A 51,931-nucleotide genomic window follows, 5' to 3' on the forward strand; every position below is an offset into this window, starting at 1 on the left:
GGCATCGACGAGCCTCCCGCCCGACAGTGACAGCACCCAGGTGCTGCCCTTGCGATTGCGGGCCGCGGGCAGGGTGACGCCGTCTCGATCGGCCCACCACTGCAACAGGTCGGGAATCACCCGGCCCTGACTGCAGATCACCTGGACGCCGCCGAGTGCGGCGATCTTGCGGACCAGTGCCTGTGCCGCCGAGGGATCCTCGAGGTATGCCTCTTCGGTCAGCGCCGGTTCGAGGGTGATGCCGGTGCCGAGGTGGCGGGCGAGCGGTTCGACGGTCTGCACGCAGCGGGTCCGGTCCGCCGAGTGGATCTCCGTCGCCCCGAAGGCCTGCAGCAGTACCGACAGCGCCTCGGCCTGTGTGCGTCCGACCTTGTCCAGCGGCCGCAACGTGTCGTCCCCCTTGTATCGGCCGCGCCGGCCGGCCTTGGCGTGCCGCACCATCAGAACCGTTGTGGTATCGGCCGGAACCTTCAGGAAGCGGCGTGTCACCTTGAGGTCGACGGGGTACGACAGCGCGGCGGGCAGGTCTTCGGGCGGTAGCCACCGCAACTCGTCGACCTCGTCGTTGGGTACGAACTCGCCGCCGCGTGCCTCCGCCGCCCAGTAGTCGACGCGCTTGCGCTTGCGGTGCCCGGGCACCTCGTAGGCGACCCGGGTGACGTGCCGGCCCAACTGGACCCGCATGCCCGTCTCCTCCTCGACCTCCCGCACCGCGGCCACCACCGGGATCTCACCGGGATCGAGCTTGCCCTTGGGGAACGACCAGTCGTCGTACTTGGGGCGGTGGATCAGCGCGACCTCGATCTCGTACGGGTTGGTGGGGGACTTGCGCCACAGCACTGCCCCCGCGGCAAAGATGTTGGCCTTGATGGCGGTCGACTTGGGGCGATCCGACTTCGAGCTCACCTTCTACCTCCTGTCGCAGTCGGCGGCTACGCCGAGCTGCCCCGCCGACTGCGCATCAGTTCCTCTTGGTGCTCGCGGACGCGTTCGCCCCGTTCCGGGGACGCGGCCCAGTGTCCGTCCGACTGCAGCACCCAGCAGCGGGTCGTGGGATCGAGTGCGGAGTCGAAGATGTCGCCGAGCTGGCGGGTGAGGCGGGGATCCTTCACCTGTGCCATCACCTCGACGCGGCGATCGAGATTGCGGTGCATCATGTCCGCGCTGCCGATCCAGAACTCGTCCGCCCCCTCGAAGTGCATGATCCGAGAGTGCTCGAGGAAGCGGCCGAGAATCGAACGGACCTCGATGTTCTCGCTCAGTCCCGGAACGCCGGGACGCAGTGCGCAGATGCCTCGGACGACGACCTGGACGGGAACACCGGCCTGTGACGCCCGGTAGAGCGCGTCGATGACCTGTTCGTCGACGAGGGCGTTGGCCTTGAGTCGGATGCCCGCCGGCCTCCCGGCCAACTGGTGGTCGATCTCTCCGTGGATCCGCGCCACGATGCCGGCCCGTACGCCGTGGGGGGCGACGAGGAGATTGCGGTAGTTGGCTTTTCGGGAGTAGCCGGTCAGCGTGTTGAACAGGTCGGTCAGGTCCGCGCCGATCTCCGGGGCCGCGGTGAGCAGGCCCACGTCCTCGTACAGGCGGGCCGTCTTCGGGTTGTAGTTGCCGGTGCCGATGTGGCAGTACCGACGGATAGTCGAACCCTCGCGGCGAACGACGAGGCATGTCTTGCAATGCGTCTTGAGACCGACCAGTCCGTAGACTACGTGGACGCCGGCCTGTTCCAGCTTTCGCGCCCACTTGATGTTCGCCTGCTCGTCGAAGCGCGCCTTGATCTCCACCAGCGCCACCACCTGCTTGCCTGCCTCGGCGGCGTCGATGAGTGCGTTGACGATCGGGGAGTCGCCGGAGGTCCGATACAGGGTTTGCTTGATTGCCAGCACCTGCGGGTCCGCGGCCGCCTGCTCGATGAACCGTTGCACACTGGTGGAGAACGAGTCGTACGGGTGGTGCACCAGGACATCGCCGTCGCGCAGGGTGGAAAAGACGCTCTTGGGCGTTTCGCGCTCACCGAAGGCCGGATGGGTGGCGGGCACGAACGGGGCGTCCTTGAGCCCGGGGCGGTCGACACCGTACACCTGCCACAGGCACGACAGGTCGAGCAGGCCGGGCACCTGGATCACGTCACCGGGATCGACGTCGAGTTCACGCAGCAGCAGATCGAGCATGTGCTCGGTCATGTCGTCGGCCACCTCGAGACGGACCGGCGATCCGAAACGGCGGCGGGCCAGTTCGCGTTCGAGGGCCTGCAGCAGATCCTCGTCGCGATCCTCCTCCACCTCGAAATCCGCGTTGCGGGTTATCCGGAAGGCGTGGTGCTCGACGATCTCCATCCCGGGGAACAGCACGTGCAGGTGGGCGGCGATCAACGCCTCCATCGGCAGGAACGCCGGGATGGCCGTCGGTGCGTCGCTGCGGGTGACCCGCACGAACCGGTCCACGTTGTCGGGCACCTTCACGCGCGCGAAGTGCTCGCCGCCGGTCGACGAATCCTTCACCGTCACCGCGAGGTTCAGACTCAGTCCACTGATGTAGGGGAACGGGTGCGCCGGGTCGACGGCGAGCGGGGTCAGCACCGGGAAGACCTGGTCCTGGAAGTACTGCGACAGCCGGGCGGCCTCCTCTTCGTCGAGGTCGGACCACCGGATGATCGAGATTCCCTCGTGCGCGAGCTGCGGGAGAACGTGGTCGAGGAATGTGCGCGCGTGCAGTTCCGCGATCTCCTGGGTGCGTTCGCCTATCAGCGCCAACTGCTCTCGTGGCGTGAGCCCGTCGGCGGACCGCACCGACAGTCCGGTCTCGTCCCGGCGCTTGAGCCCGGCGACCCGCACCATGTAGAACTCGTCGAGGTTCGAGGCGAAGATGGCGAGGAACTTGGCCCGTTCGAGCAGGGGGAGTGACGGGTCCTCGGCGAGGGCGAGAACCCGGGAGTTGAAGTCGAGCCAACTCAGTTCGCGATTGAGGTAGCGGTCTGCGGGGAGCGGGACCCCCGAGCCGTCCACCGTCAGGGGAGTCGCCGCGGGCGGTACGGTCGGGATCACCGGGAGGTGTCCGCTGACCGGCGACGGCCCGCCTGCCTCGCCGTCAACCGTTGTCGTCTGTACCGTCTCGTGTCCCGCGCCCTCGCCGTTGCTCACCGGTCGATCATCCCTCAGATCGTGAGCACGCGACAATCAGACGAGCCTGGATTCGGGTGAATTCTCAACGACAGCGGGACGAATCCCACCATCCGATCGACCGTAGCGCTCGCGTCGTCTCCGGACCGGGGCCGACCGCTGCGGCCGCATCGAGGTCGGCCGGGGTGTCGACGTCGAGTCGCAGGCCCGGCCAATCGCCGCTCAAAGCCGTTGCCCCGGAGTCGATGTGCTTGCGCGCGGAATCGGAGCCGAAGCGCGGTGCCAGGTCGGCGGCCACCGCGGCGATCAGTGCGGAGGTCCCGGTGCCGTGGTGGTCGACGACGACCGCGCGCCGGTGCGTTCGTGCGGCGACGACCGCCTCCGACAGTTCGGCGGCGGACAGGCACGGCAGGTCGCCCTGCAGCGCGACGACAGGTCCCCGGTCGTGTCCGCGGGCGCGTGCGGCCGAATCGAGGATGCGGTTCAGTCGATCGGGGTCGTGGTCGCCGTCGTCCGGGAACCACGCGGCGCCGGCGGCTTCGGCCGCGGCCGCGACCACCGGGTCGGGGGTGATCACGGTGACCTCGGCGACGGCATCCGATGCCCGCGCGGCGGCGAGGGTGTCGCGCAGCATTGCCAGCACGAGCGTGGCCCGCTGGCCGCCGTCCAGTCGCGGCGCCAGCCGACTCTTCGCTCTGTCGAGGTGCTTGACCGCGATCAACACGTGGGCGCGCACCGCCGTCGGGGGTGCGGGTGCGGCGCTCATGTGACCAATCCTGCCAGTCCTGCCCGGTGTGGACTCGAGTGCTCCGTGCGCAGGACCGATTCGCCGGGCCGGTACTACTGTCGTCACTGCCAAACAGTTGGGGCGCGAACGGTCGGAGGGCAGATGGTCAGGGCGGCAGTACTGGGTGCGGGATCGTGGGGGACGGCGTTCGCGAAGGTGCTGGCCGATGCCGGAACCGACGTGACGATGTGGGCGCGCCGGCCCGAGGTGGCCGCGACGATCACGAACGACCATGCCAACCCCTACTACCTGGACGGCATCGAGCTGCCCCCGACGCTGACCGCGACCAGCGACCACGAGACGGCGCTCGCCGGGGCGGACCTCGTCGTGCTCGCCGTCCCGTCCCAGTCGTTGCGCGAGAACCTCGCGGGATGGGCGCCGTCGATCGGGACGGACGCGACGCTGCTGTCGTTGGCGAAGGGCATCGAGTCCGGCACCCTCATGCGGATGAGCGAGGTGATCGTCGAGGTCGCCGCGGTCGCACCGGAGCGGGTCGCGGTGCTGTCCGGACCGAACCTCGCGCGCGAGATCGCGATCGGGCAGCCGTCCGCGACGGTCGTCGCCTGTGTGGATCACGAGCGTGCAGTCGCCGTTCAGAAGGCTTGCGCCACAGGCTATTTCCGTCCGTACACGAACGTCGACGTGGTCGGCTGCGAGATCGGCGGGGCCTGCAAGAACGTCATCGCGCTGGCCTGCGGCATGGCATCAGGACTCGGATTCGGCGAGAACACCAATGCCTCGATCATCACCCGCGGACTCGCCGAGATGATCAGACTCGGCGTCGCACTCGGGGCCAATCCCGCCACGCTCGCCGGCCTGGCCGGGATCGGCGACCTGGTTGCCACCTGCTCGTCGCCACTGTCGCGGAACCGGACCTTCGGTGCACATCTCGGGCACGGGGGAACCCTCGCCAGCGCCCAGGCCGCGACCAAGGGGCAGGTGGCCGAGGGCGTCAAGTCGTGCACCTCCGTGCGGGCGCTGGCCGCACAGCACGGTGTCGAGATGCCGCTGACCGACGCCGTCCACAAGGTCTGTCACGAGGGCCTGTCCGTGCCGGAGGCGGTCGGGATGCTGCTCGGGCGGCGCATCAAACCCGAGTGAGTCCGCGGTGCCCGTACAACGGTAGGGTTTCCGGGTGAACAATCCTCGTACCAGGGTCGCTGTCGTTTTCGGTGGCCGGAGCAGTGAGCACTCGGTTTCGTGCGTTTCCGCCGGTAGCGTGCTGCGCAATCTCGACCCGGAGGTCTACGAGGTGGTGCCGATCGGCATCACCCCGGACGGTGCGTGGGTGCTCGCGTCCACCGACGCCGACGCGCTCACCATCGACGGCCGCGCGCTTCCGACCGTCGACGCGTCCGGAGCCGCACTGACCCTGACCGCCGACCCCACCCGCTCCGGTGCGGTGGTCGCGCTCGCCGCGGACCAGGCCGGTCAGGTCCTCGCGTCCGTCGACGTGGTGTTCCCCGTCCTGCACGGCGCGTACGGCGAGGACGGCACCATCCAGGGACTGCTCGAACTTGCCGGCCTGCCCTACGTCGGTCCCGGCGTGCTGGCCAGCGCCGCGGGCATGGACAAGGAATTCACGAAGAAGCTCCTCGCCGCGGAGGGTCTGCCGATCGGGCACCAGGTCGTGCTGCGGCCGGGGGTCGACACCGTGTCCGCCGAGGACCGTGAGGCGCTGGGCCTGCCGGTGTTCGTCAAGCCCGCCCGCGGCGGATCCTCGATCGGCATCACCCGGGTGACGAGTTGGGACGGCCTCGACGCGGCCATCGCCCACGCCCGCACCCACGACCCGAAGGTCATCGTCGAGGCCGCGATCGTTGGGCGCGAGGTGGAGTGCGGCGTCCTCGAGTTCCCGGACGGCACCGTCCGCGCGAGCGTTGTCGCGGAGATCCGGATGCCGGAGATCACCGAGGACGAGGGCGCCTTCTACGACTTCGACACCAAGTACCTCGACGACATCTGCGAGTTCGACGTGCCGGCCAAACTGGACGACGACGTCAGCGACGAGATCCGGGCGATCGCGGTCCGCGCGTTCGAGGCGCTCGACTGCCAGGGCCTCGCCCGGGTGGACTTCTTCGTCACCGAGAACGGCCCGGTCATCAACGAGATCAACACCATGCCGGGCTTCACCTCGATCTCGATGTTCCCGCGCATGTGGGACGCCGCCGGGATCGACTACCGGACGCTCGTGTCCACCCTGGTGGACACCGCTCTCGCGCGCGGCACCGGCCTGCGCTGACCGCCGGTCACCGGTAGGCCGGTCGCCGGGAAGCCTGCCGTCACGATGCGAAAAGGGCGCCGCCGTCGAACTGTCGACGGCGGCGCCCTTTCCGGTGCGACGAAGGGGTCAGGATCCCGGGGCAGGGGCCGGTTCCGGTGCAGGGGCTGCAACCGGCGCCGGGTCGATCGGCTTGGCCTCAAGTGCGCCGGACACTGCGGCGGACGCGTCCTGCAGCGGTGTCGGGCCCAGGCCGTGCGGGACGGTCAACGCCACGTAGACGCCGCGATCGACCGCGAACCAGGTGCTCGCATCGACGCCCTCGCCGCCGGGGATCTCCAGCCACTGCACGTCGTCGACGACCTGCAGCGCGCTGGCGGCATCGAATTCCGCCGGACGGTCCAGGCCGCAGCGCAGCACGATCTCCTGCGCGTCAGCCGACTGCCACGCGGCGGCGCCCTCGGGTGCGGGATCGACGAGCTCGGCGCGACCGAAGTCGCCCACCTGGTCCGGCAGGTTCTCGAGCAGTGCGGTGCATTCGGCGGACCCGGCGGCAGGCGCGGGGACCGGACCGAGCGCGACCGGATCGAGCGCGGGGTTGCGGTTCGCCACGATCGCGGCGGCGACGATGCCGGCGACCAGCGCGACGGGGAGTGCGACCGCCGCGGCGATCAGGGCGGGGCTGCGGCGGGCGTCGGGAGCGTCCGTGTCGGTGCCGGTCGTGCTGTTGGGGGATTCTTCGCTGTTCTGGGCTTCTTCGTTCACGAGGTCGGTGCTGTCGTTTCGGTAGTCGGGTGCGGCCGTGTCTGAGTCCGGGTTCGGGGTCGGCGATCTCACGCGCTCGCGGCCACCTCACAGGTGAGGGTCCGGGTGATCCCGGCGACCTGCTGGATGCCCTTCACGACCGGCGCGAACCCGGAGCCGTCCTGTCCCTCGATCCGCACGACCACGTCGTACGGGCCGATGACGTCCTCGGCGGTCAGCACCCCCGGCAACTGCCGGATCTGATCGGCGATCACTGTGGCCTTGCCCACCTCGGTCTGGATCAGTATGTATGCCTGCGCCACCGGTGGGCCCCTTCCCGGCACAGCGCCGCCGCGGTCTCGGTAGAGTCGCGGTGGCTCTGGCTCTGTCATGCGCGGCCGGGTCGTTTCCCGGCCGCCTTCCCAGGGTACCGCGACCGATTTCGACGAAAGGCCCTGTCATCGACACACCGGATCCGGCCCGGGACCCGGACATCGGACCCACCGTGGCCGACATCGGGGAGTTCGCCGTCATCGACCGCGCGGTGGCCGGTCGCGCCCAGCCCCGCACCACGCTGCTCGGCCCCGGTGACGACGCCGCGGTGGTGCGCGCCGCCGACGGCCGTGTCGTGGTGTCCTCGGACATGTTGGTGCAGGGCAGGCATTTTCGGCTGGACTGGTCGACACCTGCGGAGGTCGGCCGCAAGGCGGTGGCGCAGAACGGCGCGGACATCGTGTCGATGGGTGCGTGGCCGACCGCGTTCCTCGTCTCGCTCGGATGTCCGCCCGACACCCCGGTCGCGGTGGTCGACGCGCTGACCGAGGGAATCTGGGCGGAGGCGTCCGCGCTCGGTGCGGGTGTCGTCGGAGGCGACACCGTGCAGTCCGATCAGGTGGTGCTCTCGATCACGGTGCTCGGCGACCTTCAGGGCCGTGCCGCGGTGCTGAGGTCAGGGGCGCGGCCCGGGGACCAGGTCGCGGTGGCGGGTCGGCTGGGGTGGTCGGCGGCGGGTCTGGCGCTGCTGTCGTCGGGCGACGAGAGTTTTCCGGAAATCGTTGCAGCGCATCGTGTTCCGACTCCTCCGTACGGGAGTGGGCTGGATGCGGCACGGGCGGGAGCGACCGCGATGACGGACAACTCCGATGGTCTGATCGCCGATCTCGGTCACCTCGGCGTCGCCTCGGGCGTCCAGATCGACCTCGAACCGGTCGCGTTGGACCCGGATGCACCACTGCACGCCGCTGCCGAGGTGCTCGGCGCGGATGCACTGCACTGGGTGCTGACCGGGGGAGAGGACCACTCCCTTCTCGCCGCCTTCCCGAGCCGCGCCGCACTGCCCGACGGCTGGCGCCGGGTCGGAGTCGTCCGCGAGGGTTCGGGGGTCCTCGTCGGCGGCCGTGAGTGGACCGGGCCCGGCGGCTGGCAGAGCTTCGATTGACGGGTGGGCGGTACGCACCGATCCGACACCGTCATCCGGCGTGAACCCCGCATGGTTAGGTGGCACCCATGGCCATTTACGCACTCGGCGATCGCGAGCCCGACATCCATCCCGACGCCTACGTCCATCCTGATGCCGTGGTGATCGGCGCCGTGACCCTCGGGGCGGGGGCGTCGGTGTGGCCACAGGCCGTGCTGCGCGCCGACTACGGGACGATCACGATCGGTGAGCGGACCAACATCCAGGACGGCACGGTCATCCACTGCACCGCACTGGAACCGACCGTTCTCGGGGCCGGGTGTGTGGTCGGTCACAGCGCCCACATCGAGGGTGCGACCATCGGAGACGAGTGCCTGATCGCGTCCGGATCCGTGGTCCTGAACGGGTCGACGATCGGCGCCGGTTCGATCGTCGGGGCGGGGGCGGTGATCCCGTTCAAGTTCGAGGTGCCGCCGCGCCGAATGGCGCTGGGCGTGCCCGCGAAGATCCGGGAGGGCTACGAGGTGCCTGCCGGTCACCTGGAGCTGAACGTGAAGATGTACGCCGCGAACGCGGCGTACTACCGCGACGCACTGCGCAGGCTCGACTGATGGCCGCCCGCCCGCTCACCGAGCTGGTCGACCCCGGTTGGGCCCAGGCGCTGGCGCCGGTCGCCGACCGGATCGCCGCGATGGGGGAATTCCTGCGCACGGAGAACGACGCCGGTCGCGGCTATCTGCCCGCCGGAGAGAACGTGCTGCGCGCGTTCAGCCAGCCGTTCGACGACGTCCGGGTCCTGGTGGTCGGCCAGGACCCGTACCCGACACCGGGTCACGCGGTGGGGCTGAGCTTCTCCGTCGCCCCCGACGTGCGGCCGGTGCCACGGAGTCTGACCAACATCTTCACCGAACTGGGCACCGATCTCGGGCTGCCGACGCCGGCGAACGGCGACCTCACACCGTGGGCGCAGCAGGGGGTGCTGCTGCTCAACAGGGTGCTGACCGTGCAGCCAGGGCAGGCCGCGTCGCACCGGCGCAAGGGCTGGGAGGAGGTCACCGAGCAGGCCATCCACGCGCTCGTGGCCCGAACCGACCCGAGCGGTCGGCGTCGACCGCTGGTTGCGATCCTGTGGGGCCGCGACGCCGGGACGCTGAAGCCGATGCTCGGTGACACCCCTTTCGTGGAGTCCGCCCACCCGTCGCCGCTGTCGGCGTCGCGCGGCTTCTTCGGGTCGCGGCCCTTCAGCCGCGTCAACCGGCTCCTCGAGGAGCAGGGCGAGAAGCCGGTCGACTGGAGCCTCGCCTGACCGACCGTGACCGCATGAACGGAACCGTTCAGTCGATCAGATCGAATGAACGGTTCCGTTCATGCCGCTGGGGGAGAGGGTCAGCGGACGGAGGTGAAGTCCGGCTTCCGCTTACCGACGAAGGCGTCGACGCCCTCGCGGCCTGCGGCGCTGCCCGCGGCCGAGGAGATCGACGCGGCCTCGGCGTCGAGCTGATCCGACAGGGTGGACTCCTCGGACCGCGCGAGCAGGGTCTTGATGCCGGCGTACGAGCTGGTCGGGCCCGCGGCGAGGCCCTGCGCCACCTTCAACGCCTCCGCCTGCACCTCCTCGTCCGCGACGGTCCGGCTGAGCACCCCGAGCCGGACGGCTTCCTCGGCGTCGAGGATCGCGTCGGTGAGGATGATCTCGCGGGCGCGGCGGGCGCCGACGATGCGCGGCAGGCTCCAGGACATGCCGCCGTCCGGGGTGAGCCCGATGCCGGGGTAGGCGGGCCGAAGCTTGGTGGAGACGCCGCCGATGGCGATGTCGGACGCGCAGACCAGGCTCATGCCCGCGCCGGCAGCCCAGCCGTGCACGGCGGCAACGACGGGAACGGTGACGTCGGCGACCAGACGGACGAAGTCGTGCAGTTCGTTCGCGATCTCGAGAAGGTAGGCGGAACGATCCGGCGCGCCCGCGAAGGCTCGGACGTTGCCACCGGCGCAGAAGTTCGCACCCTCACCGACGAGGAGTACCGAGCCGGCGGCGATCTCGCCCGCTGCGAGCGCGCGCAGCGCGGTGGTGCCCTGGTTGACGCCGGTGAAGTCGAGGGAGGTGCCGTTGTCGGCGGTGGCAATGGCGATGCGGAGGACGTCGCCGTCGAGGCGGACGTGGCTGAGGCCGTCGAGTGAAGTCACCGTTAAACCTTATCCGTGCGCACGATTCGCCTGTGGCGCAGCTCCCATCAGGTGACCGGATGCGCAGACGACTGTGCCCCCGACACCGGATGGTGTCGGGGGCACAGTCGGTGCTGAAAAATCAGCCGCGGACGACCTTGCCGGCCTTCAGGCAGGAGGTGCACACGTTGAGCTTCTGACGCGTACCGGATCCGACCTGGGCCCGGACAGTCTGAATGTTCGGGTTCCAGCGACGGTTGGTACGCCGGTGCGAGTGCGAGACCGACTTACCGAAGCCGGGTCCCTTGGCGCAAACGTCGCAGACGGCAGCCATAGTCGCGAACTCCTTGATGTGATGCGGATGGTTTTCAGTCGCGGGCAGGGGACAATGGTGCGGCCCTTGCCAGGCAACCGTGTCAGATTAGCCGGAACAACCTCGTTTGGCCAAACCGGCGTCCTGAGGTGCTGCGAGGTGAGCGGGCTGTCGGGCCCTGCCGCTAATCTTGCGGAACCGACGATACCGAACCGGGGCGGAGGACGGAACCGAGGTGCTCGAGGCCCTGCAGAACGTGGACGGCACGGCGTTGCGCCGCTGGGCGAGGGTCTGTGTCGACGGACTGACCAGCCGCTGCGACGACATCAACCGACTGAACGTGTTCCCCGTTCCCGATTCGGACACCGGCACAAATCTGCTGTTCACCATGCGCGCGGCAGCCGACGAGGCATGTGCGACGGATCCGGATGCCCCGGCCTCCGAGGTCGCGGCGGCGCTCGCACGCGGTGCGGTGACCGGTGCGCGCGGCAATTCCGGGGTAATCCTCTCGCAGGTGCTGCGGGGGATCGCCGAGGTCGTCCGCGCCGGGTACCTCGACGCCGACACCGTCCGTAGCGCACTGAACGAGGCCGCGGTGCTGGCGACCGAGGCGATCAGCATCCCCGTCGAGGGCACCATCGTCACGGTGCTGCGCCACGCGGCCGCCGCCGCGGACGGATGTCCCGCCGGCACGCCGCTGGCCGGGGTCGTGACCGTGGCCGCGGAGGGTGCCGTCGAGGCCCTCGCCCGGACGCCCGCGCAGTTGGCCGAACTCGGCCGGGCCGGAGTCGTGGACGCCGGTGGATTCGGCCTGGTCGTCATCCTCGACGCCCTGGTCGGAGTGGTCACCGGTGTCACACCCGACCGGGCCGGTCTTTCGTTGGTCGCGCCGCAGGTCTCCGTGACGGCGCCCGAGCCGGTGTCAGGCGTGTGCACCGACGAGGCCGGCGACCAGGACTACGAGGTGATGTACCTGCTGGCCGGCAGCGACGAGCGGCGGGTGGGGGAGTTGCGCCGGAGTCTCGACGGCCTCGGCGACTCGGTGATCATCGTCGGGGACGGGGCGGGAGCGTGGTCGGTCCACGTGCACTGCACCGACCCCGGAGCGGCGGTGGAGGCCGGTCTCGAGGCCGGCGCCGTGCACCGCATCCGGATCTCCTGCTTCGCGCTCGACGCGATTCGTGCGCTGCCCGGCGCGACCGTCCCGGTGCCCGGGAAGCGGCGCATCCTCGCGGTCGTGTCCGGGGACGGCGCCGCCGACCTGTTCGCCGTCGAGGGCGCCGAGGTCCTGCGCAGCGACGAACCGGTCACCCCGCAGCGGCTGCTTGCCGCGATTCGCGGCCTCGACTGCGCGGAGGTCCTCGTGCTGCCGAACGGGGCGCTGCCGGCGCAGGAACTGGTGACGGTCGGCGTCGCCGCCCGCGACGACCACCGGGCCGTGCACCTGTTGCCGACGTCGTCGGCGGTGCAGGGGCTCGCCGCGCTCGCCGTGCACGACGACGGTCGCGCCGCCGTCGACGACGCGTTCGCGATGTCCGAGGCGGCCGCGTCCACCAGGTGGGGTTCGGTGCGGGTCGCGGAGGAGCGGGCGCTGACGCTGATGGGCACCTGCGATGCGGGGGACGGGCTGGGGCTGATCGGACACGAGGTGGTGGTCATCGCCCCGGATGCGGCCGAGGCCGGGCGAAGGCTTCTCGACCAGGTGCTCGGGGTCGGCGGCGAACTGGTGACGCTGCTGGTCGGGGTGCGGGCGCCGACAGCCCTGGCCGACGTCCTCGCCGACCACGTCACCCGCAACCATCCCGGTGTCGAGGTGCACGTGTACCCCGGCGGACAGGACGGCGACCTGCTGCAGGTCGGCGTCGAGTAGGACTTCCAGGCAGGACGAGAGACGCACCGATGGCAACCCTGAACGACCGCATCGACCACCTGCTCGGGACGAAGGTCGCCGCGCCGCTGGCGCAGGACTTCGAGATCCACACCGTGGAGGATCTGCTGCGGCACTACCCGCACCGGTACGCGACGCAGGGCGCGGACCTCGGCGAGAGCAAGCCCCCCGAGGGTGAGCACATCACGATGGTCGCGACCGTCGTCAAGGCCGACGTCGTGTCGTTCAAGAACCGCAACGGCAAGATGCTCCGCACGGTGCTCGCCGCGGACACCCAGCGGGTCGACGCCACCTTCTTCAATCCGCAGAAGGTGGCGCATGTGATCAAACCGGGTGTGCGGGCGATGTTCTCGGGAACCGCCAAGTACTTCCGGGAGCAGCTCCAGCTGACCCACCCGAGCTATCTGATCCTGCCGACCGGCGACGGCGAGCCGGTCGTCGGCGGTCGGGTTCGTGGATCCGGCGAGCTGGCGGACATGGCCCGCAGCGCCCAGGGCTCCGACTCGGCCGTGGACATGGAGATCTTCGACCGCGCGCTGATCCCCGTGTACCCGTCGACCCGCGACGTGCAGAGCTGGACGATCGCGAAGTGTGTGCGGCAGATCCTCGACCAGCTCGATCCGGTGCCCGACCCGCTGCCCACCGCGACCCGCACCGAGCTCGGCCTGATCGGTCTGGACGAGGCGTTGCGGCTCGTCCACCAGCCCGACACGAAGCAGGACGTCGAGCGGGCGCGCGAGCGACTGCGGTTCGACGAGGCGGCGGCCCTGCAGCTGGTCCTGGCGCAGCGCAGGCACGCCGTGGACGAGCGAGTCGCGCCCGCATGCCCGCCGAAACCCGGCGGGCTCGCGGCGGCATTCGACGCGCAGTTGCCGTTCACCCTCACCGACGGCCAGCTCGCGGTGGCCGAGGAGATCTCCGCCGACCTGTCCCGTCCGCACCCGATGAACCGTCTGCTGCAGGGTGAGGTCGGCTCGGGCAAGACGATCGTCGCACTTCGGGCGATGCTGCAGGTGATCGACGCCGGGTACCAGTGCGCGCTGCTGGCGCCCACCGAGGTGCTCGCCGCCCAGCACGCCCGGTCGCTACGACAGATGCTCGGAAGCCTGGCTCTCGCAGGCGAACTCGGAGCCGCTGACGGTGCCACCCGGGTGACGCTGGTGACCGGGTCCATGTCGGTGCCGGCCAAGCGGGCGGCGCTCAACGCGGTGATGGTCGGGGACGCGGGCATCGTGATCGGTACCCATGCGCTGATTCAGGACAAGGTCGAGTTCTTCAACCTCGGCATGGTGGTCGTCGACGAGCAGCATCGCTTCGGTGTCGAGCAGCGGGACGCCCTGCGCGGTCGGGCCAGGGAGGGACTGAGCCCGCACGTGCTGGTGATGACCGCGACCCCGATCCCGCGGACCATCGCGATGACCGTTCTCGGCGACCTGGAAACGTCCGCGCTGCGGGAGCTTCCGCGCGGCCGCTCGCCGATCGTCAGCAATGTGGTCTCGGCGTCGGAGAAGCCGGCGTGGGTGGACCGGGCGTGGGCGCGGATCTGCGAGGAGGTGGCCGCCGGTCGTCAGGCGTACGTCGTGTGCTCCCGGATCGGGGAGGGCGACGAGGACGCCGAGGACGGTGGCGAGCTCGAACTCGACCCCTTCTCCGACGACCTCTTCGCCGACCGCGCCGCGCCGCAGCCGCGCAAGCCCGCCCGTAAGGCGAAGCCGCCCAAGGGTGGTGAGCCGCCGCAGACCGCGGCCGCGCTCGCCGTGTTCGAGGAGTTGCGCCACGGCGCGCTGGCGTCGGTGCGGGTCGGGTTGCTCCACGGCAGGCTGCCGTCGGACGAGAAGGACTCGGTGATGCGCGATTTCACCGTCGGCGACATCGACGTCCTGGTCTGTACGACCGTCGTCGAGGTCGGTGTCGACGTGCCCAACGCCACCGTCATGGTGATCGTGGACGCGGATCGGTTCGGTGTCAGTCAGTTGCACCAGTTGCGTGGCCGGGTGGGCCGCGGCGCCCACCAGGGGCTGTGCATCCTGATCACCGGGTCGCGGCCCGAGTCGCCGGCGTTCCGGCGGCTGAGTGCGGTTGCCGGCACCAACGACGGCTTCGAACTCGCGCAACTGGATCTGGCGCAGCGCCGCGAGGGCGACGTGCTCGGCGTCGCCCAGTCCGGCACCTCCACGAAACTGCGTCTGCTGTCGCTGCTCGATCACGAGGAGGTCATCGAGACGGCCCGCGAGTTCGCTCGGCAGGTCGTCGCAGAGGACCCCGACCTGTCCGCGCACCCGGGTCTGGCCTCGATGGTCACCGCGGGCCTGGATGCCAGGGGCGTCGAGTTTCTGGACAAGTCGTAGGTTGGTCGCGGCGGTGGTCATCGGGCCCCGCCCGCCGAAGCCCGCAACGCAGACCCGAGGAAGAGTCATGACCGACGACCTGTCCGCTCCGTCCGACGACCTGTCCGCGTACGAGGACGACCTGTCGGCAATCGAGCGGCGGGTCACCCGGGAGTTCTCCTTCGGCAGGCTGCGCCCTGTCGTCGTGGGGCTGATCGCGACACTGGTGGTCGCGCTGTTCCTGCCGCACGCCGGCGGGCACTCGGCGGTCGCGGTGATCGGTGGTGCGGGCGGTGCCGGAGTGACGGTGCCGCTGCGGCTGTTCCTCGGGTTCGTGGTCGTGTTCGGCATCGGGGTCGGGGCACTGGCGGTCGTGACCCGGCGATGGGCGTTGTCCTGGCTGGCGATGATCGGCACGTCGATGGGCATCGTGTTCGGCATGCTGGCGTGCTGGTCGCAGCAGTCACTGCCCGCCGAGACGCGACCCTCGGGACTCGGTGCGGGGCTGCTGCTGGCGTGGGCGGCGACGACGCTGCTTGCGATCCAGTGGGCGTCCGTGACGTGGAGTCGCGCGAACGTCATGCAGGCCCGTCCGAAGCGCGGTACGGGCCTCCGGAAGTAGCGGAATCTGCAGCTCACCGTGGGTGCCGTGGTCGTGTGAGGTGGGGCACGGTAGCGTACTGCATCGTTACAGGCGTCCGAACGTCCGGGGGTTTCCCGGATGTTGGAACGTTCAGCCGTGTTGGCCGTGAACGCAAGGGTAGTTTTCAGCGATGTTCTCAAAAGTCTTGGTTGCCAATCGCGGTGAAATCGCGATCCGGGCATTCCGTGCCTCCTACGAGCTGGGTGCGGGCACCGTCGCCGTCTTTCCGTACGAGGACCGCAACTCGGTCCACCGGTTGAAGGCAGACGAGAGTTATCAGATCGGCGAGCAGGGGCACCCGGTGCGGGCGTACCTGTCGATCGGCGAGATCGTCTCGGCGGCGAAGAAGGCCGGTGCGGATGCCATCTATCCGGGCTACGGGTTCCTGTCGGAGAACCCGGACCTGGCGGCGGCGTGCGCGGCGGAGGGCATCACCTTCGTCGGCCCGTCCTCGGAGATTCTGGAGCTGACGGGCAACAAGGCCCGCGCGATCGCCGCGGCGAAGGCGGCCGGGTTGCCGGTGCTCGCGTCGTCGGCGCCGTCCGCGGATGTCGACGAGTTGGTCGCGGCATCGGAGTCGATGGAGTTCCCGATCTTCGTCAAGGCGGTCGCCGGTGGCGGTGGCCGCGGCATGCGTCGCGTCGCCGAGCGGGCCCAGTTGCGAGAGGCGATCGAAGCCGCGGCCCGCGAGGCGGAGTCCGCATTCGGTGACCCGACGGTGTTCCTCGAGCAGGCCGTCGTCGACCCGCGGCACATCGAGGTGCAGATCCTCGCCGATCAGCAGGGCAACGTCATCCACCTGTTCGAGCGCGACTGCTCGGTGCAGCGCCGCCACCAGAAGGTGATCGAGCTCGCGCCCGCGCCGAACCTGCCGGAGGAGCTGCGGCAGAAGATCTGTGCGGACGCGGTCGCGTTCGCCAAGCAGATCGGCTACTCGTGCGCCGGCACCGTCGAGTTCCTGCTCGACACCCGGGGCAACCACGTCTTCATCGAGATGAACCCGCGAATCCAGGTCGAGCACACGGTCACCGAGGAGATCACCGACGTCGACCTGGTGCAGGCGCAGCTGCGGATCGCGTCGGGCGAGACCCTGGCCGATCTCGGTCTGTCGCAGGATTCGATCACGATCCGCGGTGCGGCACTGCAGTTGCGGATCACCACCGAGGATCCGGCGAACGGGTTCCGTCCGGACACCGGCCGGATCACCGGCTACCGCACCCCCGGCGGCGCCGGTGTGCGCCTGGACGGCGGCACCATGGTCGGCGCGGAGGTCGGCGCCTACTTCGACTCGATGCTCGTCAAGCTGACCTGCCGCGGGCGCAGCCTCGAAGCAGCCGTCGCCCGCGCCCGCCGCGCGGTCACCGAATTCCGCATCCGTGGTGTCGCGACGAACATCCCCTTCCTGCAGGCCGTTCTCGACGACCCGGATTTCATCGCAGGCAACGTGACCACCTCGTTCATCGAGGAGCGGCCGCAGCTGCTGACCTCCCGCGCCTCGGCGGACCGCGGCACCAAGATCCTGACCTACCTCGCGGACGTCACGGTCAACAAGCCGCACGGCGATCGGCCGTCGACGGTGTACCCGCACGACAAGTTGCCTGCCATCGACCTGAAGGCGGCCCCGCCGTCCGGGTCGAAGCAGCGTCTGATCGAGCTCGGCCCGGAGGGATTCGCCGCGGCGCTGCGCAAGCAGGACGCCCTCGCCGTCACCGACACAACCTTCCGCGACGCGCACCAGTCGCTGCTGGCCACCCGGTTGCGCACCCGCGACCTGCTCACCGTCGCCGGGCACGTGGCCCGCATGACGCCCGAGTTGCTGTCGGTGGAGGCGTGGGGCGGCGCGACCTACGACGTGGCACTGCGGTTCCTGCACGAGGATCCGTGGGAGCGGCTCGCGGCGCTGCGTGAGGCGATGCCGAACATCTGCCTGCAGATGCTGCTGCGCGGCCGGAACACCGTCGGCTACACCCCGTACCCGGAGACGGTGACCCGCGCGTTCGTGCGGGAGGCCACCGCGACCGGTGTCGACATCTTCCGGATCTTCGACGCACTCAACAACGTCGACCAGATGCGGCCGGCGATCGACGCGGTCCGCGAGACCGGCACCGCGGTCGCCGAGGTCGCGTTGTCCTACACCGGCGACCTGTCGAACCCGAACGAGGATCTCTACACCCTCGACTACTACCTCAAGCTGGCCGAGCAGATCGTCGACGCCGGTGCGCACGTGCTGGCGATCAAGGACATGGCGGGCCTGCTGCGTGCCCCGGCGGCCGCGACCCTGGTCACGGCGCTTCGCTCGAACTTCGACCTGCCGGTGCACGTGCACACCCACGACACCCCCGGCGGGCAGCTCGCCACCTACCTCGCCGCCTGGCAGGCGGGTGCGGACGCCGTCGACGGTGCCAGCGCCGCCATGGCGGGCACCACCAGCCAGCCGTCGCTGTCCGCGATCGTCGCCGCGGCCGCGCACTCGCCGCGGGACACCGGCATCGACCTGCAGGCCGTGTGCGACCTCGAGCCGTACTGGGAGGCGCTGCGGAAGGTGTACGCGCCGTTCGAGTCCGGGCTGCCGTCGCCGACCGGACGCGTCTACACCCACGAGATTCCGGGCGGTCAGCTGTCGAACCTGCGCCAGCAGGCCATCGCGCTCGGACTCGGCGACCAGTTCGAGGAGGTCGAGGCGAAGTACGCGGCCGCGGACCGAATGCTCGGCCGCCTGGTCAAGGTCACCCCGTCGTCGAAGGTGGTCGGCGATCTCGCGCTGCACCTCGTCGGGTCGGGCGTCGACACCGACGAATTCGCCGCGAACCCGGCCGGTTACGACATCCCCGATTCCGTCGTCGGGTTCCTGCGCGGCGAGCTCGGCACCCCCGCCGGTGGCTGGCCGGAACCGTTCCGTACCAAGGCCCTCGAGGGCCGCGGCGCCGCGAAGCCGGAGACCCCGCTCAGCGCCGACGACGAGGCCGGTCTCGCCGGCGACCCGCAGGAGCGGCGCGCCACCCTCAACCGGCTGCTGTTCCCCGGTCCGACAAAGGAATTCGGCGAGCACCGCGACAAGTACGGCGACACCTCGAGGCTGTCCGCGAACCAGTTCTTCTACGGTCTGCGCCGGGGCGAGGAACACCGCGTCCAGCTCGCGAAGGGTGTCGAACTGCTCATCGGCCTCGAGGCCGTCTCCGAGCCCGACGAGCGCGGCATGCGGACCGTGATGTGCATCCTCAACGGCCAGTTGCGGCCGGTGTCGGTTCGCGACCGGTCGATTGCCAGCGAGGTTCCCGTCGCGGAGAAGGCGGACCGCGCCAACCCCGGCCACATCGCGGCACCGTTCGCCGGCGTGGTCACCCTGGTGGTCGCCGAGGGTCAGAAGGTCGCGGCCGGGGACACCGTGGCCACCATCGAGGCGATGAAGATGGAGGCCGCGATCACCGCGCCCCGTGGGGGCACGGTCTCCCGCCTGGCGATCACACCCGTTCAGCAGGTCGAGGGCGGCGACCTGCTCGCGGTGATCTCCGTCGTTGCCGCGGAGGAGGACGGCCCGCAGTGACACTGTTCGTCGCCAGGGCCCCGAAGTGACCCGGATCGTCGCCGGCGCCGCGGGTGGGCGCCGGCTCCGGGTGCCCTCCCAGGGCACCCGCCCGACCTCCGAACGGGTGCGGGAAGCGCTGTTCAGCGCGCTCGACGCGCGGATCGACCTCGACGGTGCGCGGGTGCTCGACCTCTACGCCGGTTCGGGAGCGCTTGGGCTCGAAGCGCTTTCCCGGGGCGCGGGCCACGTGCTGCTGGTCGAGTCGAACGCCCGCGCCGCCGCCGTGGTGCGGGAGAACATCGCCGAGGTGGGCCTGCCCGGCGCGGTCGTCACGACCGCGCCGGCGGCCGCCGTCGTCGCGGGCACCCCAGACGGGGAGTACGACATCGTCATGCTCGATCCGCCGTACGCGCTGGGGGAGAACGAACTCGGCGCGGTCCTCGCCGACCTCACCGCGAAGCGGTGGATCGGGGAGGGATCGCTGGTCGTGGTCGAGCGGGCCAGCCGATCGCCGGAGACGGTGTGGCCGGACGGATTCGAGGTCGAGCGGGCCCGCAAGTACGGTGACACCCGCGTCGAGATCGCCTGTTACCGTCTGCAGACATGAGCAAGGCGGTCTGCCCCGGTTCCTTCGATCCCGTCACCAACGGTCACCTCGACGTGATCTCGCGTGTCGCGGTGCAATTCGACGAGGTCGTCGTGACCGTCGTCATCAACCCGAACAAGCAGGGCATGTTCACGATCGAGGAGCGGCTCGAGATGCTGCGGGACGCGACGGCGGATCTGCCGAACGTGACCGTCGACTCCTGGCAGGGCCTGCTCGTCGACTACGCGACCGCGAACGGCGCGACCGCGATCGTCAAGGGACTGCGCGGCGCCAACGACTTCGACTACGAGCTGCAGATGGCGCAGATGAACCACAAGCTCACCGGCGTCGACACGCTCTTCGTCGCCACCAACCCGCGGTTCAGCTACCTGTCCAGTTCGCTGGTCAAGGAGGTCGCCACCTACGGCGGCGACGTCGCGGACATGCTGCCCGCTCACGTGCACGCCCGGCTCATCGAGCGGATCGCCGAGCGCAAGGCCGCAGGCTAGATCCTCGACACATCCGCATGCCCGTGGGCGTGGCGTCGCGCCGCGCTCGCGGGCTGCGGCAAGATTGACGTGAAAGCCGCTGTCGAGGATTGGGGTGTGGCGTGTACCGGGTATTCGAGGCGCTGGACGAGCTCGTCGCGATCGTGGAAGAGGCCCGCGGTGTCCCGATGACCGCCGGTTGTGTCGTCCCGCGAGGTGACGTCCTCGAACTGCTCGACGACGTGCGCGACGCGATCCCGGGTGAACTCGACGACGCACAGGACGTGCTCGATCACCGCGACAAACTCGTCGGTGACGCGCGCACGCACGCCGAGCAGACCGTGTCCTCCGCCATTGCCGAGGCCGACGAGACACTGACGAGCGCGCGGGACAACGCCGACCGGATCCTGGCCGACGCCAAGGACAAGGCCGACCGGATGGTCGCCGAGGCCCAGGCCCACGCCGAGCAACTGGTCGCCGACGCCCGCGACGAGGCCGAGCAGACCGTCTCGGATGCGCGGCGCGAGTACCAGGACGTGACCGGCCGCGCGGCGGACGAGGCCGAGCGCATGGTCGAGTCGGGGCGCGCCTCGCAGGAACGCTTCATCGCCGAGGGACGGGCCGAGCAGGAGCGTCTCGTATCGCAGACCGAGGTCGTGCAGGCCGCGCACACGGAGTCGGCGCGGGTGATCGATGCCGCGCACGCCGAATCGGACCGCCTGCGCAGCGATTGCGATCTCTACGTCGACAACAAGCTCGCCGAGTTCGAGGAGTTCCTCACCGGCACCGTCCGTTCCGTCGGCCGGGGCAGGCAGCAACTGCGCACCGGCTCCGGCACTCCGACCTACGACGAGCCGGAGGACCGGCGCTCCGACCGGCGGCGCTGAGGGATCGGCGCTCCGACCCGCGTGGCCGCGCGCGCGGCGTCAGCGAGTCAGTGCACCCGTGCGCGGACGGGCGTGACGGCGTCGGCGGCGGACATCGGGGCGGGCGCGTGTGCCCGACGGCGACGGCGCACGGCCTTCTCGGCCTCGACGACGACCGGGACGATCAGTGACCAGCCCAGGCACGCCAGCCACTGGCGACCGGTCAGGGACGTCGTCATCAAGAGGTCCTGGAGGAAGCCGAGTTCCACCGCGAACACCGTGACCACCACTGGCACGGACAGGATCTTCAGCGCGCCGAGCACCGGCGCGGTGACGCCGGACTCCGGATCGCGTCGCATGACCAGTCCCGCGAAGATCGACGCGAGCGAGAGCACCACGAACGCCATCGTCATCGGAACGTTCGCCTCGGTGGTGCTCATCTCGCCGGGGGCGAGGAGCATGGCCGCGAGGGTGACCGCAAACTGCAGAACGCCGTAGGCAAGCCACTGGATGAACGCGGGCCGGTTGGCGATGGGCAGCGCGGGATCGCGCGGCGGCTTGTTCATCAGGTTCGGCGGCGCCGGGTCGACCATGATGACCGCGACCGGGAACAGGGTGATGAAGAAGTGCTGGAACAGCACCATCAGCGGGGTCAGCGCGACGCCGTCGTTGATGTTGAAGATGCTCGCGACGAGGAACAGCAGCACCAGTGAGAACAGCTTCGACATCTGGTAGCGGATGTACGAGACGATCTTCTCGTAGATGCTGCGGCCCAACCGGATCGCGGTGATCAGCGTCCCGAAGTTGTCGTCGGTGAGCACCATCTTGCCCGCCTGCTTGGTGACCTCGCTTCCCGAGCCCATCGCCACACCGATGTCGGCCTTCTTCAGCGCGGCGGCGTCGTTGACGGCGTCGCCGGTCATCGCCACCACCGCACCCGAGCGCTGCATGATGTCGGCCAGGCGCAGCTTGTCCTGCGGGGTGACCCGGCCGAACACGTGCAGGTTCGGTAACGCCGCCGCCAGTTCCTCGTCGGTCATGCCCTGCAGTTCGGCTCCGCCGATCGCGCCCGGACCGAGTCCGAGTTCCGCGCCGATCGCCGAGGCGGTGATCGCGTGGTCGCCGGTGATCATCCGGACGTCGATGCCGGCCTCGTGGGCGGTGCGCACCGCGTCGACCGCCTCCGGTCGCAGCGGGTCGATGATGCCGACCATGCCGATGAAGGTGAGATTCCCGACGTGCCCCATGGGATCGGCGCGGACCGCGTCCTCCTGTCCGTCGAGGTCGCGCGCGGCGAACGCGAGCACGCGCAGGCCCTTCTCCGACATGGCCCGGTTCGCCGCAAGCAGCTCGTCTCGGACCTCGTCGATCGGGACCTGCTGCCGGCCCGGCCGGAACGCGGTCGTGCACCGGTCGATCACGACGTCGGGTCCGCCCTTGACCACCTCCACGAATCGGGTGGCGCCGTCGATCTCGAGGTGGTGGAACGTCGCCATGAACTTGTAGGCGGAATCGAACGGCACCTCGGCGACGCGGGGGTAGGCCTGCCGGGTGAGCGGGGCGTCGACGCCGATCTTCGCGGCGAGCACCACCAGTGCCGCCTCCGTGGGGTCGCCGACGACGTCCCCGGCATCGGAGACGGTGGCGTCGCTGTCGAGGCAGAGCCCGTAGGCGAGCATCGTGAAGTCGGGCGCCTCCTCGCCGGCGGCGTGGGTGATCTTCCCGGACTTGCTGTAGCCCTCGCCCTCGACCGTGTACCAGCGGGTGTGGAAGTACAGCGACCGCACCGTCATCTGGTTCATCGTCAGGGTGCCGGTCTTGTCCGAGTTGATCGCGCTGGTCGCGCCGAGCGTCTCGACGTCGGTCAGGTTCTTCACGACGGCCTTCGCCTCGGCCAGTTGACGTGCCCCGTACGCGAGCATCGCCTGGACGAAGGTGGGCAGACCGGTCGGGATCGCGGAGACGCCCATCGAGATGCCGAGCAGCAGCACCGTCGTGACACTCTGTCCTCGGACCACTCCGATGACGACGATGATCGCCACCGCGATCCACGCGATCAGGCCGAGGACCTTGGTCAGCGAGTCCAGTTCGCGCTGCAACGGTGACTTGCTCGGCGCCACTGCCGAGAGCATCGAGGCGATCCGGCCCATCTCGGTGTGCATCCCGGTGTCGGTGACCACCAGGGTGGCGGTGCCGCGGGTGACCGAGGTGTTCTGGAAAACCATGTTGCTGCGGTCACCGAGGGGCATGTCGGCGTCGGGCAGTCTCGCGGGATCCTTTCCGATGGGGGCGCTCTCGCCGGTCAGCGCGGCTTCCTGGGTTTCCAGGGTCGCCGACCGGATCAGCCGCCCGTCCGCCGGCACGATGTCACCGGCCTCGAGCTCGACGATGTCGCCCGGCACCAGTGCGGTCGCATCGAGTTCGACGAGCGTCCCGTCGCGGACGACCCGCGCCTGCGGGGTCTGCATCTTCGCCAGCGCGTCCACGCTGGCGCGGGCCTTGAGTTCCTGCTGCGTGCCCAGGACCACGTTCAGGACTACCAGTGCGGCGACGACGATCGCCGTCGGAATCTCGCCGATGACGATGCTGACGACGGCCACCGCGACCAGCATCAGGTTCATCGGGTCCCGCAGCTGCCTCAGCGCGGTCGCCCACAGGGAGGGGGAGGGTTCGGCGGCGATCTCGTTGACGCCGTAGCGCTGGGTGCGTTCCGTCGCGTCGGCCGTCGTCAGTCCCGACCGCAGGTCGGACGACAGCGCCGTGACGACGGCATCGGCCTCCTGCGTGTGCCACGGCGGCGAAGGCGGGGTGACGACGGCGGCCTGGGGAGCGGAGTGGTGCTCGGTGGTGGACATGGGACTCCTCAGTACGGGGTGGGAATCCAGTGCAGCGGCTGGTGGGTGGGCTGATAACCGTGTGGGGACTGCCGCGGCGGCAACTCGACGTCGCGATGCTCCGGCGTTTCGTAGGGCACCTGGTCGAGCAGGTGGCTGATCACGTTGAGCCGGCCCCGCTTCTTGTCGTCCGTGTTGACCAGGAACCACGGCGCCCACCCGGTGTCCGTGAGCCGGAACATGTCGTCGCGGGCCCGCGAGTAGTCGTACCAGCGGGTGTACGACTCGAGGTCGAGGTCGGAGAGCTTCCAGATCTTGCGTGGATCGTCGATGCGACTCTGCAGCCGCAGGGTCTGCTCCTCCTCGCTGATCTCGAGCCAGTACTTGAGCAGGATCACGCCGGATTCGACGATGGTGCGCTCGACCGCTGGTATGGCCTCGAGGAACTGAAGCGACTGGTCCTCGGTGCAGAAGCCCATCACCCGCTCGACCCCCGCGCGGTTGTACCAGCTGCGATCGAAGATGATCACCTCACCGGCCGCGGGCAGGTGCGGCACATATCGCTGGATGTACATCTGCGATTTCTCGCGTTCGGTGGGGGCGGGCAGCGCGATGACACGGAAGACCCGGGGGCTGACCCGTTCGGTGATGGCCTTGATGACCCCACCCTTGCCCGCGGTGTCCCGGCCCTCGAACACGATGCAGATCTTGGCGCCCGAGGTCCTGACCCATTCCTGCATCGCGACGAGCTCGGCCTGGAGCGGCACGAGCAGGCGGCGATACTCCTTGTACTTCATCCGGTCGGGTGGCGGCTCGGCGCCCGGCGCGAGGAGCTCGTCGCCGTTGGAGTCCGGGGTCCCGTCGTGCTTCTTGCCGCCGCCACCGTGGTTGTCACCGTGCTTGCCGCCGTGCTTCTTTCCCACCGAACACCCCTCGACCTCGTCGGCCCGGTGGGGGACCGTCTGCCGGGACCCGCGTCGGGACCGGTCGACTGCGCCCTCGCCGCGCGGCTCGGATGAATCGCTGGTGACATCATGCTCCCGGTCGCGGGACGGCGCAGGTCGAACCGTGCCGCCCCCGTGGGGGCACGGTTTCGTGTGCGCGTGGACATCGCGTACCCTGGGGTGGTTGCCCGTTGCGGGCCTTGTCCGCCTCGACGACCTGTCCATCTCGACGAAAGAGTGCTTCGCGTGTCCTCCCACAGCTCCACCGCGCCCCGTCCGCATGACGGTGGCTTCGTGCTGGACACCCGCAAGCTCGGTCGCCGACCCGGGTCGATGACGACGCTCACCCGGACGCTGCCCGCGCCGGCGAGGATCGGTCTCGACCTGATCGCGGTACCGGAGGGTGCCGACGTCGAACTCGATCTGCGGCTCGAGTCCGTCTCCGAGGGTGTGCTGGTCACCGGTACCGTGCGCGCCGCGACGAAGGGGGAGTGCTCGCGCTGCCTCGAACCGTTCGACGGCGAGCTCTACCTCTACCTGACCGAACTGTTCGCGTACCCGGACAGCGTCACCGAGGAGACCACCGAAGAGGACGAGGTCTATCGGATCGTCGACGACCTGATCGACCTGGAGCCGGTCGTCGTCGATGCCGCCGGGCTCGAACTTCCGCTGCAGCCCTTGTGCAGCGAAGATTGCCAGGGACTGTGTCCCGAATGTGGGATTCGCCTGGCGATTGCAGAATCCGGGCATGGGCATGAGATACTGGATCCTCGCTGGGCTGCCCTCGCGGGGAAGTTGGTTGACGCCGACGGTGTCGATGCCGATGCAGAGTCCAGCACGAGTCGTGTGAACACCGAAGCCGAGGAGAAGTAGAAGTGGCTGTCCCCAAGCGCAGAATGTCGCGATCCAACACCCGGTCGCGGCGCAGCCAGTGGAAGACCACTGCGCCCACCCTCATCACCTGCCCGAACCGCGCCTGCGGCGAGAAGACCCTTCCCCACATCGCGTGCCCGTCCTGCGGCACCTACAAGGGTCGTCAGGTCACCGCTGCGGTCTAGTCGCAGTGACACGCAGTACGAGCCCTACAGCTCCCGCCGGCGGCGAGGAGGGACAGCATGCTTCCCTCCTCGCCGCTCTTGGCGTTGAGTTGGCCGAACCACTCCTGACGCTCGCGCTGACCCACCGGTCGTACGCGTACGAGAACGGTGGCCTGCCGACGAACGAACGGCTCGAGTTCCTGGGCGACTCCGTCCTCGGACTCTCCGTCACCGAGCGTCTGTACACAGCGCACCCGGACAAGTCCGAGGGTGAGCTGGCGAAGATCCGCGCGAGCATCGTGAACATGCACGCCCTGGCGGAGGTCGCGCGCGGTCTCGGCGAGGGCGGTCTCGGTGCCCATCTCCTGCTCGGCAAGGGCGAGGAGATGACCGGCGGCCGGGACAAGGCCAGCATTCTCGCCGACGGTATGGAGTCGCTGCTCGGCGCCGTGCACCTGCAGCACGGCATCGACACCGCCCGCACCGTCGTCCTGACCCTGTTCGCGGACCTGCTCGAGCGGGGACCGAAGCTCGGCGCCGGCCTGGACTGGAAGACCAGCCTCCAGGAACTGACCGCCGAACGCGGTGACGGTGTACCCACCTACGAGATCACCTCCACCGGGCCCGATCACGACAAGGAGTTCACCGCGACGGTCCTCGTCGCCGGTGCGCCTCTCGGTGTCGGTATCGGCCGGTCGAAGAAGGAAGCCGAGCAGAAGGCCGCCAGCACTGCCTGGAAGGCGCTGACGGACGTGCAGTCGGACTCCTCCGGCGGCGACTCCGACGCGAGCGAGTAGCCCCGTGCCGGAGCTGCCCGAGGTCGAGGTGGTGCGTCGTGGGCTCGATGCCCACGTCGTAGGTTCCCGCGTCGACTCCGTAGAGGTGTTGCACCCCAGGGCGGTTCGCCGGCACCTGCCCGGCGGACCCGACCTCGTCGCCCGGCTGACCGGGCTCTCCGTCACCGCCGCGCGTCGTCGCGGCAAGTACCTGTGGCTCGAGGTCGACCCGGGGGACCTCGCCGTGGTCGTGCATCTGGGGATGAGCGGGCAGATGCTCGTGCAGTCGCCGGAGGTCGCGCGCGAGAAGCACCTGCGGATCCTCGCGGAACTCGACAGCGGCCGGCAGTTGCGGTTCGTCGATCAGCGCACGTTCGGGGGCTGGGCGCTGGCGCCGCTCGTGGAGGTCGCGGGCACCGCCGTCCCGGAACCGGTCGCACACATCGCTCGCGACCCCCTGGACCCGCTCTTCGACCCGGACGCCGCGATCGCGGCCATCCGGGGCAAACGCTCCGAGATCAAACGGGTGCTCCTCGACCAGACCGTGCTGTCCGGGGTCGGCAACATCTACGCCGACGAGGCGTTGTGGCGCAGCGGGATTCACGGCAATCGACCCTCGGACCGGCTGACCCGACCCCAGGTGCGGTCCCTGCTCGACTCGGTCACCGAGGTGATGTCCGAGGCCCTCGCGCAGGGCGGCACGTCCTTCGACGCCCTGTACGTCAACGTCAACGGCGAATCCGGTTACTTCGATCGTTCGCTGTCCGCCTACGGTCGCGAGGACGAGCCCTGCCCGCGGTGCGGGGCGCCGATCCGGCGGGAGAAGTTCATGAACCGCTCGTCGTACAGCTGCCCGAAATGTCAGCCGCGCCCGCGGTCCGTGCGCGGATGACATCCGCGATCACCGCCGCGGCATCGTCGGCGCGCGATTCCGGTAGCCGCGCGTAGCCGCACAGCAACCCTCGGGGGCCGGTGGTGTCCACCCGGTACGCGGCAAGCGCCCGAACCGCGAGACCTCGCCGCGCGATCGCCTCGGCGACGGCGCCGTCGTCCGCCACGTCGGGCAACCGCAGTGCGACGTGCAGTCCCGCCTCGACGCCGAGTGGGTGCACGTCCGGCAGGTACGCGCGCAGCGCCTCGACGAACGCGTGCCTGCGCGCCGCGTAGGTCCGCGACGACCGGGCGAGATGCCGGGTGAGCGCACCGGATTCGATGAATCCGGCGAACGCGTCCGCGGTGATCGCGCAGACCGCCTCGCCGCTGACCGCCAGTGCCTCGTGGATCCGGGGCAGCAGCCTTGCGGGCGGGACGAGCCACGCCAGGCGCACCGACGGCGTGAGGATCTTCGATGCCGTTCCGACATAGGCGACGTGGTCATGTCCGCCCTCGATCGCGCGCAGGGCGGGCAATGTCGCCACGCCGTACCGGAACTCGCCGTCGTAGTCGTCCTCGATGAGCAGTCGCCCGGCCTCGGCCGCGTCGGACACCAGCGCCGCACGCCGTGTCGCAGGCATCCGGGCACCCAGCGGGTACTGGTGCGCGGGAGTGCAATACACCGCCACATCCGCCGCGCGGATCGTCTCCGGGTCGAGTCCGTCGGCATCAACCGGTACCGGCCGGATGCGGCAGCCCGCCGCCTCGATTGCCAGCCTAGCCTTCGTGTATCCGGGATCCTCGAACGCGACCTGCCGTCCCGCGAGGCCGGCCGCGGTGACCAGAGTTCGCAGCGCGGCGGCGACGCCGGGTACCACGACGATCTCGTCGGCACTCGCCGCGATGCCCCTGGTGCGGCGGAGGTGCCCCGAGAGTGCCTCGCGGAGCCGTCGATTCGAGTTCGGCCCGGGTACGCCGTTCGGAACCGGAGCGGCTGCGGCCGCACGCCACGCCGCCTTCCAGTCGCGGGACGAGACCAGGGCGGTGTCGGGGTAGCCGGGGGACAGGTCGAGCATCGTGTGGGGGAGTCCGGTGCGCGGAGCGGATTCCCGCGCGGCCCCGCCGGTGACGTGCGGGGTGACGCCGGCGCGGGCGGCGGCGTCCGCGCCCGCGGCGACGCGGGTTCCGGATCCCGCGCGGGTGTCGACGAAGCCCGCGGCGGCCAGTTCGTCGTAGGCGTCGACGACGACCGTGCGCGAGACACCGAGTTCGGCGGCGAGCGCTCGGCTCGACGGCAGCAGGTCCCCTGGCCCGAGCGTGCCGCTGCGCAACGCGGTGACCACGGCACCGGCGATGCGGCGGCGGAGCGGTTCGCCGCTGTCCTCCAGTGTGAGGTGCAGTGTCGAGGGCGTCGCTGTCCGGCTCACTCCCGCAGGATACTGGTCTGCGAATATCCGCAGAACTGGATCTGGAGCGCGGACCGGTATCGGGCGACAGTGGAGGCATGACGACCGACCTCGAACTCTCGCGTATCCGCAGACTGCCCGAACGCGCGAGCGCCGACCGCGCCGACCTCGACGCGGTCCTGGACGCCTCTGCATTCGGCACGCTCGCCACCGTCGTCGACGGACTTCCCTGGGTGGTGCCGATGCTCTACGCCCGGACCGGCGACCGGATCCTGCTGCACGGATCCACCGGCGCCGGGGCACTGCGCCACGTCGCGGCGGGCGCCCCGGCGTCACTGTGCGTGACGCACCTCGACGGAATCGTCCTGGCCGACAACCTGTTCAACTCGTCCGCCAACTACCGGTCCGCCGTGGTGCGCGGCCGACTCGTCCCGGTCGGGACCGACGACGCGGAAGCCGCCCTGATCGCCCTGTCGGATGCGCTGATCCCGGGTCGCAGCGGCGAGGTGCGGCCGTCGACGCGGAAGGAGCTCGCCGCGACACTGACGATCGCGCTGCCGATCGAGAACGGGAAATGGACGGTCAAGGTGCGGTCCGCGCCCCCGAGCGAAGGCGACGCGGATCCGGACACCTGGGCCGGCGTGGTGCCGCTGCGCACGGTCGCGGACGCCCCGATCCGGGCGCCCTGGGTCGGCGACGACGCGACCGTACCGCCGTCCGTCCACAGGCTCGTCCGCGGCCGCGCCGCCCGTGAGTGAACGGCCGTCGGGGTGAAAATCGCGCACGGGCCGGGGAGGACGTAAGGATCGCGTAAACGTCTCCTGGTCGCGGTGTCAGCGACTCGTCAGGGGCGAGGAAATCAGGCAATTCCGGGAGCACTCTGCACTGTGGCCCTTGAACGGGTCGGGCGCGCCGACGGACGGCGGCCCTTTTGCAGTGTGAAGAGGAATGCGTGATGGCTGATCTGGCCTACGTGATGCTGATCATCGGCACCTTCGCCGTCTGCGCGGCCGTGCTGCGCGGGCTGCAGATGAAGGCGAACCGGTGACGGCCGCGGGCGTGCTGAGCGTGGTGCTGATCGTGCTCGCGGCCGCCCTGGTGCTCTACCTGCTCGTCGCGCTCGTCGACCCCGAAAGGTTCTAGACCTGTGAATCCCGCACTCGCAGCGGGACTGCAGATCGCGTTCGTCGTCGGCGTGCTCGCGATCGCATACGTCCCCGTCGGTGACTACATGGCCAAGGTCTACACCACCGATGCAAACCTGAGATCCCGCGACCTGCGGATCGAGACGGTCCTCTACCGGCTCTGCCGGATCAATGCCCGCTCAGAGCAGACCTGGTACGGCTACGCCGGTTCGCTCCTCGGCTTCTCCGCCGCGAGCGTGCTCTTCCTGTACTTCCTGCAGCGCATCCAGGGCGTGCTACCGCTGAGCGGCGGACTCGAGGGGGTCAGCCCCGCGGTCGCGTTCAACACGGCGGCCTCGTTCGTGGCGAACACCAACTGGCAGTCCTACGCGCCCGAGACCACGATGAGCAACCTCACCCAGCCGCTCGGGCTGGCGGTGCAGAACTTCGTGTCCGCCGGGGTCGGCATGGCCGTCGCGGTCGCCCTGATCCGCGGCTTCGTCCGGGTGTCCCGGGGCGGCGAGATCGGCAACTTCTGGGTCGACCTGACCCGGGGCTGCCTGCGGATCCTGCTGCCGATCTCGTTCGTCATCGCGCTGATCCTGTTGAGTCAGGGCGTGATCCAGTCCTTCCGGACCGGATTCGAGTCCACCGGACTGGACGGGAACGTCGTCACCAACGCCCTCGCGCCGGTGGCCTCGCAGGAGGCGATCAAGGAACTCGGCACCAACGGCGGCGGCATTCTCGCCGCGAACTCCGCGCACCCGTACGAGAACCCGACCCCGGTCACCAACATCGTCGAGATCCTCGCGATCCTGCTGATCCCGGTGTGCCTGACCCGGACCTTCGGCACCATGGTCGGCGACCGGAAGCAGGGACTGACCCTGCTCGCGGTGATGGGCGTGCTGTGGGGCGGCCTGCTCGCGGTGACGCTGGCCGCCGAGTCCGGCACGCGCGGCGTGGCCGCGACCGCGGCCGGCGCGATGATGGAGGGCAAGGAGGTCCGGTTCGGGATCCCCGGCAGCGCGCTGTTCGCGGTCACCACGACCGGAACATCCACCGGCGCGGTCAACTCCGCGCACGACAGCATGTCGCCGCTCGGAGGCGGTGCGGTTCTGCTGAACATGCTGCTCGGCGAGATCGCCCCCGGCGGTGTCGGCACCGGCCTGTACGGCATCCTCGTCCTGGCGATCATCGCCGTGTTCGTCGGCGGACTGCTCGTCGGTCGCACCCCCGAGTACCTCGGCAAGAAGCTCGGCAGGCGGGAGATCACCCTCGCCGCACTGTCGGTGCTGGTGATGCCGGCCCTGGTGCTGATCGGCACCTCGATCACGGTGATCCTCGGCTCGACCATCGGATACCTCGGCAATTCCGGGGATCCCGGCACCCCGCAGGCAATCCACGGCTTCAGCGAGGTGCTCTACGCCTTCGCGTCGGCGTCGAACAACAACGGCAGCGCCTTCGGCGGGCTCACCGTGACCAGCGACTGGTTCCAGTCCTCGCTCGGGGTCTGCATGCTGCTCGGCCGGTTCCTGCCGATCCTCTTCGTCCTGGCTCTGGCCGGATCGCTTGCCGCACAGAAGCGTTCCGAACCCAACGCGGGCACACTGCCCACCTCCGGACCGATGTTCGCCGGACTGCTCACCGGCACCGTCGTTCTGGTGGCTGCACTCACCTTCTTCCCGGCCCTGGCGCTGGGCCCGATCGCGGAGGCTCTGCAATGAGCGTGAAGATCCAGGAACGTCCCCGGACGTTCCCCGGACCCGACGGTGGTCCGGATTCCACGCCGGTCAAGGCCGGCCTGTTCGACCCCCGGCAGATGGTGACCGCGCTGCCGGGCGCGGTCCGCAAGCTCGACCCCCGCCACCTGGCCCGCAATCCCGTCATGTTCGTGGTGTTCGTCGGCTCGGTGGTGACGACGGTGATGGCGCTCGCCGACCCGTCCGTGTTCGCGTGGGTGGTCGCCGGCTGGTTGTGGTTCACCGTCCTGTTCGCGAACCTCGCCGAATCCGTCGCCGAGGGCCGCGGAAAGGCGCAGGCCGCCAGCCTGCGAAAGGTCAAACAGGACACCACCGCCCACCGGATCACCGACAGTGGGTCGATCGAGTCGATCCCGGGGACCGATCTGCGGGTGGGGGACCGGGTGGTCGTCGTCGCCGGTGAGGTGATCCCCGGTGACGGCGACGTCGTCGAGGGCATCGCCACCGTCGACGAGTCCGCGATCACCGGTGAGTCCGCGCCCGTGGTCCGCGAGTCCGGCGGCGACCGCTGTGCCGTCACCGGCGGCACCGTGGTGCTGTCCGACCGGATCGTCGTCGAGATCACCGCCGCCCCCGGGCAGTCCTTCGTGGACCGGATGATCGCTCTCGTCGAGGGCGCGGCCCGGCAGAAGACACCCAACGAGATCGCGCTGAACATCCTGCTCGCGTCGCTGACGATCATCTTCCTGCTCGCCGTCGTCGCGATCGGGCCGATGGGTCTGTACGCGGGCCACGAGCAGGACCCGATCAAGCTGATCGCCCTGCTGGTGTGCCTGATCCCGACCACCATCGGCGCGTTGCTCTCGGCGATCGGCATCGCAGGCATGGACCGGCTGGTCCAGCGCAACGTGCTGGCGATGTCCGGCCGGGCGGTCGAGGCCGCAGGCGACATCGACACCCTCCTGATGGACAAGACCGGCACCATCACCTTCGGCAACCGTCGTGCCACCGCCCTGTACCCGGCACCGGGCGTCGACGCCGTCGACCTCGCGGCCGCGGCGCGGCTGTCCAGTCTGGCCGACGGCACCCCGGAGGGGCGCAGCATCGTCGAGTTGTGCGCCACCGAGTTCGGCCTGTCCGCGGACCCGACCGAGGCCGAGAAGGCGGCGGAGTTCGTGCCGTTCACCGCGCAGACCCGGATGAGTGGGCTCGACATGCGGGCCGACACGGATGAGGTCCGGCAGATCCGTAAGGGTGCCGGCGACGCCGTCCTCGGGTGGGTGAGCGCGCAGGGCGGAGCCGCCGACGTCGCAGTCACCGACACGGTTGGCGACATCGCCGCAGGCGGTGGCACCCCGCTGGTGGTGGCCGACGCGTCGCCGGACGGGGTGCGGGTGCTCGGCGTGATCAAGCTCGCCGACGTCGTGAAGCCCGGTATCGCACAGCGGTTCGCCGAACTCCGGGCGATGGGCATCAGGACGGTGATGGTCACCGGCGACAACCCGTTGACCGCCAAGGCGATCGCGGCGGAGGCCGGGGTCGACGACTTCATGGCCGAGGCCACCCCGGAGGACAAGCTCGCGCTGATCCGCCGCGAGCAGAGTGGTGGCCGGCTGGTCGCGATGACCGGCGACGGCACCAACGACGCGCCCGCGCTCGCGCAGGCCGATGTCGGGGTCGCGATGAACACCGGAACCTCCGCCGCCAAGGAGGCGGGGAACATGGTGGATCTCGACTCGGACCCCACCAAGCTGATCGAGGTGGTCGAGATCGGCAAGCAGTTGCTGATCACCCGCGGCGCGTTGACCACCTTCTCGCTGGCCAACGACCTGGCGAAGTACTTCGCGATCCTCCCCGCGCTCTTCAGCGTGATCTATCCGCAGCTGGACACGCTGAACATCATGCGTCTGGCCACGCCGGAGTCGGCGATCGTGTCCGCGGTGGTGTTCAACGCGCTGGTCATCATCGCGTTGATCCCGTTGGCGCTCAAGGGTGTCCGCTACCGGCCGGCGACCGCCTCGAAGCTGCTCGGACGGAACCTGTTGGTGTACGGAATCGGCGGTGTCGTCACGCCGTTCATCGGCATCTGGCTGATCGACCTCGTCGTCCGACTGATCCCCGGGATTGGGTGAGTGACCATGCGATTCACGATCGGATTTCTGCGTCAGGTCGGAGCGGGACTTGCCGTCCTGCTCGCATTGACCGTGGTACTCGGCATTGCGTACCCCGCCGCCGTGTGGGGGATCGGGCGCCTGTCGTCCGGATCGGCTGAGGGCTCACCCGTCCGCGACGCCACCGGGTGTGTGGTCGGCAGCCGGTGGATCGGCATCGACCCGCAGGTGTCCGCCGGGGAGCCGGACCGGTTCTTCCATCCCCGGGTGACCGGGTCCGTCTCCGACGACGACCCGTTCGCGCCCGGTGACCCCGCCGTCGCCCTACCCACCAATCAGGGGCCAAGCAGCGAGATCCTGGCCGGTTTCGTCGATGCCCGGCGCACGGCGATCGCCGACCGCGAGGGCGTGTCGCCGGATCGGGTACCGGTCGACGCGCTGACGGGGTCCGGTTCCGGTGTCGACCCGCACATCAGCCCCGCGTACGCGGAGCTGCAGGTGCGCCGCGTCGCCGAGGTCAACGGGTTGAGCGAGGACAGGGTGCGTGCCCTCGTCGACGCGCACACCGACGGCCGCCAGTTCGGCTTCCTCGGCGCGGAGCGGGTGAACGTGCTCGAACTGAACCTCGCGCTCGGGCTCACGGCACCGGATTGTGCGACCGCGGGTGGATGATGGCGGGGTGAGTGGTATCGAACCCGTGCCGCGGTCTGCGACGAGCGGCAGCGACACCGCCCGCAAGCGCGGCGAACTGCGCATCTACCTGGGCGCAGCGCCGGGCGTCGGCAAGACCTACGCGATGCTCGGTGAGGCACACCGGCGACGCGAGCGGGGCACCGATGTGGTCGCGGCCGTGGTGGAGACGCACGGCCGCGCCCGCACCGCCGCGCAGATCGGTGATCTCGAGGTGATCCCACCGAAGATCATCGAGTACCGGGGCACACGGATGGGGGAGCTGGACGTCGATGCGGTCCTGCGTCGGCGGCCCGCCCTCGTCCTCGTGGACGAGCTCGCCCACACCAACACCCCGGGCAGCCGGAACGAGAAGCGCTGGCAGGACGTCGAGGAATTGCTCGCCGCGGGCATCGACGTGCTGTCCACGGTGAACGTGCAACACCTCGAATCGCTGAACGATGTCGTCCAGCAGATCACCGGGGTGGTGCAGCGGGAGACGCTGCCCGACGAGGTGGTGCGTTCGGCCACCCAGGTCGAGTTGGTGGACATCACCCCGGAGGCGTTGCGGCGCAGGCTCTCCCACGGAAACGTCTATGCGGCGGAGAAGGTCGACGCCGCGCTGAGCAACTATTTCCGGCGGGGGAACCTCACCGCGCTGCGGGAACTGGCGTTGCTGTGGGTGGCCGACCAGGTGGACGCGGCGCTGGCGAAGTACCGCGCCGAGAACGCGATCACCGACACCTGGGAGGCGCGGGAGCGGGTGGTCGTCGCGGTCACCGGTGGCCCGGAGTCCGAGACGCTGATCCGGCGGGCGAGCCGGATCGCGTCGAAGGCCAGCGCCGAACTGATGGTCGTGCACGTGGTCCGTGGCGACGGGTTGGCCGGGGTGTCGGCGCCGGAGATGGGGAAGGTGCGCAAGCTCGCGGCGAGCGTCGGCGCCAGCCTGCACAGCGTCGTCGGCGACGACGTCCCGGCGACACTGCTGGATTTCGCCCGCTCGGCGAACGCAACCCAGTTGGTGCTCGGCACCTCACGCCGGTCCCGGTGGGCGCGCATCTTCGACGAGGGCATCGGCGCGACCGTCGTGCAGCAGTCCGGCGGCATCGACGTGCACATGGTCACTCACGGCGAGACGAAGCCGCCCCGCCGGTGGCTACCCACCGGGTCCCGGCCCCGCCGCGCGGTGTCGTGGATCGCGGCGCTGCTGGTGCCGTCGTTCGCCGCGCTGCTGATGTGGGCGATCAATGCCAGATACGACGTCGGCGGCGAGAGCGCGCTGTTCTTCGTCGTGGTGCTGATCGTGGCGCTGCTCGGCGGGGTGGCGCCGGCGGTGCTGTCGGCGCTGATCTCCGGGCTGCTCCTCAACTACTTCTTCACGCCGCCGCTGCGCAGTTTCACGATCGCCGAGCCGGACAACTTCATCACCACCGTGGTGCTGCTTGTCGTCGCGGTCGCGGTCGCGGTGCTCGTCGACGCGGCCGCCAAACGCGCGAGGGAGGCCCGCCGGGCGTCCCAGGAAGCCGAGCTGCTCGCATTGTTCGCGGGATCGGTGCTCCGCGGTGCGGACCTACCCGCGCTCCTGGACAAGGTCCGGGAAACCTACGGACAGCGGGCCGTCAGCGTCATCCATCGGGAGGGCGGGGTGGTCAGCGCGGTCGGGGAGGACCCGCCGCGCACGCTCGACGCCGCGGACACGGTGTGCGAGGCGGGCGATACCGATTACGCGTTGGCGCTGAGCGGATCCGACGTGGCGGCGCGGGACCGGCGGGTACTCACCGCGGTCGCGAATCAGGCCGTCGGGCTGATCCGGCAGGAACAGTTGGCGGCGGAGGCCATGCAGGCGCGGGCACTCGCCGAGGCCGACCGGCTCCGGCGGGCCCTGCTGTCCGCGGTCAGCCACGACCTGCGCACCCCGCTGGCCGCGGTCAAGGCGGCCGTGTCGAGCCTGCGCAGCGACGACGTCGAGTTCTCGCCCGAGGACACCGCGGAACTGCTTGCCACGGTGGAGGAGTCGACCGACCAGCTGACGAACTTGGTCGGCAATCTTCTCGACTCCTCGCGGCTCGCCGCAGGTGTCGTCCGGCCCGCCCTGCGGCCGGTGTACCTCGACGAAGTGGTACACCGGGCGCTCGTCGGTGTCGGTGTCGGCGCCACGGCGGGCTCCGCACGGGCACTGCGGGACCGGGTCCAGGTGGACGTGGGTGGTCACGCCGTCCTCGCCGACAGCGGACTCCTCGAACGCGTGGTGGCGAACCTGGTGGACAACGCACTGCGGTACGCCCCGGAGGGAGTGGTGCGGATCGGCGCCGGGGCGGTGAAGGATCGGGTGCTGATCACCGTCACGGATTCCGGCCCGGGCATCCCTCGCGGGGCCGAAGAGCAGATGTTCGACTCGTTCCAGCGACTCGGCGACCGGGACACCACGACCGGCGTCGGGCTCGGGCTGTCGGTGGTGCGCGGCTTCGTCGACGCGATGGGTGGCACCGTCGGCGCCACCGACACACCGGGCGGGGGACTGACCATGGTGGTGGATCTGGCCGGAATCGGAAAGGCTGACTGAGTGACGGAAAGGCTCGCCGCATGACGCGGATATTGGTGATCGACGACGAACCGCAGATCCTTCGCGCGCTGCGGATCAACCTGAGTGTCCGCGGATACGACGTGACGACCGCGGCCAACGGCGCCGCCGCGTTACGGGCGGCCGCCGAGCGGCATCCCGACGTGATCGTGCTGGACCTCGGCCTCCCCGACATGGACGGCATCGAAGTCCTTGCCGGGCTGCGCGGTTGGTCCACGGTGCCGGTGATCGTGCTGTCCGCGCGTACCGACTCGTCGGACAAGGTCGCCGCACTCGACGCCGGCGCCGACGACTACGTCACCAAGCCGTTCGGCATGGACGAGTTCCTCGCCCGCCTTCGGGCGGCGGTCCGGCGCGGGGCGGCCGCCTCGGACGCCAACGACCCGGTGGTGGTGACCGATTCGTTCACCGTCGACCTCGCCGCGAAGAAGGTGACGAAGGCGGACGCGGAGGTCCATCTGACCCCCACCGAGTGGGGCATGCTGGAAATGCTGGTGCGCAACAAGGGCAAGCTCGTGGGGCAGAAGGAACTGCTCCGGGAGGTGTGGGGACCGGCGTACGCCACCGAGACCCACTACCTCCGGGTGTATCTCGCGCAACTTCGCCGCAAACTCGAGGACGACCCCTCGAGGCCGCGACATCTCATCACCGAGGCCGGGATGGGATACCGCTTCCAGGAGTGACGTTGCGGACGGGTGCACGACCGCCGGTCGCGGCGGCAATGGCAGGATTGGGCCATGACTGATCAGAGCCCCGAGAACAGCCACGCCACGACCGAGCTGTGGGTCGAGCGAACCGGCACCCGCCGCTACACGGGCCGCAGCTCCCGCGGGGCCGAGGTGCTGATCGGGTCGGAGTCCGTCGAAGGCGTGTTCACCCCGGGCGAGCTGCTCAAGATCGCGCTCGCGGCCTGCAGCGGAATGAGTTCGGACCTTCCGCTGTCGCGGCGCCTCGGCGACGACTACGACGCCACCGTGCGGGTCTCCGGCGCGGCCGACCGCGAGAACGAGGTCTACCCCCTCCTGGAGGAGGTGCTCGAGCTAGATCTCAGCGAACTCGACGCGGACGCACAACAGCGGCTGATCACGGTGGTCGAGAAGTCGATCGACAAGGTGTGCACGGTCGGTCGTACCCTCAAAAGCGGCACTGTCGTTCGGCTTTCGATTGAAACCGATTCGTGATCTGATAGGCGCCATGACTCTGTCCCGCGTTGCGATGGTCGGCGCCGTGGTGGCTGCCGGCGTGGTCGCCGGTGCACCACTCGCCGCCGCTCAGCCCAGCTCGGTCGCGCCCACGAGCACCGCGCCCACGAGCACCCTGCCGGTGCCCCCGCTTCCGGCTGCCGAGCTCCCGGTACAGATTCCGACACTGCCGCCGCTGCCGGTCCCGTCGCTGCCCGCCCTTCCTGCGCTGCCCGGCGCGGAGCAGACGACCGGCGCCGCCCCGACCACCACCGCCGCACCCGCGTCGTCCGCGGCCCCCGCCGCGCCGATGTCTGCCGTGGCGACCACCACCACCGCGCCGACGACAACACCGGTCGCGCCGCCCGCGTGCACGACGTGGCGGGTCAGCACCGTCGCGAGCGGATTCGGTGTGCTCGAGAACCTCGCGTTCGACGGAGACGGCGGCCTGCTGCTCTCGGAGAGCCCGGCCCTCGGCGAAGGCGCCATCCGCACCCTGACTCCCAGCGGCGAGAAGGGCACGCTGGTGTCCGGAGTGCCCTCTCCCGGCGGCATCGTCGTGGACGACGACCGCGTGGTGTTCACCACCGGCAACAACGTGATGGCCGGTCTGTACAACGGCACCAACGGCACCGTCGAGTCGGTCCGCCGCGACGGCGGGGACCGCACCACACTGGCCAGCGGGCTGACGATGCCGAACGGTCTCACCCGGCTCGAGAGCGGCGACCTGCTGGTGACCCACGCGCTGGGCCGGGACCCGGGGCTGACCCGCGTCCCCGCCGGGAGCACGGACAAGTCCGAGACCGTGCGCAGCGACATCGGTTCGGCCAACGGCATTTTCACCTCGGGCTCGCGCGTGTACATCGGCAACACCTTCGAGAAGACCACCGAGGTGCGCATCCTCGACGCGGCGGACCTCGACGGCGACATCACGACCGTCTCCCTCCCCGGGAACGGTCAGACGAACGCCGGAGACGACCTGACCGTCGACGCCGACGGCCGGGTGTACATGGCTCTCAACGGCGCAGGCAAAGTCGTGCGCCTCGACCCCGCGACCGGCGACAGCTGCGAGATCGCGTCAGGTCTGCCGCTGACGTCCTCGGTCCGGTTCGGCGCCGGACCCGGGTGGGACGCGGCGTCGCTGTACACGACCGGTTTCGACGGCACGGTGCACCGCCTCACGCCACCGACGAACTGACCGTGGCCGCAGTGGACGCGCAACGGGTTCGGTTGACCGCGTGGGTGCACGGCACCGTGCAGGGCGTCGGCTTCCGGTGGTGGACCCGTTCGCGGGCACTGGAACTCGGCCTGGTCGGGCACGCAACCAACCGACCCGACGGTCGCGTCCTGGTGATTGCCGAAGGACCACGCCCGGAGTGCGAAAGGCTGCTGGACCTGCTCAGATCCGGATCGACCCCCGGCGTCGTCGACCTCGTCGTCGAGAGCTGGTCGGATGCGGCCGGGAACCTGGTCGGATTCGTCGAGCGCTGACCCCGTCCAGAGGGTGGGGGTGCCGCGCGGGGATCTGTACGACGTGACCTAGGGTCGGTGCGAGTGTCGACACACAGGGGGGAGGGGCCGATGGGACCCGAGGAACAGCACCCGGATGCCGGCGCCGCAGGTGAGTCCGGCTCGGGCGGATCGCAGCCCCGGTCGGGTGGTGACGACGTCCGTCCTCCGGCCGGCGGTGACGAGGTCCGTCCTCCGGCCGGCGGTGACGAGATCCGTCCTCCGGCCGAAGGTGACGAGATCCGTCCTGCGGCCGGACGTATCCGCCGCCAGGAACCCGGCAAGACCACTCCTCGACCGCCGACCGTTGCAGAGGCGCGCGCCCGGGACAAGGCGCGCCGCACCCGCGAGGAGGAGGAGCGTCTCGCCGCCGAGCAGGCCGCCAAGGACGAGGCGAAGCGGCGAACCCGGCGCAAGGCCATGATCGGTGGCGTCGCCGTCGTCGGGGTCGTCGGCCTGGTCGCCCTCGGCTACTCGGTGTTGTCCTCGGACGAGGTCGAGGCCACCTGCATCGACCCCGACACCGAGGTCGTGGTCGACGAGTCCTACTGCACCACCGGTACTCCCGGGGCGGGCGGGGTCTTCATCTACGCCGGGTCCACCTATCGCTACTACTACGGCGGCAGCACGGGACCGGTCGGCACCAAGGTGTCGGGCGGGACCGTGGTCACACCGAAGGGGACCACCATCAAGACCAAGTCCGGCACCACCATCCAGCGGGGCGGCTTCGGCAGCAAGAGCAGCGGAAGCGTCGGCACCTGACGTGAGGCGACTGCGAAGCACCCCCCGTCCGCGCTGGAAGGAAACCGTCGCCGCGCAGGGCATGGTGTTCGGCACTCCGGCGCGGATGGCCGACGGCACCGACCGCCCGTACTGGGACGAGTCCGTCCACTACGAGTTCGAGATGGACGAGATCCTCGCCCTCGAAGCGGATGTCGAACTGCTGCACTCGATGTGCCTCAAGGCCGTCGACCACGTCATTCTCACGGAACGCTTTCGCGACTTCGGGCTGCCGGAGTGGACGTGGGAGCCGATCGCACAGTCGTGGCGCCGCGGCGACCCACACGTGTACGGGCGCTTCGACCTGCGCTACGACGCGCGGCGGCCGGCGAAGCTCCTCGAGTACAACGCCGACACCCCGACCACGCTGCTGGAGGCGTCGATCCTGCAGTGGCACTGGCTCACCGACACCCATCCCGGTGACGACCAGTGGAACTCGCTGCACGAGAAACTGGTCGCACGATGGGCCGAGATCCGAAGCCAACTGCCCAGTGCCGAACTGCATCTGGCGTGGTCGAGCGCGGACCTGAGCGGCGAGGACAACGTCACCGTCGCCTACATGCAGGAATGTGCGGCGGAGGCGGGGCTGGACACCGTCGCCCTCGCGATCGAGGAGATCGGCTTCGACCCCGACCTGCACCGGTTCGTCGACCTCGAGGAGGCGCCGATCTCCTCGCTGTTCAAGTTGTACCCGTGGGAGTGGATCCTCGACGACGAGTTCGGCAGGCGCGCAGTCGAACTCCTTCCCGAAACCCTGTGGGTCGAACCGCTGTGGAAGGCGATCCTGAGCAACAAGGCGATCCTCGCGGTGTTGTGGGAGATGTACCCGGGCCACCCGAACCTGCTTCCGGCGTACATCGACGACCCGCACGAGCTCACCGAGTACGTGCGCAAGCCGAAGCTCGGCCGTGAGGGCGCCAACGTTTCCATTGTCGGCGCCGGGATGGACACCGCCACCGGCGGCATCTACGGCGAGGAGGGGTTCGTCTACCAACTGCTCGATCCCCTGCCCGAATTCGACGGCATGCGACCGGCGCTCGGCGCGTGGATCGTCGGAGACGAGGCCGCCGGCCTCGGCATCCGCGAGACCGCCGGACTGGTCACCGACGACGGTGCCGCGTTCGTGCCGCATCGCATCCCGCAGGCCTGACCCACCCCGAATCACCTCACGATCCGACGAAGGAGCATCACGATGACCACTGCGGTGGTAGCCCTCGGTAGCGACTACTGGTCCACCCTCGGCCGGGGCGTCTCGGCGATCGTGCTGTACGCGATCCTCGGGCTCGTCCTGATGGTCCTCGGCTTCTTCGCGATCGACTGGACGACCCCCGGTCACCTGCGGACGCTGGTTCGGGAGGGGCGACCGAATGCCGCCGTGGTCACCGCGTCCGGCATGGTCAGCATGGCGCTGATCGTCGTGCTGGCGATCTACGCCTCGTCCGGCAAGCTGGTTGAGGGCCTGATCTACAGCGCGGTGTTCGGCCTGGTGGGCATAGCCGCACAGGTGATCTCCGTGCGACTCGTCGAACTGGTGACGGCCATCGACATCGGCGAGGTCCTCGTCCGCGACCGGTTCACGCCCGAGGTCCTCGTGGTCGCCGCCGCCCACCTGGCGCTGGGACTGGTCGTCGCGGTCGCGATCCTCTAGCGAATACCGGTAGGTCTCGGTCGAGTACACCGTCCGATCTCGATCGGGGCACGCCTCGGGCGAAACACCAGTCCCACCTGTAACACTGTCCGGTGGGTCGGGTCAACACCGAGCTACACATTCGTCGAACGGTGGTGGGTGGCGTCCGAGCGGGCGCGGCCGTCGTCCGCGGTTCGGCGAGGGGGAAAGGTTTTCGCCGATGTCGAGAGCAGGATGGTCCCGTCGGATCGGACGCGGGTTGCGGACGCTGGCCGCGACGACGGTCGTCGCGGGCGTGATCGCCGGAACGGCGGGCGGCGCGGTCGCCGGTGCCGCCCCGATCACGCACCGAGCGCCGTGGGGTGGCTACGAAGAGGTCTGGGTGCCCTCGGACATGGGCCCGATCAAGGTGCAGATCCAGTGGGCCAGGCGCGGCGGCAACGCGGCGCTGTACCTGCTCGACGGCATGCGGGCGCGCAACGACTACAACGCCTGGGCGCACGACACCAACGCCCTCGCCCAGTACGGGAACGACAACGTCACGCTGGTGATGCCGGTGGGCGGGGAATCCTCCTTCTACAGCGACTGGCTGGCGCCGTCGAACTTCAACGGGCAGCAGACCGCCTACCGGTGGGAGACCTTCCTGACGAAGAACCTCCCGGACTACCTGGCGACGCGCGGTGTCTCGCGCTCCAACAACGGCGTGCTCGGCCTGTCGATGGGCGGCTCCGCGGCCCTGACGCTGGCGGCCTACCACCGCGACCAGTTCAGGTTCGCCGGCTCGCTGTCCGGGTACCTGAACATCTCGGCGCCCGGCATGCGCGAGGCGATCCGCGTCGCGATGCTCGACGCCGGCCGCTTCAACGTCGACTCGATGTGGGGCCCGCCGTGGAGCAGGGCGTGGCTGCGCAACGACCCGTTCGTGTTCGCCCCACAGCTGCGGGGTCTGTCGCTGTACGTGTCGGCCGCCAGCGGCCTGCCCGGCCAGTTCGACCACCCGAGCGCGCCGATCGACTTCTACCACATGGCCAACGCGATGGGACTCGAGGCGCTCGCGCTCGCCAACAGCAGGGCCTTCCAGGTACGGCTGGACACCCTCGGTGTCCCGGCGACCTACAGCTTCCCGGCGAACGGTGTCCACTCCTGGCCTTACTGGGAGTCCGAGCTGTGGAAGGCCCGCCCGCAGATCCTGAACACGCTGAACGCCTGGTGACGTGAGACCCCGGGTTCCCGGACCGATCCGGGAACTCGGGGGGGAAGGGGTTTCGGCTCGTGGTCAGTGCCGGCCCGCGTCGACGAGTTCCTCGGCCGGGAGTCCGCGTGCGACGGTGTCGCCGTCGAAGAATGCGGGTTCGCGGCGCTTGCACCACCACATCAGCGGGAGGCCGATGAGCATCGAGCCGACCCCGAGCAGGAACACCCCGCCGACCTGCCAGTGCGGGGCGAACGGCAGGGTCCACGCCGTCTCGCCGTAGTCGGCGGCGAACGACGTCACCGTCGTCCACCCGGCCGCGAACAGCAGCATCGCCCCACCGGTCAGGGGGAGCAGCACGCGCAGCCATGCCTCCCGGCCGCCCTGGCGCAGGGTGTCGCGGTACAGCCACGCGCAGGCCAGCCCCGTCATCCCGTAGTAGAAGCCGACCGCGATACCGATCGCCGCGACGGAGTCGTAGATCAGGTCGCCCGCCGCGATGAAGTTGAACACCACGTACAGGGCCGCTGACACGCCGCCCATCGCCAGCGTCGACACCGTCGGTGTCCGGAACCGCGGATGCACACTCGCGAAGGACGCGGGCAGCGCCTTGAACACGCCCATCGACAGCGTCGTGCGCGCCGTCGGGAGGATCGTGGTCTGTGTGGACGCGATCGCCGAGGTCAGGATCATGAGCAGCAGCACGTGCACGAGGAACACTCCGACCGGTCCGTCCCCGAACACCGCGGTGCCGAGGGCGGCGAAGAAGTCGTCGAAGTGCTCGGGATTGGCCAATCCGGTGCCGTCCTCGCCGACACCGGCGAACGACTGAGCGGCGATGGTCACCAGCACGTACAGGGCGACCAGCACGACCGTGGAGATCACGGCGGACCGGCCCGGGGTGTGCCTCGCGTCGACGGTTTCCTCGTTGACCGAGACCACCGAGTCCCAGCCCCAGTAGATGAAGACCATCAGCAGGATCGCGTTGACGAAGGTGGAGAAGGAGCCGATTTCGAAGGGGTTGAACCAACTCCACTGGGGTGTCAGGGCCGCCTCGCCCGCGCGGCCAAGCCACACCCGAACCAATGCGACCACCGCGAACACCACGAGCGCCACGAACTCCACCGTGAGCAGCAGTCGCTGGATCCGGGCGGAGAGTTCGATGCCGCGGAAACACAGCCACGTCATCGCGAGCATGAACGCGACGCCGAGCACGAGGACCGCGATGTGCGTCGGATCGTGTCCGATGCCGTCCGCGCCCAACAACAGGAAGGTGTACTGGCCGGCGACCTGGGCCATGCTCGCCATCACCAGCACGTCGGCGACGACGATGGCCCAGCCGCACATCCAGCCCCAGGACGGGCCGAACGCGCGGGTCGCCCACACGAAGGTGGTGCCGCAGTCGGGTTCGACGCGGTTGAGTTGCTGATACCCGAACGCGGCGAACAGGATCGGGACGAACGCCAGCAGTGCGATGACCGGCGCCTGCAGGCCGACCGCGGCCACCACCAGGCCGAGCGTCGCGGCGATGCTGTACGCCGGTCCGGCCGACGCGACCCCGATCACCACACTGGACGTCAGGGTCAGTGCCCCCGACCGCAGCCCCTTGTCCGGGACGCCCGCGTCAACATGCTTTGCGGCCGGCGCCGCCTCATCGATCACTGGCGGCAGCTTAGGGCACGTCTCCCGCTTGCTGTTTCGGCGCCCCTCGCCCCGGATCGCGCCGCCGCGACGGCGGCGCCGACACCGGTGTCCGACCCAGGCTGTGGGGTGACTGCATCCGATGTTCCTCCGGAGCATTGCCGCATCGAAATGTAGTAGATATGCTACATAAAATCGTAGGTTGATTATGGGGAGGGGTCATGGGTTCGAGGGACGGTGTTGTGCTCGACGTCGACGCTGTGCGAATGCGATACGGCGACACCGACGTTCTGCGTGGGGTGAGCTTCCAGGCGCGCCGCGGCGAGGTGCTGGTCATGCTCGGCCCCAACGGGGCGGGCAAGACGACCACCATCGAGATACTGGAGGGCTTCCGCACTCGGTCGGCGGGTGGCGTCACCGTCCTCGGTGTCGATCCGGAACACGGCGACGAGCGCTGGCGCGCCCGGGTGGGTGTCGTCCTGCAGTCCTGGCGCGACCACGCCAAGTGGCGCGTGCGCGATCTGCTCGAGCACATCGGCGTGTTCTATCGCCCATACCTCGGTGAACGATTCCAACAGCCTTGGGACACAACTGAACTCATCGAGCTTGTCGGGCTGTCCGGCCAGGCGGGAGCCAAGATCGGCACGTTGTCCGGTGGTCAACGGCGCCGGCTGGACGTGGCGATCGGGATCGTCGGCCGTCCGGAGTTGTTGTTCATGGACGAACCCACCGCGGGCTTCGATCCCGCGGCTCGTCGTGACTTCCACGACCTCGTCCACCGACTGGCCGATCTCGAGGATACGACCGTGCTGCTCACCACCCACGACCTCGACGAAGCGGAGAAGATCGCGGACCGGATCCTGATCCTGGCCGGCGGGTGCATCGTCGCCGACGGCTCGCCCGACGAGCTGACCCGCGCGATCGCAGGTGAGGCGGAGGTGCGCTGGACCGTCGACGACCAGCGCTTCGTGCACACCACCACCGAGTCGACGAAGTTCGTCCACGAGCTGTTCAAGCAGCACGGCGACTCCATCGGCGAACTGGAGGTGCGCCGCGCCTCGCTGGAGGACACCTACATGGCCCTGGTCCGCCGCCACGAGTCCGGCGACGCCCCGACCGGGGTGCCCACACTCTCGGAGGTCGCACGATGAACCCCACGTCCAATGCGGTCCGGGCGGGCTTCACCCGCGGATGGATCGAGCTTCGTCAACTGTTCACCGCCGCCCCCGACCTGATCGGTCAGTTCCTGACGCCGGCCATCACACTGGTCGTGCTCTACCTGCTGCGCAATCGCGAGTACCCGGGTGGCGAGCTCTCCGTCGCCGAACTGGCACTGCCCGGGTTGATCGGGTCGATCATCGTGTTCAACGGTCTGTTCGCGATCACCAACGTGCTCGTCCTCGACCGGGAGGACGGAACGCTGTTGCGGGCCAAGGCGGTGCCGGGCGGCATGATCGGCTACGTCGTAGGCAAGATCGTCTCCGCCGCGGGATCCGTTGTCGTGCAGGTGGCTGTCGTGCTGGCGGTGGGGATGGCGATCATCGGCGGGTCCTCGCTCGACGGGGCCGCGTCGTGGCTGACGTTTGTCTGGGTTCTGCTGCTCAGCCTGCTCGCCGCGCTGCCGGTCGGGGCGATCCTCGGCGCCGTCCTCGACGGACCGCGCGCGACGTTCCTGCTGACGATGCCGCTCATGGGACTCATTGCGATCTCCGGCATCTTCTATCCGATCACCGCGTTGCCGGGCTGGCTGCAGGGCGTGGCACAGGTGTTCCCGATCTACTGGAGCGGGCTCGGAATGCGCTCGGCGCTGCTGCCTCCCGAGGCGGTCGCCATCGAGATCGGCGAGTCCTGGCGGCACATCGAGACGGCTGCCGTGCTCGGCGTCTGGGCCGTCGCAGGGCTGCTGATCGCGCCGGTAGTGTTGCGGCGCATGGCGCGTCACGAGTCAGGATCGAGTATGGCGGCACGGCGAGAGAAGGCGATGCAGCGTGCCTTCTGAGGTCATCTACAACCGCATCGCGATGCTGCGTGCCGAGCGGGGCATCTCGCGGCGGGAGTTGGCCGAGGCGCTGGGAGTCCACTATCAGACGGTCGGGTACCTCGAACGCGGCGAGTACAGCCCCAGCCTGCACCTCGCTCTGCGGATCGCCGCGTACTTCGAGGTGGCCGTCGAGGTCGTGTTCTCGACCGAGCCCTTTCCCCGACTGGGCTCGGGTGCGGAGACCGCCTGACGTCGGCTGAAATTGCGCCGTGATCGGGGTGGGAGGAGGCTGGGACCGTCCACTGGCTGCCGGTGGTATCCGGCAGTCCAGGCCGCACTGACCGCCCCAGGAGCTGTGATGAGCGTCGTCTCCACGAACCAACCGCTGGGCACCCCCACCTGGATCGACCTGGGCATCCCTGATCTCGATCGGGCGATGTCGTTCTACGGGGCGGTCTTCGGTTGGGAATTCGACATCGGCCCCGAGGAGGCGGGGCGCTACACGATGTGCCTGCTGCGGGGCAAGAAGGTCGCCGCGTTGATGCCCAATCCCGATCCGGTGGCAACGGAATTCTGGTGGAGCGTCTATCTGGCCACTGCCGACGTGGACGAAACGGTCGCGCGGGCCACCGACGCGGGTGGCATCGTGCTGGCGGAGCCGATGGACGTGATGGGCGAGGGACGGATGGCGATCGTGCGGGATCCCTCCGGCGCACAGTTCGGACTGTGGCAGGGGTTCGCGCACGTCGGCTGCGAACTGGTCAACGAGCCGAACACGCTGCTCCGCAACGATCTGGTGACGCCCAACCCGGGCCCGGCCCGAACCTTCTACTCCGCGGTGTTCGACTTCACGCTGGACGGGAACGAGGACCTGCCCGGTATGGACTTCACCTTCCTGCGCCGACCCGACGGGCACGAGATCGGGGGCATCCTCGGCGACCCGACCGCGTCCGGATCGGCCTGGGGCACGCTGTTCCAGGTCGTCGACGCCGACAAGGCCGTCGCCGCCGCCCGCGCCGCCGGTGGCACCGCGAAGAATGCCACTGACATGAAATACGGGCGAACCGCGGAGATCACCGATCCGTTCGGTGCGACGTTCACCGTGGGTGCACCGTTGCCGGGAGTGCACGAGGGGTAGGCGCGGGAACGCAATCGCGGAATCGGTCGGTGGGGTGCCGTAATCTAAGCCGCTGTGCACCTCAAGAGTCTGACGCTGAAAGGATTCAAGTCCTTCGCCTCCGCGACGACTCTGCGGTTCGAACCCGGCATCACCTGTGTCGTCGGCCCCAACGGATCCGGGAAGTCGAACATTCTCGACGCCCTGACCTGGGTGATGGGGGAGCAGGGCGCCAAGGCGTTGCGCGGCGGCAAGATGGAGGACGTCATCTTCGCCGGCACAACCGGCCGGGCAGCGCTCGGCCGCGCCGAGGTGACGTTGACGATCGACAACAGCGACGGCGCGCTGCCGATCGAGTACTCCGAGGTGTCGATCACGCGGCGAATGTTCCGCGACGGTGCCGGTGAGTACGAGATCAACGGCACGTCCTGCCGTCTGATGGACGTGCAGGAACTGCTGTCCGACTCCGGCATCGGCCGGGAGATGCACGTGATCGTCGGGCAGGGCAGGCTCGCGGCGATCCTCGAATCCCGGCCCGAGGATCGGCGGGCGTTCATCGAGGAGGCCGCCGGCGTCCTCAAACACCGCAAACGCAAGGAAAAGGCGGTCCGCAAACTCGACTCGATGCAGGCGAACCTGGCTCGCCTGACCGACCTGACCGCCGAACTGCGGCGCCAGCTCAAACCGCTCGGCAGGCAGGCCGAGGTGGCGCGCCGCGCGCAGACCGTGCAGGCCGACCTCCGCGACGCCCGGTTGCGACTGGCCGCCGACGACCTGGTGACCCGCCGCACCGAGCTGGCCTCCCAGTCGGAGAACGAGGCGGTCGTCCGCGCCCAGCAGGAACACGTGCAGGCCGAACTGGAGGCCGGGTCCGCGGAACTCGGCTCCCACGAGCAGGCTCTCGCCCGGCTGACCCCGGGGGCCGAGGCCGCGGGCCAGACCTGGTTCCAGCTTTCGGCGCTCGCCGAACGTGTCGGAGCCACGGTCCGGATCGCCACCGACCGTGCCCGGCACCTCGACGGCGATCCGGTCGCGCATCGGGGCCAGGACCCGGACCAGATGGAGGCCCAGGCCGATCGGGTCGCCGCCGAGGAACTGGAACTGCAGGAGGCGGTCGAGATCGCGCGGGCGACCCTCGACGCCGCGAAGGAACAGCTCGCCGAGTACGAGGAGGCATCGGCCGCCGCCGAGCGGGCCCACCTGGCCGCGGTCCGTGCCGTGGCCGACCGGCGCGAGGGTCTCGCCCGGCTGTCGGGCCAGGTCGACACCCTGCGCACCCGCGCCGACTCGGTCGACGCCGAGGTGGCCCGGCTGACGCTCGCGATCGACGACGCCCGCGCCCGCGGCGACGCGGCCCAGGCCGAATTCGAATCGGTGCAGGAACGAATCGACGAACTCGACGCCGGTGAGCTGGGCCTGGACTCCCACCACGAACGGTCGGTCACCGCGCTCGAGTCGGCGAGCGCGCGTGTCACCGAACTGCAGGACGCCGAACGTGCCGCAGGTCAGGAGGTTGCCTCGCTGCGGGCCCGGATCGACGCCCTGGCGATCGGCCTGCAGCAGAAGGACGGCGCCGCCTGGCTGCTCGAACACCGGTCCGGTGACGGGCTGGCCGGGCCGCTCGCCGGGCTGTTGCGCATCACTCCCGGGTACGAGGTGGCGATCGCGGCCGCCCTCGGACCGGCCGCCGAGGCCGTCGCCGCCGAGTCCACCGGCGCCGCGCACGCCGCAGTGTCGGCGCTGGAACAGGCCGACGGGGGACGGGCGGCACTGGTGGTCGCCGACACCCCGGTCGCCGGGGCGGCGCCGGCCGGGCTGCCCGCTGGGGCGCGCGCCGCGCTCGAACTGGTCGAGCACCCGGAATCGATGCGGGGCGCGCTCACCGCGCTCCTCGGGTCGGTGGTGGTTGTCGACGACCTCGGGTCGGCGGCAGAAGTCGTCGCGGCCGGGCCGCAGTGGCGTGCCGTCACGCGGACCGGCGACCTGGCGGGGGCCGGCTGGGTGATCGGCGGCTCCGACCGCAGGCCCTCGACGCTCGAGGTGCAGTCCGCGATCGACCAGTCCACGGTCGCGCTGGGCGAGGCCGAGCGTCGGTCCGAGGACCTGACCGCCGCACTGGCGGGCGCGCTGGCCGAACAGGCGGATCGCGCGGAGACCGCGGAAGAGGCGCTCGCCGCGCTGCACGAGTCCGACGCCGCGATGTCCGCGATCTACGAACAGCTCGGCAGGCTCGGGCAGGTGGCCCGCGCCGCACACGCCGAGTCCGATCGGCTCACAGCGCAGCGCACGGCCGCCGAGACCGGGCGCGAGGACGCGATCACTGCGCTGCGGGACCTCGAGGAACGGCTCACCCTCGCGCAGCAGGAGCAGTCCGGGGACGGCACCGAGGTGGGCACGGACAGCGGGGAGCGCGAGGCCGCGGCTGCTGCGCTGGCCGAGGTCCGCGCCGTCGAGGTCGAGTCGCGGCTGGCGCTGCGCACCGCGGAGGAGCGTGCGGAATCGGTGCGCGGCAAGGCCGACGGGCTGCGCCGCGCCGCCCGCGCCGAACGCGAATCGCGGGCACGGGCCGAGCGGGCGATGGCGGCGCGCAAGAACGCCGCCGCGGTCGCCGCCGCGGTCGCCGAGTCCGGCGCGAAGGTCGCCGCCCACCTGGACACCGTCGTCGCGGCGGCCCTCGCACACCGCGACGACCTGACCCGTCAACGCACCGATCGCGCACAGCAGGTCGAGACCGTCAAGGAACGGGTCCGGCAGCTCACCGCGCAGCTGACCGCACTCACCGACGCCGTGCACCGCGACGAGGTGGCCCGCGCCCAGGCCGCGACCCGCATCGAACAGCTCGAGGCCGCGATCTCCGAACAGCACGGCATCGGCCTCGACGACCTGGTCGCGGAGTACGGGCCCGATGTGCCGCTGCCGCCGTCGCCGCTCGAGATCGCCGAGTACGAGCAGGCCCGCGAGCGCGGGGAAGCGGTGGTCGCTCCCGCGCCGATGCCGTACGACCGGGCTAGTCAGGAGCGGCGGGCCAAGCGCGCGGAGAAGGACCTCGCCACGCTCGGCAAGGTCAACCCTCTGGCGCTCGAGGAGTTCGCGGCACTGGAGGAGCGCTACAACTTCCTGTCCACGCAGCTCGAGGACGTGAAGAACGCCCGCAAGGATCTGCTCGGGGTGGTCGCCGACGTCGACGCCCGCATCCTGCAGGTGTTCACCGAGGCCTACGCGGACGTCGAACGCGAGTTCGTGCAGGTGTTCGCGAAGCTGTTCCCCGGTGGCGAGGGCCGACTGGTCCTCACCGACCCGGGCGACATGCTCACCACCGGCATCGAGGTCGAGGCCCGCCCGCCCGGCAAGAAGGTCAAGCGGCTGTCGCTGCTCTCCGGCGGCGAGAAGTCGCTCACCGCGGTCGCGATGCTGGTCGCCATCTTCCGGGCCCGGCCGTCCCCGTTCTACGTGATGGACGAGGTTGAGGCGGCGCTCGACGACACCAACCTGCGCCGGCTGATCGGGCTGTTCGAGCAGCTGAGGGAGAAGTCACAGCTGATCGTGATCACACACCAGAAGCCGACCATGGAGATCGCGGACGCCCTGTACGGCGTCAGCATGCGCGGCGACGGCATCACCCAGGTGATCTCGCAACGCCTGCGTGGACAGAACCTCGCGGCAGCAGAGCCCGTCCCGGACCCGGCCTGACGGGTGAGCCACCCCCCGGAACCACCGAATGTGGGATTCGGTCACTTCAAGTGACCGAATCCCA

46 protein-coding genes (1 of these 46 running past the window's edge) are annotated in these 51,931 nt (G+C 69.8%); 35 read left to right on the forward strand and 11 right to left on the reverse strand.

The genetic code is table 11. From position 1 onward, the window contains the following. From ACWDU4_RS02230 to cofC, 3 genes are all read right to left on the reverse strand, one after another. Window positions 1-906, reverse strand: partial view of an NUDIX hydrolase gene (locus tag ACWDU4_RS02230; RefSeq protein WP_450112205.1) — the 5' portion only. It extends 33 nt beyond the left edge of the window; 906 of the gene's 939 nt are visible here — the first part of the coding sequence; its start codon is at window positions 904-906; its stop codon lies beyond the left edge, outside the window. A 26-nt stretch (window positions 907-932) separates the two neighbouring features. After that, entirely contained in the window at window positions 933-3,050 is a 2,118-nt protein-coding gene (locus ACWDU4_RS02235; RefSeq protein ID WP_450112252.1) for an RNA degradosome polyphosphate kinase, read from the reverse strand. 160 nt (window positions 3,051-3,210) lie between these two features. After that, complete coding sequence (cofC, locus tag ACWDU4_RS02240; RefSeq protein ID WP_450112206.1) at window positions 3,211-3,891, reverse strand: 2-phospho-L-lactate guanylyltransferase; 681 nt, start codon at window positions 3,889-3,891, stop codon at window positions 3,211-3,213. 123 nt (window positions 3,892-4,014) lie between these two features. Between cofC and ACWDU4_RS02245 the strand changes: the two genes are divergently transcribed. Together ACWDU4_RS02245 and ACWDU4_RS02250 are read left to right on the forward strand one after the other, a co-directional pair. Next, entirely contained in the window at window positions 4,015-5,013 is a 999-nt protein-coding gene (locus ACWDU4_RS02245; RefSeq protein WP_450112207.1) for an NAD(P)H-dependent glycerol-3-phosphate dehydrogenase, read from the forward strand. A gap of 34 nt (window positions 5,014-5,047) precedes the next feature. After that, entirely contained in the window at window positions 5,048-6,154 is a 1,107-nt protein-coding gene (locus tag ACWDU4_RS02250) for a D-alanine--D-alanine ligase family protein (protein ID WP_450112208.1), read from the forward strand. A gap of 108 nt (window positions 6,155-6,262) precedes the next feature. Here ACWDU4_RS02250 and ACWDU4_RS02255 read toward each other — a convergent pair whose 3' ends face one another. After that, window positions 6,263-6,898 carry a DUF3515 domain-containing protein gene (locus tag ACWDU4_RS02255; RefSeq protein ID WP_450112253.1) on the reverse strand — a complete coding sequence of 212 codons (636 nt, stop codon included), beginning with the start codon at window positions 6,896-6,898 and terminating at the stop codon, window positions 6,263-6,265. 68 nt (window positions 6,899-6,966) lie between these two features. Then, on the reverse strand, window positions 6,967-7,200 hold the full coding sequence (locus tag ACWDU4_RS02260) for an Lrp/AsnC ligand binding domain-containing protein (RefSeq protein ID WP_450112209.1): 234 nt from the start codon (window positions 7,198-7,200) through the stop codon (window positions 6,967-6,969). Window positions 7,201-7,382: 182 nt separating this feature from the next. On the opposite strand from ACWDU4_RS02260, the gene ACWDU4_RS02265 reads away from it, so the two are divergent. From ACWDU4_RS02265 to ACWDU4_RS02275, 3 genes are all read left to right on the forward strand, one after another. Next, window positions 7,383-8,315 carry a thiamine-phosphate kinase gene (locus tag ACWDU4_RS02265; protein ID WP_450112210.1) on the forward strand — a complete coding sequence of 311 codons (933 nt, stop codon included), beginning with the start codon at window positions 7,383-7,385 and terminating at the stop codon, window positions 8,313-8,315. Window positions 8,316-8,383: 68 nt separating this feature from the next. Beyond that, window positions 8,384-8,905 (forward strand): gamma carbonic anhydrase family protein, encoded by a 522-nt coding sequence (locus ACWDU4_RS02270; RefSeq protein ID WP_450112211.1) that lies wholly within the window; start codon window positions 8,384-8,386, stop codon window positions 8,903-8,905. Further along, entirely contained in the window at window positions 8,905-9,600 is a 696-nt protein-coding gene (locus ACWDU4_RS02275) for a uracil-DNA glycosylase (RefSeq protein ID WP_450112212.1), read from the forward strand. The genes ACWDU4_RS02270 and ACWDU4_RS02275 overlap by 1 nt, the downstream gene beginning before the upstream one ends. Window positions 9,601-9,680: 80 nt before the next feature. Here the strand turns inward: ACWDU4_RS02275 and ACWDU4_RS02280 are convergent, their stop codons facing one another. Continuing rightward, window positions 9,681-10,478 carry an enoyl-CoA hydratase/isomerase family protein gene (locus ACWDU4_RS02280; RefSeq protein ID WP_450112213.1) on the reverse strand — a complete coding sequence of 266 codons (798 nt, stop codon included), beginning with the start codon at window positions 10,476-10,478 and terminating at the stop codon, window positions 9,681-9,683. Between the two features lie 121 nt (window positions 10,479-10,599). Beyond that, window positions 10,600-10,791, reverse strand: coding sequence for a 50S ribosomal protein L28 (gene rpmB, locus ACWDU4_RS02285; RefSeq protein ID WP_378483851.1), 192 nt, complete (start codon window positions 10,789-10,791; stop codon window positions 10,600-10,602). A gap of 214 nt (window positions 10,792-11,005) precedes the next feature. Between rpmB and ACWDU4_RS02290 the strand changes: the two genes are divergently transcribed. From ACWDU4_RS02290 to ACWDU4_RS02320, 7 genes are all read left to right on the forward strand, one after another. Next, on the forward strand, window positions 11,006-12,640 hold the full coding sequence (locus tag ACWDU4_RS02290) for a DAK2 domain-containing protein (RefSeq protein ID WP_450112214.1): 1,635 nt from the start codon (window positions 11,006-11,008) through the stop codon (window positions 12,638-12,640). A gap of 29 nt (window positions 12,641-12,669) precedes the next feature. After that, window positions 12,670-15,006, forward strand: coding sequence for an ATP-dependent DNA helicase RecG (gene recG, locus ACWDU4_RS02295; RefSeq protein ID WP_450112215.1), 2,337 nt, complete (start codon window positions 12,670-12,672; stop codon window positions 15,004-15,006). A 67-nt stretch (window positions 15,007-15,073) separates the two neighbouring features. Next, the gene (locus ACWDU4_RS02300; protein ID WP_450112216.1) at window positions 15,074-15,607 is read left to right on the forward strand and encodes an Rv2732c family membrane protein; all 534 of its coding nucleotides are present in this window, start codon (window positions 15,074-15,076) and stop codon (window positions 15,605-15,607) included. 151 nt (window positions 15,608-15,758) lie between these two features. Continuing rightward, window positions 15,759-19,172, forward strand: a complete 3,414-nt coding sequence (locus ACWDU4_RS02305) for a pyruvate carboxylase (RefSeq protein ID WP_450112217.1) — start codon at window positions 15,759-15,761, stop codon at window positions 19,170-19,172. Window positions 19,173-19,197: 25 nt separating this feature from the next. After that, the gene (gene rsmD, locus ACWDU4_RS02310) at window positions 19,198-19,761 is read left to right on the forward strand and encodes a 16S rRNA (guanine(966)-N(2))-methyltransferase RsmD (protein ID WP_450112218.1); all 564 of its coding nucleotides are present in this window, start codon (window positions 19,198-19,200) and stop codon (window positions 19,759-19,761) included. Then, window positions 19,758-20,249, forward strand: a complete 492-nt coding sequence (gene coaD, locus ACWDU4_RS02315) for a pantetheine-phosphate adenylyltransferase (protein WP_450112219.1) — start codon at window positions 19,758-19,760, stop codon at window positions 20,247-20,249. The genes rsmD and coaD overlap by 4 nt, the downstream gene beginning before the upstream one ends. Window positions 20,250-20,350: 101 nt before the next feature. Beyond that, window positions 20,351-21,115, forward strand: a complete 765-nt coding sequence (locus tag ACWDU4_RS02320; protein ID WP_450112220.1) for a DivIVA domain-containing protein — start codon at window positions 20,351-20,353, stop codon at window positions 21,113-21,115. A gap of 47 nt (window positions 21,116-21,162) precedes the next feature. Here the strand turns inward: ACWDU4_RS02320 and ACWDU4_RS02325 are convergent, their stop codons facing one another. Together ACWDU4_RS02325 and ppk2 are read right to left on the reverse strand one after the other, a co-directional pair. Then, window positions 21,163-23,949, reverse strand: a complete 2,787-nt coding sequence (locus ACWDU4_RS02325) for a cation-translocating P-type ATPase (RefSeq protein WP_450112221.1) — start codon at window positions 23,947-23,949, stop codon at window positions 21,163-21,165. An 8-nt stretch (window positions 23,950-23,957) separates the two neighbouring features. Then, a complete protein-coding gene (ppk2, locus tag ACWDU4_RS02330; RefSeq protein WP_450112222.1) occupies window positions 23,958-24,851 on the reverse strand; it encodes a polyphosphate kinase 2 in 894 nt (297 codons plus the stop codon). 315 nt (window positions 24,852-25,166) lie between these two features. Here ppk2 and ACWDU4_RS02335 point away from each other — a divergent pair, with 315 nt between their 5' ends. Genes ACWDU4_RS02335 through mutM form a run of 4 tightly spaced genes read left to right on the forward strand, consistent with a single transcriptional unit; the run spans window position 25,167 to window position 27,577 of the window. Then, window positions 25,167-25,745 (forward strand): YceD family protein, encoded by a 579-nt coding sequence (locus tag ACWDU4_RS02335; RefSeq protein ID WP_450112254.1) that lies wholly within the window; start codon window positions 25,167-25,169, stop codon window positions 25,743-25,745. A gap of 2 nt (window positions 25,746-25,747) precedes the next feature. Next, window positions 25,748-25,930: a 50S ribosomal protein L32 gene (gene rpmF / locus ACWDU4_RS02340; protein ID WP_450112223.1), complete on the forward strand. Its 183-nt coding sequence runs from the start codon at window positions 25,748-25,750 to the stop codon at window positions 25,928-25,930. A gap of 5 nt (window positions 25,931-25,935) precedes the next feature. Further along, complete coding sequence (gene rnc / locus ACWDU4_RS02345) at window positions 25,936-26,706, forward strand: ribonuclease III (protein ID WP_450112224.1); 771 nt, start codon at window positions 25,936-25,938, stop codon at window positions 26,704-26,706. 4 nt (window positions 26,707-26,710) lie between these two features. Beyond that, a complete protein-coding gene (gene mutM, locus ACWDU4_RS02350) occupies window positions 26,711-27,577 on the forward strand; it encodes a bifunctional DNA-formamidopyrimidine glycosylase/DNA-(apurinic or apyrimidinic site) lyase (RefSeq protein WP_450112225.1) in 867 nt (288 codons plus the stop codon). On the opposite strand, the gene pdxR is transcribed toward mutM, so the two are convergent. Further along, window positions 27,513-28,985, reverse strand: a complete 1,473-nt coding sequence (gene pdxR / locus ACWDU4_RS02355; RefSeq protein ID WP_450112226.1) for a MocR-like pyridoxine biosynthesis transcription factor PdxR — start codon at window positions 28,983-28,985, stop codon at window positions 27,513-27,515. The two genes, mutM and pdxR, sit on opposite strands and share 65 nt — an antisense overlap. Window positions 28,986-29,062: 77 nt before the next feature. Here pdxR and ACWDU4_RS02360 point away from each other — a divergent pair, with 77 nt between their 5' ends. The 14 genes from ACWDU4_RS02360 to ACWDU4_RS02425 all read left to right on the forward strand — a co-directional run bounded on the left by ACWDU4_RS02360 (window position 29,063) and on the right by ACWDU4_RS02425 (window position 43,459). Beyond that, the gene (locus tag ACWDU4_RS02360) at window positions 29,063-29,722 is read left to right on the forward strand and encodes a pyridoxamine 5'-phosphate oxidase family protein (protein ID WP_450112227.1); all 660 of its coding nucleotides are present in this window, start codon (window positions 29,063-29,065) and stop codon (window positions 29,720-29,722) included. A gap of 286 nt (window positions 29,723-30,008) precedes the next feature. Continuing rightward, window positions 30,009-30,107, forward strand: a complete 99-nt coding sequence (locus ACWDU4_RS02365; protein WP_450112228.1) for a potassium-transporting ATPase subunit F — start codon at window positions 30,009-30,011, stop codon at window positions 30,105-30,107. Between the two features lie 4 nt (window positions 30,108-30,111). Further along, window positions 30,112-31,812, forward strand: coding sequence for a potassium-transporting ATPase subunit KdpA (kdpA, locus tag ACWDU4_RS02370; protein ID WP_450112229.1), 1,701 nt, complete (start codon window positions 30,112-30,114; stop codon window positions 31,810-31,812). Next, window positions 31,809-33,920, forward strand: coding sequence for a potassium-transporting ATPase subunit KdpB (gene kdpB, locus ACWDU4_RS02375; protein ID WP_450112230.1), 2,112 nt, complete (start codon window positions 31,809-31,811; stop codon window positions 33,918-33,920). Before kdpA ends, kdpB begins: the two co-directional genes overlap by 4 nt. A 6-nt stretch (window positions 33,921-33,926) precedes the next feature. Continuing rightward, a complete protein-coding gene (locus tag ACWDU4_RS02380) occupies window positions 33,927-34,571 on the forward strand; it encodes a potassium-transporting ATPase subunit C (RefSeq protein WP_450112231.1) in 645 nt (214 codons plus the stop codon). 7 nt (window positions 34,572-34,578) lie between these two features. Further along, window positions 34,579-37,131, forward strand: a complete 2,553-nt coding sequence (locus ACWDU4_RS02385) for a DUF4118 domain-containing protein (protein ID WP_450112232.1) — start codon at window positions 34,579-34,581, stop codon at window positions 37,129-37,131. A 20-nt stretch (window positions 37,132-37,151) separates the two neighbouring features. Beyond that, complete coding sequence (locus ACWDU4_RS02390; protein ID WP_450112233.1) at window positions 37,152-37,832, forward strand: response regulator; 681 nt, start codon at window positions 37,152-37,154, stop codon at window positions 37,830-37,832. A gap of 54 nt (window positions 37,833-37,886) precedes the next feature. Then, window positions 37,887-38,330 (forward strand): OsmC family protein, encoded by a 444-nt coding sequence (locus ACWDU4_RS02395; RefSeq protein ID WP_450112255.1) that lies wholly within the window; start codon window positions 37,887-37,889, stop codon window positions 38,328-38,330. Between the two features lie 13 nt (window positions 38,331-38,343). Then, window positions 38,344-39,528: an SMP-30/gluconolactonase/LRE family protein gene (locus ACWDU4_RS02400; protein WP_450112234.1), complete on the forward strand. Its 1,185-nt coding sequence runs from the start codon at window positions 38,344-38,346 to the stop codon at window positions 39,526-39,528. Window positions 39,529-39,530: 2 nt separating this feature from the next. Beyond that, entirely contained in the window at window positions 39,531-39,821 is a 291-nt protein-coding gene (locus tag ACWDU4_RS02405; RefSeq protein ID WP_450112235.1) for an acylphosphatase, read from the forward strand. A 279-nt stretch (window positions 39,822-40,100) separates the two neighbouring features. After that, window positions 40,101-40,601 (forward strand): hypothetical protein, encoded by a 501-nt coding sequence (locus tag ACWDU4_RS02410; RefSeq protein WP_450112256.1) that lies wholly within the window; start codon window positions 40,101-40,103, stop codon window positions 40,599-40,601. A 1-nt stretch (window position 40,602) separates the two neighbouring features. Continuing rightward, the gene (locus ACWDU4_RS02415) at window positions 40,603-41,769 is read left to right on the forward strand and encodes a glutathionylspermidine synthase family protein (RefSeq protein ID WP_450112236.1); all 1,167 of its coding nucleotides are present in this window, start codon (window positions 40,603-40,605) and stop codon (window positions 41,767-41,769) included. A gap of 42 nt (window positions 41,770-41,811) precedes the next feature. Continuing rightward, window positions 41,812-42,267 (forward strand): DUF350 domain-containing protein, encoded by a 456-nt coding sequence (locus ACWDU4_RS02420; protein ID WP_450112237.1) that lies wholly within the window; start codon window positions 41,812-41,814, stop codon window positions 42,265-42,267. Between the two features lie 199 nt (window positions 42,268-42,466). Beyond that, window positions 42,467-43,459, forward strand: a complete 993-nt coding sequence (locus ACWDU4_RS02425; RefSeq protein WP_450112238.1) for an alpha/beta hydrolase — start codon at window positions 42,467-42,469, stop codon at window positions 43,457-43,459. A 63-nt stretch (window positions 43,460-43,522) separates the two neighbouring features. Here the strand turns inward: ACWDU4_RS02425 and ACWDU4_RS02430 are convergent, their stop codons facing one another. Continuing rightward, window positions 43,523-45,100 carry an APC family permease gene (locus ACWDU4_RS02430; RefSeq protein WP_450112239.1) on the reverse strand — a complete coding sequence of 526 codons (1,578 nt, stop codon included), beginning with the start codon at window positions 45,098-45,100 and terminating at the stop codon, window positions 43,523-43,525. Between the two features lie 200 nt (window positions 45,101-45,300). Between ACWDU4_RS02430 and ACWDU4_RS02435 the strand changes: the two genes are divergently transcribed. The 5 genes from ACWDU4_RS02435 (at window position 45,301) to smc (ending at window position 51,867) form a co-directional block, all read left to right on the forward strand. Further along, window positions 45,301-46,230 carry an ABC transporter ATP-binding protein gene (locus ACWDU4_RS02435; protein ID WP_450112240.1) on the forward strand — a complete coding sequence of 310 codons (930 nt, stop codon included), beginning with the start codon at window positions 45,301-45,303 and terminating at the stop codon, window positions 46,228-46,230. After that, the gene (locus ACWDU4_RS02440; RefSeq protein ID WP_450112241.1) at window positions 46,227-47,078 is read left to right on the forward strand and encodes an ABC transporter permease; all 852 of its coding nucleotides are present in this window, start codon (window positions 46,227-46,229) and stop codon (window positions 47,076-47,078) included. The genes ACWDU4_RS02435 and ACWDU4_RS02440 overlap by 4 nt, the downstream gene beginning before the upstream one ends. Next, window positions 47,068-47,310, forward strand: coding sequence for a helix-turn-helix transcriptional regulator (locus ACWDU4_RS02445; protein ID WP_450112242.1), 243 nt, complete (start codon window positions 47,068-47,070; stop codon window positions 47,308-47,310). The genes ACWDU4_RS02440 and ACWDU4_RS02445 overlap by 11 nt, the downstream gene beginning before the upstream one ends. Before the next feature lie 108 nt (window positions 47,311-47,418). Further along, complete coding sequence (locus tag ACWDU4_RS02450) at window positions 47,419-48,198, forward strand: VOC family protein (protein WP_450112243.1); 780 nt, start codon at window positions 47,419-47,421, stop codon at window positions 48,196-48,198. A gap of 54 nt (window positions 48,199-48,252) precedes the next feature. Further along, window positions 48,253-51,867 carry a chromosome segregation protein SMC gene (gene smc / locus ACWDU4_RS02455; protein ID WP_450112244.1) on the forward strand — a complete coding sequence of 1,205 codons (3,615 nt, stop codon included), beginning with the start codon at window positions 48,253-48,255 and terminating at the stop codon, window positions 51,865-51,867. Window positions 51,868-51,931 lie beyond the last annotated feature (64 nt).

The organism is Rhodococcus sp. NPDC003348 (assembly GCF_053589375.1).

What these genes read in the sequence shown, in the direction of transcription:
- cofC (WP_450112206.1), bottom strand. Translation starts at nt 3,891, where the DNA reads ATGAGCGCCGCACCCGCACCCCCGACGGCGGTGCGCGCCCACGTGTTG.
- ACWDU4_RS02245 (WP_450112207.1), top strand. Translation starts at nt 4,015, where the DNA reads ATGGTCAGGGCGGCAGTACTGGGTGCGGGATCGTGGGGGACGGCGTTC.
- ACWDU4_RS02270 (WP_450112211.1), top strand. Translation starts at nt 8,384, where the DNA reads ATGGCCATTTACGCACTCGGCGATCGCGAGCCCGACATCCATCCCGAC.
- ACWDU4_RS02275 (WP_450112212.1), top strand. Translation starts at nt 8,905, where the DNA reads ATGGCCGCCCGCCCGCTCACCGAGCTGGTCGACCCCGGTTGGGCCCAG.
- rpmB (WP_378483851.1), bottom strand. Translation starts at nt 10,791, where the DNA reads ATGGCTGCCGTCTGCGACGTTTGCGCCAAGGGACCCGGCTTCGGTAAG.
- recG (WP_450112215.1), top strand. Translation starts at nt 12,670, where the DNA reads ATGGCAACCCTGAACGACCGCATCGACCACCTGCTCGGGACGAAGGTC.
- ACWDU4_RS02300 (WP_450112216.1), top strand. Translation starts at nt 15,074, where the DNA reads ATGACCGACGACCTGTCCGCTCCGTCCGACGACCTGTCCGCGTACGAG.
- ACWDU4_RS02305 (WP_450112217.1), top strand. Translation starts at nt 15,759, where the DNA reads ATGTTCTCAAAAGTCTTGGTTGCCAATCGCGGTGAAATCGCGATCCGG.
- coaD (WP_450112219.1), top strand. Translation starts at nt 19,758, where the DNA reads ATGAGCAAGGCGGTCTGCCCCGGTTCCTTCGATCCCGTCACCAACGGT.
- ACWDU4_RS02325 (WP_450112221.1), bottom strand. Translation starts at nt 23,949, where the DNA reads ATGTCCACCACCGAGCACCACTCCGCTCCCCAGGCCGCCGTCGTCACC.
- ACWDU4_RS02360 (WP_450112227.1), top strand. Translation starts at nt 29,063, where the DNA reads ATGACGACCGACCTCGAACTCTCGCGTATCCGCAGACTGCCCGAACGC.
- kdpB (WP_450112230.1), top strand. Translation starts at nt 31,809, where the DNA reads ATGAGCGTGAAGATCCAGGAACGTCCCCGGACGTTCCCCGGACCCGAC.
- ACWDU4_RS02380 (WP_450112231.1), top strand. Translation starts at nt 33,927, where the DNA reads ATGCGATTCACGATCGGATTTCTGCGTCAGGTCGGAGCGGGACTTGCC.
- ACWDU4_RS02390 (WP_450112233.1), top strand. Translation starts at nt 37,152, where the DNA reads ATGACGCGGATATTGGTGATCGACGACGAACCGCAGATCCTTCGCGCG.
- ACWDU4_RS02395 (WP_450112255.1), top strand. Translation starts at nt 37,887, where the DNA reads ATGACTGATCAGAGCCCCGAGAACAGCCACGCCACGACCGAGCTGTGG.
- ACWDU4_RS02400 (WP_450112234.1), top strand. Translation starts at nt 38,344, where the DNA reads ATGACTCTGTCCCGCGTTGCGATGGTCGGCGCCGTGGTGGCTGCCGGC.
- ACWDU4_RS02420 (WP_450112237.1), top strand. Translation starts at nt 41,812, where the DNA reads ATGACCACTGCGGTGGTAGCCCTCGGTAGCGACTACTGGTCCACCCTC.
- ACWDU4_RS02425 (WP_450112238.1), top strand. Translation starts at nt 42,467, where the DNA reads ATGTCGAGAGCAGGATGGTCCCGTCGGATCGGACGCGGGTTGCGGACG.
- ACWDU4_RS02435 (WP_450112240.1), top strand. Translation starts at nt 45,301, where the DNA reads ATGGGTTCGAGGGACGGTGTTGTGCTCGACGTCGACGCTGTGCGAATG.
- ACWDU4_RS02440 (WP_450112241.1), top strand. Translation starts at nt 46,227, where the DNA reads ATGAACCCCACGTCCAATGCGGTCCGGGCGGGCTTCACCCGCGGATGG.
- ACWDU4_RS02450 (WP_450112243.1), top strand. Translation starts at nt 47,419, where the DNA reads ATGAGCGTCGTCTCCACGAACCAACCGCTGGGCACCCCCACCTGGATC.